The following is a 44313-nucleotide window of genomic DNA, read 5'->3' as shown; positions in this document are numbered from 1 at the left end:
GAGGGCGGGCGCAACGTTGTTGTGAGCATGCCCGGCAAGCCCACGGACGAGGAACGCAACCTCATCAAGGCCTCGGCCAACATGAACTTCCGCCCCGTCATTGCGGCAACGCAGACGCCATCAGGGGCGGTGCCGGAGGCCGAGAGGACTCCGGAAGACAAGCTTCCGGTGCCGACCGCAGCACCCGAGAACGCCAGCGACACCAATTGGGTTGACGCTGCGCTCATGAAGCAGTTTGAAGCCACCAGCTGCATCAAGCCGCTCACCGAGCGGCCCACGACCTCCGACGGCAAGAAGCCGCTGGTCAGCTGTGGCGAAGACGGCATCAAGTACATTCTTGGTCCGGTGGAAGTTCCCGGCAAGTGGATCAAGGACGCCTCCTACGGTTTGCAGGCGGGCGCACAGGGTGCCACGACCAACGAATGGTCGGTTCAGCTGACGCTGCAAAAGCCTGAAGGCGCACAGGCCTTCAAGGCTGTCACCCAGCGCTTGAACGCCAAATACCAGGCCAACCCCGATGACCCGCAGTCGCGTTTTGCGATTGTCCTCGATGACAGCGTCATTTCCGCCCCGGCGTCCATGGCTGTCATCACCGACGGCCAGTCTTCCATCACCGGCCAGTTCACCGAGGACAGCGCCAAGGCGCTGGCCGACCAGCTGAAATTCGGTTCGCTGCCCATCAGCTTCGAGATCCAAAGCGAAATCCAGATTTCGGCAACCCTTGGTTTGCAGCAGCTGGAGATGGGTGTCATGGCCGGTTTGATTGGCCTGCTCCTGGTTGTCATCTATTCGCTGTTCCAGTACCGCGCCCTGGGTTTTGTCACCATCCTGTCCCTTGTCATTGCGGGCGCCATCACGTATCTGGCCATCATCCTGCTCGGCTGGGCGGAAAACTACCGGCTTTCCCTGGCCGGTGTGGCAGGCATTATCGTCGCCATCGGCCAGACCGCAGACTCGTTTATTGTTTACTTTGAACGTGTCAGGGATGAACTGCGCGACGGCCGCGGCCTTGTGGCTGCCGTTGAGAACGGCTGGGCGCGCGCCAGGCGCACCATTCTGGCCTCCAAGGCCGTCAACATTCTGGCCTCGCTGGTGCTCTACTTCGTGTCGGTTGGCAGCGTCAAGGGCTTTGCCTTCACCCTCGGCCTGACAGCCGTGGCAGACCTCATGGTCGTCTTCATGTTCACCCACCCGGCCCTGCAGCTGCTGGCACGCACGAAGTTCTTCGGTGAGGGCCATGCCTTCTCCGGCCTTGACCCGAAGCAGCTTGGCGCCATTCCGCTGTACCGTGGCGCCGGCCGCTTGCGCACTCCGGACGAGACCATGCAAGTAGTGAAGGGCAAGAACGCCCGCGCCGCAGGCGAAGCAGAACGCCGCCAGACCATTGCCGAACGCCGCCTCGCGGCGAAGGAAAATGAAATGGCCGGCAGCAGGGGCGGCGGGGCTGCAAAGCCCGAGTCAAGTGACGACTCCAAGGAGAGCAAGTAATGAAGAGTTTCGCCACTTTTGGCAATGAACTGTACACCGGTGAACGGTCCTACGAGTTCGTTGAAAAACGCAAGATCTGGTTCGGCATTGCCGGCGTTGCCGTGCTGCTGTCCATCTTGATCCCCCTGCTGGGCGGCGGTTTCAACTTCGGCATTGACTTCCGCGGCGGCTCCCAGTTCACCATTTCGCAGGTCGCACACACCGATGTGACCATCGGTGAGGCCGCTGTGGCCAAGGCCGCACCAGGCACGACGGCCGTCGTCACCAACATCGCGGCGGACACCATGCAGGTGCAGACCGACAAGCTCAGCGACGACGCAACGCTGAAGGTCAAGGATGCGCTGAAGTCCGCCTACGGCGTGACGGAAGACCACATCGCCTCCACGTACGTGGGACCGAGCTGGGGCCAGGACGTCTCCCGCCAGGCCATCATCGGTTTCTTTGTGTTTGTGTTCCTTGCCACCATCTTGATGGCCCTGTACTTCAGGACCTGGCGGATGTCGATTGCGGCCATGGTCGGCCTGCTCGTTGTCATGGTGGTGACGGCGGGAGTCTACGCGGCCTCCAACTTTGAGGTCACGCCGTCGGCCATCATCGGCTTCCTGACGATTTTGAGCTACTCGCTGTACGACACCGTGGTGGTGTTTGACAAAATTCGTGAGAATACCGCCGACATCACCAAGTCCACGCGGCGCACCTTCGCCCAGGAAGTGAACCTTGCCGTCAACCAGACCCTGGTGCGCTCCATCAACACCATGATGGTTGCCGTTCTGCCGGTTGGCTCGATTTTGTTCATCGGTGCCTTCCTGCTCGGCGCCGGCACCCTGCGGGACCTGTCGCTGGCTTTGTTCATCGGCATCATCGTCAGCACCTTCTCCACCATTTTCGTGGCCGCCCCCATGTACTCATGGCTGCGCGAGCGGGAACCGGAGCTGGCCAAGCAGGCCAAGAAGGTCCAGCAGCGCAAGGCGGCAGAAACGGTCGACGCCGTCTAGCAGCCGGGTGCCCAGCCCACATGGGTGTTGGGAAGGCCGGGGCCGGATGCCATGCATCCGGCCCCGGCTTTGTTTTGGTCAAATTTGCCGCCCGCGCACCTTAGACTTGATTAATGCCCCGGAGTGGGGGCGCATGGTGAGCAAGTGCGTGAGGGAGGCAATGCGTTGAACGATCAATCGCCCTCGCATGAGATTATGACTGAGAACAGCAGCACAACGGGTCCCGGCACTGGCGCCCCGGGCAGCCGCCCGGCCGAGCCAAGGCCCACTTTTCCGGGACGCCGTGAACGCACCAGATCCCGGCTTGCCCGGCTGACCGGATGGTCGCACGAAAACTACTCGCCCATCCTAGAGCCGTTGCTGCGCATTGTGCGGGCCAGGAACCCGAAGGAAGACTTCGACCTCATCCAGCGCGCGTTTGCCGTGGCGGAAAAATACCATGAGGGCCAAAAGCGCAAGAGCGGCGACCCGTACATCACCCACCCCGTCGCCGTTGCCACGATCCTTGCCGACATGGGGATGACGGGCAGCACCCTGGCCGCGGCACTCCTGCATGACACGGTGGAAGACACCCCGTACACGCTGGCCGAGCTGGAACGTGATTTTGGCTCCGAGATCATGATGCTTGTGGACGGCGTCACCAAGCTCGACAAGGTTGAGTTTGGTGCGGCAGCCCAGGCCGAGACCGTGCGGAAAATGGTCATCGCCATGGCCAAGGACATCCGGGTGCTGGTCATCAAGCTGGCCGACAGGCTGCACAATGCCCGCACCTGGCGTTTTGTCTCCGCATCCTCTTCCGGCAAGAAGGCCCGGGAGACACTCGACATATTTGCGCCGCTGGCCCACCGTCTCGGCATGAACGCCATGAAGTGGGAGCTTGAGGAACTGTCCTTCGCCGCACTGTATCCCAAGGTGTACGAAGAAATAGTGCGGATGGTCCAGGACCGTTCGCCCGAGCGCGAAAAGCAGCTGAGCATCATCCGGCGTGAGATTGTCGAAATGCTGCGGGTCTCCAAGCTCAAGGCCGATGTCACCGGCAGGCCAAAGCACTACTATTCCATTTATCAAAAAATGGTGGTGCGCAACAAGGACTTTGACGACATCAATGACCTCATCGGGGTTCGTGTGCTTGTCGACACCGTGGGTGACTGTTATGCCGCACTGGGGCAGATTCATGCCCTGTGGAGCCCGCTCGTTGGCCGGTTCAAGGACTACATTGCGCTGCCAAAGTTCAATATGTACCAGTCGCTGCACACCACCGTCGTTGGACCCGGCGGCAAGCTTGTCGAAATCCAGATCCGCACCCTTGAAATGCACCAGCGGGCCGAATACGGCGTGGCCGCCCACTGGAAGTACAAGTCAGGGAACAAGGCCCCCGTCAGTGTCCAGGAGGACATGAACTGGCTGCGGACCCTTGTTGACTGGCAGCAGGAAACCAGCGATCCCAACGAGTTCCTGGAGTCCCTGCGCTACGAGATGAACACCAAGGAAGTGTACGTCTACACTCCCAAGGGTCAGGTCATTGCCCTCCCCGAGGGGTCAACCCCGGTCGATTTTGCCTATTCCGTCCACACGGAGGTGGGGAACCGGACCATCGGAGCCCGTGTCAACGGCAAATTGGTGCCGCTGAACAGCGAACTGGCGCACGGCGACACGGTGGAGATCTTCACCAACAAGGCAGAAGGTGCCGGGCCCAGCCAGGACTGGCAAAAGTTTGTCAAGAGTGCCCGTGCCCGCAACAAGATCCGCCAGTGGTTCTCGAAGGAACGCCGCGACGAGTCCATTGAAAAGGGCAAGGACCTGCTGACGAAGGCGATGCGCAAGCAAAACCTGCCGCTGCAAAAAATGATGACCCATGACGCGCTGATGGCCGTCACCGAGCACTTCCACTACGTCGACATTGCCGGACTGTACGCCGCCGTCGGCGACGGTCACACCTCCGCCCAGTCAGTTGTTGAACGCCTGCGCGAGCTGATCGGGGCCAATGACGACATCGAGGATGCGCCCGCACGGCTGGAGACGCACGTGCCCAGCGCCCGCTCGCGCGTGTCCGATTCCGGCGTCATCGTCCACGGCGTGGAGGATGTGCTCGTGAAGCTGGCCAGGTGCTGCACGCCTGTGCCGCCGGATCCCATCGCCGGTTTCGTCACCAAGGGTTCGGGCATTTCCGTCCACCGCCAGGACTGCCCCAACCTGCTGAACCTGAAAAGGGAGCCCGACAAGCTGGTTGAGGTTGAATGGGCGCCCACCCAGTCCGGGGTGTTCCTCGTCGAAATTTCGGTGCAGGCCCTTGACCGCAAGAACCTGCTCTCGGATGTGACGCGGGTATTGTCTGAAAGCCATGTGAACATCCTGGCGGCCAGCGTGAACACCTCCAGCGACCGCGTGGCCATCTCCAAGTTCGCCTTTGAAATGGGCGACCCCAAGTACTTGGACCACGTGTTGAACGCCGTCCGTCGGGTCGACGGCGTCTTCGACGTCTACCGCTCAACCGGGTCGCACCGCCGCGCCTAGCCGGCCTGTCCCGCTGGGCCACCGCATTGCCGTAGCCTTGCCACGCGTGTGGATTTTCCAGCTGGTGATGGCGGTGAATCCCCAGCAGAAGCCCGGTGCCCCCGCAAGCCGGCAGGGGAATCAGGAAGCATTCATGGAGGGCGTGCGGATGATGGGACCTTAATGTGGGGGCGAATGCGGCAAGGGTCCGTCCATCATGCTTTGCAGCAATGCCTGGCCCCTGAGCTTGCCGGGAACATGCGCTGCGGCACGGAGGGCCTGGCGGATCCGTCCGAGCGGACAGTGCAGGGACGGCTGGCGGACCATCGCGGCCAGCACCGCCCGGGCCAGCGGTTCGGGTGCGCTCCTTGCCACATCCAAGGCTGTGCGCAGCGGGCTGGTGACGGGGACGCCGCCAATTCCCTGCACGTCGAAACGTTCAAAATACACTTGGCGCACGGTGCAGCCGCTGAACGGGGGAAGCGAGGCGCTGTTGCCGTCGTTGCCCAGCAGCAGGGCAATCACTTGGGGCAGGGGAGCGCAGCCGTACACCCACGCGGCCGACAGCTGGCCAAGTGCGGCGCGCTGCGTCAGTGCGGCGGGGATGTGGTGCTGCAGGGCGGCAGCGCGGAGGGCCGGGGTCTCGTCTATGCCGGCCGGACGGAACGCTTCGCCAATGACCTGGACCAGCACGCCGTCAAGTTTCATGGCATGCAGTTCGGCGAGGACGAACGCGGTGCCGGGGACAACAAGCGCAGCCGCGGCCGAGGGGGAGTCATTCATGAACCAAGACTGCACCTTGGCCGGGGCAACAAAAAGGCCTCCGGACCGGATTGTGGACAACCCGGGCCGGAGGCCCCGCAAAACAGCTGTTGGATTACGAGAAGTCTGCAGCTGCCTTCTGGATTTGCTCCAGCCACAGCTGACGGGCCGCGAGGGCTTCAGTTGCCTTGGCGACCTTGCGGGCGTCCCCGGCCTTCTGGGCCTTCTCGAGGTCTTCCTGCAGACCGGCGATGGTGGCCTCGAGCTGGGTCAGGGCACTGCTGGTGCGTGCCTTGGCTTCCGGGTCGCTGCGGCGCCAGTTGTCCTCGTCGGCGGCGCGGACGGCGTCCTCAACCTTGCGCAGGCCGGCTTCAACACGCTGCATGTCGTCGCGGGGAACCTTGCCGGCTTCCTCCCAGCGGTCACGGATGCCCTGTAGCGCTTTCTTGGCGGAGTTCAGGTCCTTGACGGGAAGCAGTGCCTGCGCCTCGGCAATCAAGGCCTCCTTGACAACCAGATTGGCGCCAAATTCCTCATCGAGGGCGTTGTTGGCGCTCTGGCGGGCGGCAAAGAACTTGTCCTGGGCACCACGGAAACGGGCCCACAGGGCGTCGTCATCCTTGCGGCTGGCCCGGGGAGAGCTCTTCCACTGGTCCATCAGACGGCGGTACTCCCCGGCAGCAAAGCCCCACTCGGTGGACGTGGAGAGCTCCTCGGCAGCCGCAATCAAGGCTTCCTTGGCCGTCTTCGCGGCAGCATTGTTGTTGTCCAGCTGCGAGAAGTACGCACGGCGGTGGCGGTCAAAGACCGTCCGGGCGCTGCGGAACCGCTTCCACAGTCCCTCCTCGGTGGCACGACCCAGGCGCATCCCGGATTTTTGGGCCTGCTTCCAGAACTCAAAGAGTTCATTCATGCGGGCGCTGCTGACCTTCCACTGAATGGCGGCGGGATCTTCAGCGGCAATGCCCTCGGCCTCTGCCACAATCGCTTCACGCGCAGCCAGTTCAACACTGCGGGCGGCGTCGTGGGAGGCGCGCTCCGCGCCGGCGAGGGCCTTGATGTTCTTCTCGAGCGTGTCGAGGCGGGCCAGGGCGGCGTTGACGTCGCCCACTGAGGTGCGTTCGGCCAGCTGCTCGCGCAGGTGCCCGACTGTCTTGTTCATGTCGGCTGTGGGGGCTTTGGCCTCAACACGTGCCTCAAGCAGGGCGACCTGGGCGAGGATGTCCTCAAATTTGCGGGCAAAGTAGGACAGGGCCTCATCCTTGCTGGCACCCGGGTACTGCCCCACAGGGAACTCTTCGCCATCCAGGAGCAGGAAAACGTGTCCGTCGTCCTCGGCCCGGCCGAACTTGGCGGCTTCGGCCAGGTTCACTGCCGGAGCAGCGGCAGTTGCTGGAGCCGGCGTGGGCGCGGCGGCTGCGGCAGGAGCCTTGGGCCGGGCGGCAAAAGCAGCCGGCGAAGGAGCAGGCGCCGGAGCGGGGGCCGCTGCTGGCGCTGGTGCCGCTGCAGGTGCGGGGGCCGGAACGGGGGGCTGCGCCGGGGCGGCAGGCTCCGGCGTCGAGCTTTCCTGTGCTGGTGTTGCCGGCACTGTAGTCGTGTCTTGCTCTGTCGTTGAAGCAGGCTCAGTGGCTGAGGCTGTCTCTGTTACAGGGGCAAGTGTTTCGTCGGATTCTTGACTGTGTGTCACCGCTAAAAATCTTTCGCTGGTTGGATACTGGCAGGTGGTGCGGACGGGTCTGGCCGGGCCCGTCGTGGTGCTTTTCCCTGGTGCCCAGGCAAATGCCTGTCCGGGGATGGCCGGGTGAAAATTATTTGAGCTGCAACGAGTCTATCGTCACCTTGGTCTTGGGTGCACCGTCCGTGCTGCCGCCTTCGATCCCGTCCTTGGCAATTGCCGTGACTGCGTCGAGGCCGCTGGTGACCTTGCCAACAATCGTGTAGCCGCCATCCTGCTGGCCAAGAACGGTGTCCTTGAAGGTGATGAAGAACTGGGTCCCGTTGGAGTAGGTGGTGTTGGCGCGGGCCACCGCAATGGTTCCGGCAGGGTATTTGCCGTCGGCCGGGGTGTTCTCCACCGGACCCCACTGGTAGTCGGGGTCACCGGCGCCGTCGCCCTTGAGCGAGCCGCACTGCAGGACCCCGAAGTCGGGCGCGTCGGCCAGCCGGTGGCAGTTCTTGCCGGCCATGAAACCGGAGTCGGCCAGGGACTTGAACACGGCGGCGGCCTGCGGGGCCTTGGTGCCATCCAGCTCAACGCCCAGCGGCTTGCCGTTCAGCGTCAGTGTGCCGGTGAACGTCTTGCCCGCGGCCGTGTCGGCGTTCGGGACGGTGGGGCTGTTGGTTCCGGCCGGGCTGCTGGTGGCGGGCGCACTCTCGGAAGGTGCGGCGCTGGGCTCCGCCGAAGCGTCCTGGCCGGCCTCGGGGGCCGCAGCCCCGTCGACGTCGTCCTTGGGCGTGAACACTGTCAGGGCCAGGACAACGGCAAGGACAAGGGCGGCGCCAATGGCGATGAAGGCGATCAAGTTGTCACGCTTGCGCCGCTGCAGCTGCTCCACATGCAGCGCCTGATTGGCCTCCATGCGTGCAACGCGTGACTTTGCTTCCCGGCTGGACTTATTGCTGTTGACCAACTGTGCCTCTCCTTCAAATCGGACGGTATGTTCACCCGGCACAGTTTCACTCGGGCGGGGTAAGTTAGGGGTGGTCCGCCAAACCTTATAAAATGGCGGACGGTGTCAGTTTACCCATGGATCCGCCGCACAGCGGCGAGCATGACAGGGCAAGCCGCACACGATCACGCATACCCGTCCCGCCGCATCCCGCTCGAACCCACGGATCCGGTGCATGTTAGGAGAGCAACACCCATGGCACGCAAAGCCTCCTTGTCAGGTTTCCCCGAATTGCTTCCCGAGGAGCGGCTGGTGGAACAGCACGTGCTCGACACGCTGCGGCGCACCTTTGAGCTCCACGGCTTCGGTTCCATCGAGACGCGGGCCGTGGAAACCGTGGGCCACCTGCTCCGCAAGGGTGAGATCGACAAAGAGGTTTACGGGCTCTCCCGCCTGCAGGACGACGACGGCAACACCGCCACCGCCGCCAAGTCCGACCCCAATGCGCTGGCCCTGCACTTTGACCTGACAGTGCCCTTTGCCCGTTACGTTGTGGAGAACGCCGGGCACCTGTCCTTCCCGTTCCGGCGCTACCAGATCCAGAAGGTGTGGCGTGGCGAGCGTCCCCAGGACGGCCGTTACCGCGAGTTCACCCAGGCTGACATCGATGTGGTGGCCGACGGCGTCCTGCCCTTCCGCTATGACGTGGAACTTGCGCTGGTGATCGCCGAGGCACTCTCCGCCCTGCCGATTCCAGCCTTCAAGCTGCGCATCAACAACCGCAAGCTGGCCGAGGGCTTCTACCGCGGCATCGGCCTGACCGACACGGCCGGGGTGCTGCGCAGCATCGACAAGCTCGAAAAGATCGGTGCCGGGAAGGTGGCGGAGCTGCTCAAGACCGAACTCGGCGCCACAGAGGAACAGGCCGCCAAGGCCCTGGCCCTGGCCTCCATCCGGACCGAGGACACCTCCTTCGTAGCCGCCGTGCGCGCCTTGGGCGTCAGCGACGAACTCATGGAGGAAGGCTTGAATGAACTAGAACAGGTCATCGCCGCAGCCGTGAAAAGCGCACCCGGCTCCGTTGTGGCCGATCTCTCCATTGCCCGCGGCCTCGACTACTACACAGGCACCGTGTACGAAACGGTGCTCGTGGGCCACGAAGCGCTGGGCTCCATCTGCTCCGGAGGCAGGTACGACGCACTTGCCTCGAAGGGCAACCGCAAGTTCCCCGGCGTCGGCCTCTCCATCGGCGTCACCCGGCTGGTGGCGCGCATCCTGAGCCAGGAATTCGCCAAGGCCTCCCGCAGCGTCCCCACCGCGGTGCTTGTCACCCTGACCGACGAGGACAGCTGGTCGGGCGCCCAGGACGTCGCGACTGCGCTGCGCGCCCGCGGCATTTCCACCGAGGTCGCCGCGAAGGCCGACAAGTTCGGCAAGCAGATCAAGTACGCCGACAACCGCGGCATCCCCTACGTCTGGTTCACGGACGAGACCGGTGCCCACCAGGTCAAGGACATCCGCTCCGGTGACCAGCTTGCCGCCGACCCGGCCGCCTGGCTGCCCCCGTCCGTTGACCTGAGCCCGCAAATCGTCAAGGCGTAAGGTGCGGCTCCGGGCGCCGGCCCGCCGCTTGCGCTGCGGTTCCCTCGCGGGCAGTAAGATTTCTCGCCCGTCCCTCGTTCCTCGGACCGTGCGCGGAAATCCATCCCCGCTCCGGGAACCGCAGCTCCAGCGGCACCACGGGCCAGCCGGGCCGGCCTCGACCAGCGGCGCAACGAATCACCGGTAAACTTCCAGACAGACTCATTTTTGCGGCCCGGACCGGGCTGTTCACCACGATTGAAAGGAATGCTGTGCTGCGCACACATGACCTGGGCTCCCTGCGGGCCGAACACATTGGCCAAACTGTCACGCTCTCGGGGTGGGTTGCCCGCCGCCGAGACCATGGCGGAGTCGCCTTCCTCGACCTGCGGGACGCGTCGGGCGTGTCGCAGATTGTGGTGCGCGAGGAAGAAGTCTTCCATGCGCTGCGCAACGAGTTTGTTTTGCAGATCACCGGCACGGTGTCCCGCCGCCCCGAGGGCAACGAAAACCCGACCCTCGCCACAGGTGAGATTGAAGTCATGGCCGATGACGTCGTCGTGCTTAATGAAGCGGCACCCCTGCCGTTCCAGGTGGACGAGCACGTGGAGGTTGGTGAGGAAGCGCGCCTGAAGCACCGCTACCTGGACCTGCGCCGCCCGGGCATGCAGCGCAACCTGCGCCTGCGCTCCGAGGCGAACCGTGTGGCCCGCAACCTGCTGCACGAGCAGGGTTACACCGAGATTGAGACCCCCACGTTGACGCGTTCGACGCCGGAAGGCGCCCGTGACTTTGTGGTGCCGGCACGCCTGGCCCCGGGTTCCTGGTACGCGCTGCCGCAGTCGCCGCAGCTGTTCAAGCAGCTCCTGCAGGTGGGTGGCTTCGAGAAGTACTACCAGATTGCCCGCTGCTACCGTGACGAAGATTTCCGTGCGGACCGCCAGCCGGAGTTCACGCAGCTGGACATCGAGGCCAGCTTCGTCGACCAGGACGACATCATCGCCCTGGGCGAGAAGGTTGTTTCCGAGCTGTGGAAGCTGATCGACGTTGAGATTCCGATGCCGATCCAGCGCATGACGTACCGCGACGCCATGGCCCGCTTCGGCTCCGACAAGCCGGATCTGCGCTTCGGCCTGGAGCTGACCGAAATGACGGAGTTCTTCAAGGACACCGGGTTCGGCGTTTTCAAGGCACCCTATGTTGGTGCTGTTGTCATGCCCGGCGGAGCCTCACAGCCCCGCCGCCAGCTTGACGCCTGGCAGGAATGGGCCAAGCAGCGCGGCGCCAAGGGCCTGGCCTACGTCTTGGTCAAGGACGAGGGCGAGCTGACCGGCCCGGTTGCCAAGAACCTGACGGACACCGAGCGTGCCGGCCTGGCCGACGCCGTTGGCGCCAAGCCCGGCGACTGCATCTTCTTTGCCGCCGGCGAGGTTTCCACTTCACGCTCCCTCCTGGGTGCTGCCCGTGTCGAGATCGGCCACCGCACCGGCCTGATCGACCCCAAGGACTGGGCCTTCGTCTGGATCGTGGACGCGCCCATGTTCGAACCCACCAGCGTTGCCGTTGGTTCCGGCGACGTGGCCCTGGGCCACAGCGCCTGGACGGCCGTGCACCACGCGTTCACCTCGCCCAAGCCCGAGTTCATGGACACCTTCGACACCGATCCGGGCGAGGCCCTGGCCTACGCCTACGACATTGTCTGCAACGGCAACGAAATCGGTGGCGGTTCCATCCGTATCCACCGCCGCGACGTGCAGGAGCGCGTGTTCGGTGTCATGGGCATCTCCGAGGCTGAAGCCGACGAGAAATTCGGCTTCCTGCTGGATGGTTTCAAGTTCGGCGCCCCGCCCCATGGCGGCATCGCCATCGGTTGGGACCGTGCCGTGTCCCTGCTGGCCGGTGTTGACTCCATCCGCGACGTCATTGCCTTCCCGAAGTCCGGCGGCGGCTACGACCCGATGACCGAGGCACCCGCCCCGATCACGGCGCAGCAGCGCAAGGAAGCCGGCGTGGACTTCAAGCCCGAAGCCAAGCCTGAGGCTGACAGCAAGTAACACCCGTGCGAAAGGCCGGTCTCCCAGCTGGGAGACCGGCCTTTTGCATGCCCGCCTTGCGTGCCAGCCCGCGTGCGGGTGGACGTTAGCATTGTTCAATGCTGAAACCGGAAACCGCACAGTCTTCCCTTGACGTCCTGGAATCCCTCATGGACGCTGCGTGGCCCGCCCTGGAAAGTTCGACGGCGGACGGCTGGAAGTTGCGCTCGGCGGGCGGGGTAACGCAGCGGGCCAACTCCATTTGGCCCGTTTCCGAAGGCAGCGGCTCGGCCGCTTCGTTGCGGGCGGCGGAAGACTGGTACGCCGCACGGCGGCAACCGGTGATCTTCCAGCTCACCCACAAGCCTGAAAACGCCGCCTTGGAATCCTTTCTGGACACGCGGGGCTACTCGCGGCAATCCGAAACCATCATCATGGCGGCCACCCCGGTGCCGACGGCCACCCCGGTCCCAGCGGTGGCTGTCAGCCAGGTTCCCGGATCTGCCGGCGTCCGCGTCGACGTGGCGGACGCTCCGTCGCAGGAATGGCTGGATTTGTGGTGGGCCGTTGATGGCAGGGGAGGGGCTGCGGAGAAACAGCTTGCCGGGCGAATCCTCGCCGGGGTGCCGTCACTGTACGCCGCCGCCCGCAATGACACCGGGGAGGTGGTGGGAACCGGCAGGCTCACCATCGTGGACGGCTGGGCCGGCGTATACGGCATGGCCACCCATCCCGACTTCCGGCGCCGGGGCGTGGCGGGTGCCGTGCTGTCGGAACTGCTGCGCCAGGCGTCGGCGGCCAATGCGGAACGTCTGTGGCTCATGACGACGGCTGCGAACACCGGGGCTCAGGCGCTGTATGCGGCCGCAGGATTCACTGAAGTGGGCCGCTACCACTACCGCCAGGCCCCGCTGCGCCGTTCATTGGGCGCCTGCTGACCGGCGGTCAGGCGTCGGTGATCTGGATCCGCACGGCGCAGAAATCCGCGGCCGCCTTCTCCAACACCACCATTTTGGGATCCGTCACGGGCAGCGGAACAAGCCTCGGCCGTCCCGCCACTGTGCGGAGCTGCGGCGAGGCCAGTACAGATTCAATGAGTTGCTTGTCCCCGCCTGTCGCCAGATATTCAAAGCCCTGACCGGCAAAAACTTTCACGGCTTCAGCAACGGCCCGCTCGGCCACTGCCGCGCCGTGATTTCCGCCCCGGGACCTCGCGGAGGCGGTGCCCACCTTGTGCGCCACCAGCTTTCCGGCCACGGCCACACCGACTGCGTACCCTCCACGGCGCACCAGCACCAGGCCGAGCCGACGCTCCTGCGCTGCCAGTGAAACCAACCGTTCCACGAGCCCGGCACCCCGGCCGGGCCTGCCGTCGTCGGGCCACGGCGGGGCGAGCAGTGCGGTGGCGCCGTCGCGCATGGCCAGCATCACGCCGTCGTCCGTGTCACCGGCGGACTCCAGGCCCTGGTGTGCGGCGGTGAAACGGTCCACCCAGCCGGTCAGGCGGTCGGCGGGGACATGGGCGGTGCGCTGGGCGTGGTTCACGCTGCCACACTACCGGGCGATAGCCTTAGGGGGTGAGTGACCTCTTTAGCGCCCTTCACGGGGACGACGACGCGGACGACGACGGCACCCTCGCCTTTGGTGGCGGGGCGGCCGATTCGGGTGCGCGCCCGCGCAGCCCCCTGGCGGTGCGCATGCGGCCCCGCAGCCTTGACGAGGTTGTGGGCCAGCAGCACCTGTTGGGCCCGGGCTCGCCGCTGCAGATGCTGGCGGCCGGCGGCAGCGCCGGGGGAGCCGCCGGGCCCGCCTCCGTCATGCTGTGGGGGCCGCCCGGGACAGGGAAAACCACACTCGCCCACGTCATTGCGCGCGGGCCGGGCCGGAAGTTCGTGGAGCTTTCGGCCATCACAGCCGGGGTCAAGGACGTCCGCCGGGTCATGGACCAGGCGCTGACCGACAGGGACCTGCACGGGCGCACCACGGTGTTGTTTCTGGATGAGATCCACCGCTTCAACAAGGCCCAGCAGGATGCGCTGCTGCCCGGGGTGGAAAACCGCTGGGTGGTGTTGATTGCCGCGACCACCGAGAATCCCTCGTTTTCAGTGGTTGCGCCGCTGCTCTCGCGTTCCATCCTGCTGACCCTGCAGCCGCTGACCAATGCGGACATCCACGGCCTGTTGGAACGGGCCGTCACGGACCAGCGCGGCCTGGACGGCCTGGTGTCGCTGACCGATGAAGCCATGGACCACCTGGTCCGGCTCGCGAGCGGCGATGCCCGACGCGCCCTGACAACCCTTGAGGCCGCCGCCGGCGTGGCGTTGTCCGAGCTGCCGGCTGAGGACGCACAGACCGATGAGCCGGTCAATATCGACCTGGCCGTGGCTGAGCGGGCCATTGATGCCGCCGCCGTGCGCTACGACAGGGCCGGGGACCAGCACTACGACATCATCAGCGCGTTCATTAAATCCGTGCGCGGCTCCGACGTTGACGCAGCCCTGCATTACCTCGCCCGGATGTTGGAGGCGGGGGAGGACCCGCGCTTCATCAGCCGCCGCATCATGATTTCAGCCTCCGAGGACATTGGCATGGCCGACCCCACCGCCTTGCAGGTGGCCGTGGCCGCCGCCCAGGCCGTGGCGCTCGTTGGCATGCCGGAGGCCAAGATCATCCTCGCCCAGGCCGTGGTGCATCTGGCCACGGCACCGAAATCCAACGCCTCGTGCAACGGCATTTTCGCCGCCATCGCCGACGTCCGGGCAGGCAAGGGCACCACTGTGCCGGCGCCGTTGCGTGATGCCCACTATGCAGGCTCCGCCGGCTTGGGCCATGGCAAGGGCTACATTTACGCCCACGACGCCCCCCACTCCATCGCCGTCCAGCAATATCCACCCGACGACCTGGTGGGCAAGAACTACTACACACCCACGGGCAACGGGCATGAACGCGAGCTGGGTCCGCGGCTCACCCGGCTGCGGGAGATCATCCGCGGCACCGGTTCGGCGAAATAACGCGTCCCCTCCGGCGGCTGCTTCAACGCAGAAGCCACGCAACTCACCACTCGCCGGGTTTCGGGAGCGGGAGCCAGTGCACGCCGTGCGGGTGGTAGAGTTGACCCCGCACTGGCAAGCTCTGGCTCCATGCACAACATCACGATCCTCACAGCGGGTATTTCCCGCGCCCTGGCGCGAATTGTTGTCCATGCCCAGGTGCTGCAGCGATGGGTTGCAATAGCCCCAACTCTCCACAATGGAGGCCAGCCAAACACTTATTGCACATATTGGAAGGACACAAGTGGCTAACAACACACGTGCCCGCCGGCAGGCCCGCCTTTCGCGGTCCCTCGGCATTGCCCTGACTCCGAAGGCCGCCAAGTACCTGGAGCGCCGCCCGTACGGCCCCGGTGAGCATGGCCGTGCCCGCAAGAAGCAGGACAGCGACTACGCAGTACGCCTCCGCGAAAAGCAGCGTCTGCGCGCCCAGTACGGCATCCGCGAAGCACAGATGACCCGTGCCTTCGAAGAAGCCAAGCACACCAAGGGCATGACCGGTGAAAACCTGGTTGAGATCCTTGAAAGCCGTTTGGATGCCCTGGTTCTGCGTGCAGGCTTCGCCCGCACCACCGCCCAGGCACGCCAGCTGGTTGTGCACCGCCACATCATGGTTGACGGCGCCCGCGTGGACCGCCCGTCGTTCCGCGTTGCCGAGGGTCAGCTGATCCACGTGCACCCGCGCAGCCAGACCATGGCTCCGTTGCAGCTTGCTGCAGCCGGCGCGCACCGCGACGTGCTCCCCGCCGTCCCGGCCTACTTGGATGTGAAGCTGGAGAGCCTGCAGGCCCGCCTGGTTCGCCGTCCGAAGCGTGTCGAGGTTCCCGTAACCTGTGAAGAGCAGCTGGTTGTTGAATTCTACTCACGCTAAATTCATTTAGCGCCAAGTAGGGCTCGAGTAACTCGCAGCTTGAAACACAAAACAGCCCGCGGCCCCGCCGCGGGCTGTTTTGTAGGCAAAACTGGTGGCATGGAAAGCTGCGTTGTCGCCCAAGCCGCCCATCTTTTGGACTAAGGTGTTTGGGAAACATGTTGCCACAGGCACCAGGCGGCAAGTACCAGAGCGCATGAACCCGAGAACAAGCACTGCGGCACAAGCAGCGAGTTGCGGACAACGGCCAACCGGCCAACGAGCAAGGAATTGAGGCGGCACGCACATGAGTGGTGGCGACATTGCAGGATTGATTGCGGCAGGCGTTTTTGCCGTCTTGGTGGCTTTGCTGGCCGTACCCATTTTCAAGCTTGGCAAGGTGTTCGATGAAATTCGGACCACCATCAAGCAGGTTGGCGACGGCACCACGCCGCTCATTGACGAGGTTACCGCCACGGTCGCCACAACCAACACGCAGCTGGGCAAGGTGGACGGGATCTCCAACAACGTCTCCGACGCCACCGCGAACATCTCAGCACTGTCGGCGCTCGTGGCAGCAACGATCGGCTCGCCGCTGATCAAGGTGGCGGCGTTTTCCTATGGTGTCCGCCAGGCCGTTGCCGGCCGCAGGAAGCCCGTGCGCGCCCGGCGCAGCCGCTAAAAGAAGCCACTGAAGGACAAAAACTGATGAAGAAAATCTTTTGGCTCGGCGTGGGCATCACCATCGGCGTTGTCGCCGCCCGCAAAATTGCCGCGGCACGGGGCGCAATCGGCCCCGAAGGCCTCAACCGCGCCGTGGGCCGCGTCAGCGATGCCGTCCACGACTTTGCCGACGCGTTGCGTGAGAACATGGATGAACGTGAAACTGATTTGCGGGTGGCACTGGGCGTTGACCAGGCACCCAAAACCGCGCGCCACTAGGCCGCCGGACGCCACCAAACAGTCTTAGGCGCCACTACGCAAGTCAAACGGCACCTTGCAACGCATGCAACGCAGTCACGGCTGGCACCGGGATGGCGAGCACCGCAGCAGGACTGAACCGGAGCCGGCGTGCGTTGCAACAAGCCAAGGCAATGGATTTGACACCCGTTCCGCCGCAACGCGGCAGGAGCGCCAGAATGCTAGACCTCTAGATCTATGAAGGAGCCACCAGGCTAATGAAAACGCACGACATTGCACGCCGCTGGGTAGATTTTTTCACCAGCAAGCAACACACCCCCGTGCCCTCAGCCTCCCTGGTGTCCTCCGACCCGTCACTGCTCTTCACCGTGGCCGGCATGGTCCCCTTCATCCCGTACCTGACCGCCCGCGAGGTGCCGCCGTTCAAGCGCGCCACCAGCGTGCAAAAGTGCATCCGCACCGGCGACATCGAAGAGGTCGGCAAGACCGTCCGGCACGGCACGTTCTTCCAGATGTGCGGCAACTTCTCCTTCGGCGACTACTTCAAGGAAGCCGCCATCCCCTACGCCTGGGAGCTGCTCACCAGTTCCATGGACGACGGCGGATATGGGCTCCCAGCCGATCGGCTGTGGGTAACGGTATACGAAGAAGACGACGAAGCCTTCGCGATCTGGCGAGACGTGGTGGGTGTCCCCGTTGAGCGCATCCAGCGCATCGGCAAGGAAGACAACTACTGGTCCACCGGCCAGCCCGGCCCTGCCGGCCCGTGCTCGGAAATCTTCTACGACCGCGGCGCCGAATATGGCATTGACGGCGGCCCCATCGCCGACGAGACCCGTTACATTGAAATCTGGAACCTGGTGTTCATGCAGTACCAGATCGACAATGTCACGTCCAAGGTCGACTTCGACGTCGTCGGCGAGCTGCCCAACAAGAACATTGACACGGGCCTGGGCCTGGAACGCCTGGCCATGATTCTCCAGGGTGTCGAGAACATGTACGAGACCGACCAGGTCCGCCCCGTCCTGGACAAGGCCGCCGAGCTGTCCGGCAAGCAGTACACCTCCACCGAGGACCCGGCCGATCCGCACCACATCGACGACGTGCGCCTGCGCGTTGTTGCCGACCACATCCGTTCCTCGCTGATGTTGATTTCCGACGGCGTCACGCCCACCAATGAGGGCCGCGGCTACGTGCTGCGCCGCCTGATCCGGCGTGCCGTCCGTTCCATGCGCCTGCTGGGCGTGGAAACGGCCGTGCTCCCCGAGCTGCTGCCGGTGTCCCGTGACGCCATGAAGGGCGCCTACCCCGAGGTGGAGACCGACTTCGCCAGGATCTCCCGCATCGCCTACGCCGAAGAAAAGTCCTTCCTGCGCACCATCGCCAGCGGCACCGCCCGCCTGGAAGAGGCCGTAAAGGAATCCAAGGCAGCCAACACCTCGCTCTCCGGCGAAGAGGCCTTTGCCCTGCACGACACCTACGGTTTTCCCATTGACCTGACACTGGAAATGGCCGGCGAGGCGGGCCTGGCCGTGGACGAGCCCGGCTTCCGCGCGCTCATGCTCGAACAGCGCCAACGCGCCCAGAAGGACTCCAAGGCCAAGAAGAGTGGCCACGCAGACCTGTCCGTGTTCCACGACCTCCTCGCCAAGGGCGAAACGGTCTTCACCGGCTACACCGAACTTGAGGGCGAGGGGCGCGTGCGCTCCATCCTGTCCAACGGTGCAGCCGTGGCGCATGCCTCAACGGGGGACGAGGTTTCCCTCGTCCTGGACGCCACACCGTTCTACGCCGAGGCCGGCGGCCAGGCCGCAGACACCGGATTGATCACCGGTGACGGCTTTGTCGTGGAAGTCCTCGACGTGCAGCGCCCCATCAAGGGCCTGAGCGTGCACCGCGCCATCGTGCGCGAAGGTGAACTGCCGGCGGACGCGCTCGTGCGTGCCGCCGTCGACCGGGAACGCCGCCACGCAGCGGAACAAGCACACACGGGCACTCACATTGTGCACGCAGCCCTGCACCAGATCCTCGGCCCGGAAGCCCTGCAGCGCGGCTCCTTCAACAAGGCCGGCTACCTGCGCTTTGACTTTGCCTGGGGCGAAGGGCTGAGCCCCGCAACGCGCTCGGAAATTGAAGAGGTGGCCAACGTCGCCATCCGCAACAATTACCGTGTCGACACGAAGGTCATGGATCTGGACGCCGCCAAGGCGCTCGGTGCCACGGCGCTGTTTGGCGAAAACTACGGCTCCGAGGTGCGCGTGGTGGAGATCGACGGCGCCTGGTCACGCGAGCTCTGCGGCGGCACCCACGTTGACGCCACCTCCCGGATCGGCTCCCTGACCCTGTTGGGCGAGCAGTCGGTCGGTTCCGGCAACCGCCGCGTTGAGGCCTTTGTCGGCATGGACGCCTTCCGCCACCTCGCCGCCGAGCGTGCCCTTGTTTCCTCACTCACGGACATGCTCAAGGTGCCCTCGAACCTTCTCCAGGAGCGTGTTGCCGCCACCCTGGCCAAGCTCAAGACGGCGGAAAAGGAACTGGACCGGCTGCGCAAGGAACAACTCGGCGCCGCCGCAGCCAACCTTGCAGGCACGGCCGTGGACGCCAACGGGGTGCGTGTCATTGCGCACAACGCCGGGGACGTCAGCAGCGCCGATGACCTGCGCGGGCTGGCACTTGACCTGCGCGACCGGCTCGGCTCGGCGCCGTCGACCATTGCCGTGGCCGGTGCCAGCAACGGCCGCCCCATCGTTTTGATCGTCACCAACGAGGCGGCCCGCGAAGCCGGCATCAAGGCAGGGAACCTGGTCAAGCTGGCCTCAGGCATTCTGGGCGGCGGCGGCGGCGGCAAGCCGGACATGGCACAGGGCGGCGGCTCCGACGTCAATGCCATTGATGCGGCACTGACGGCCGTCAGCGACGCCGTGAAGAATCGGCCGTAGGGATTCGATGACGGAGCTGAGCTTCCCGCAGGGGGTCAAACTGGGTGTTGACGTGGGCATGGTCCGCGTTGGTTTGGCCGCCTGCGACCCCGATGGCATCCTGGCAACCCCGGTCAAAACCCTGAGTCGGGACCTGAAACGGAACAGCGACGTCAAGGTCGTTGTCCGGGAGGCAGCCGCCCGCGGCGCCTGCCAGATCTTTGTGGGCCTGCCGCGCACCATGGCGGGTGCGGAAAAAGCCTCGGCGGAGATGGCGCGCAGCTACGCGGGCATCCTGGTTTCAGCGTTGCAGGCAGCCGGGCAGGACATTCCAGTCCACCTCATTGACGAACGCCTGACAACCGTCAGCGCCCACCAGGCGCTGCACCGGGCTGGCATGAGCAGCCGTGAACACCGTAAAGTAGTAGATCAAGTGGCCGCTGTTGAGATATTGCAGCATGCCATTGACATGCAAAGGGCGCGCAAAGGCACTGTTGGCCAAGCCGTGCGTGTACCGAGGCCGGGCGTTGTGGGGACTGCCGGATCATCTGACCATGAAGAGGTTTCCACCATTTCCACGCAAATCGGCGTGCCTGACGAAACGACGCCGGCACCATGAATGATTATTTCGGCGCCCCCGCCGACGCCCAAGGGGACGACTACGCCCGCCCGGGCCACGAGCCTGACTACCAGGGCCACGAGCCTGCGCCGGCGGAATGGCACGACCCTGCCCCGTCGGTTTGGCACGAGCCGGCCGACAGCCATGAGCACACGGAAGATTATGCGGTGCCGCTGCCGTCACGACGTGCAAGCCGGGTGTCCAAGCGTGTGCGCAAGCGCCGCCGCACCGTCATCTTTTTCACCATTTTGGTGCTTTTCGGCGTCGTGGTGTACTTCGCCGTCCAGGCCGTCAAACCCATGATTGGCGGCTTCGCGCCCGCCGACTATCCCGGACCGGGCACCAGTTCGGTGCAGGTCGTGGTGCCGGAAGGCGCCACCGCGCGGATGGTGGCCAGCGAACTCAAGGCCGAGGATGTGGTGGGCAGCGAGCAGGCCTTCCTCGATGCCCTGACAGCTGCCGGCGGCACCGGCTCACTGCAGCCGGGCACCTTTGGGATGAAGCTGCAGATGAAGGCCGCCGACGCCGTCACCATCCTCCTGGCCGTCAGCGACGACAAGGTGCACTACGCAGCCGTGGCACAGAACCTGCGCATTGGCGACACCCTCGCCGTCCTGGCCAAGAGCACCGGCATCCCCAAGGCAGACTTTGAGGCGCTGGCAAAGCAGCCGGAGCTGTTTGACCTGCCCAAGAAGGCGAAGAACCTCGAAGGCTACCTGGCCCCGGGGGAATACCGCTTCGCCATTGAGCTTGACGCCGAGGGCATTCTGACGGAAATGGTCGACGCCACCAAGAAGTCACTCACCGACACCGGAGTGACGGATCCCGACGATCAGTACCGGGTCCTGACCGTGGCCAGCATCATTGAGTTTGAGGGCAATGCGGCGAACTACGCCATGATCTCCGGCGCCATCGAGAACCGCATCAACAAGCCCAACGCCGAAACGGGCGGCCGGCTGGAATCCGATGCCACCGTTGCCTACGGCCTGGGCCTGAAGACGTACAACATCACGGCGGCCCAAAAAGCCGACAAGTCGAACCTGTACAACACCTTCGCCAACACCGGCCTGCCCGTGGGGCCCATCGGTTCTCCCGGGGTCAAGGCCATCGAGGCCGGCGCACACCCGGAGGACAATCCGTACTACTTCTGGGTGACTGTGAACCTGAAGACCGGCGAGACGTTGTACGCGGAGACCTTTGCCCAGCACCAGGTCAACGTGGCCAAGTACACCGCCTGGTGCGATGACAACCCGGGGAAGTGCGAGTAGGTGGACACTCCCCGTCAAGGGGCGGTTTTGGGGCACCCGATCGGGCACTCGCAATCGCCCGCGCTGCACAATGCCGCCTACCAGCTGCTCGGCGCCAACTTCAGCTACCGCGCGATCGACGTCGAGGTTGCCGGGCTTGCCGCGCTCCTGGCCCAGGTTCGTGCCGACGGCAACTGGTACGGCCTGTCCGTGACCATGCCGCTGAAAAATGCGGCCGTGGACCTTGTCGATGAGCTGACGCCGGTGGCCCGGGCCCTGGGTGCCGTCAATACCATCATTGCCACGAACGACGACGCCGGGACCACCTTCCTGCGCGGCGACAACACCGATGTGGCCGGCATTGTGAACGCGCTGCGCCACGCCGGGGCGGGGGAGCGCCCGCGCGCCGCCATCCTGGGTGGCGGCGGCACGGCCGTCTCAGCTCTTGCTGCGCTGGTGGAACTGGACGCCATAGAAATTGCCGTGTTTGTCCGGGACCCCGGGAAGGCGGCCGGGACGCTCGAGGTGGCGGCGGCGCTGGGTGCCCCCGCCTCACTTGCACCCTTTGACGCCGCGGCAGGTGCACTGGCAGGGTTCGACGTCGTCATTTCCACCCTGCCTCCGCGCGGCGCCGACGCACTGGCCGGGGAATTTGCGGCCACGGGCAACGCGGCGGCCGGTGTGTTGCTGGATGTGGCCTACGACCCATGGCCCAGTGCGCTGGCACAGGCGTGGGAGGGGCGCGGCGGCACCGTGGTGGCCGGAATTGAAATGCTTTTGTACCAAGGCGTGGAACAAGTCAAGCTGTTCGCTGCGGCCGGAGGATACGGCACGCTCGCAACAGACCAGCAAGGGGACGTCATCAATGTGATGTGCGACGCAATTGGCGTGCACAGGCGGAAACCCCACGAACAGAACATGGCAGGATAGAGAGTATGTTGCGTTGGTTGACCGCCGGAGAGTCACATGGCCCGGCCCTTGTGGGAATTATTGAAGGCGTGCCCGCCGGTGTGGAGCTCACGAGCGCCCACATCCGCGACGCCCTGGCCCGCCGCCGGCTCGGCTACGGCCGGGGCGCCCGGATGAAATTTGAGCAGGACGTGGTCACCATTTTGGGCGGCGTCCGGCACGGGCTGACGCAGGGCGGCCCCGTTGCCATCCAGATCGCCAACTCGGAATGGCCCAAGTGGGAGCAGATCATGTCTGCCGACCCCGTGGATGCCGCCGAACTGGACGGCCAGGCCCGCAATGCCCCGCTGACCCGCCCCCGCCCCGGACACGCCGACTTCACCGGGATGCAGAAGTACGCCTTTGACGAGGCCCGCCCCGTGTTGGAACGCGCCAGCGCCCGCGAAACGGCGACCCGCGTGGCCCTCGGCGTGGTCGCCGCACAGATTCTTGCCGCCGTCGGCGTTGAGCTTGTCAGCCACACCGTCCAGATTGCCGGCGTCGCGTCCCCGGAAACTGCTGAACTGCCCGTATTTGCCGACGTTGCCGCGCTGGACGCCGATCCGCTGCGCTGCTTCGACACGGACACCTCCGCCGCCATGGTGGAGGAGGTCGACACCGCCCAGAAACAGGGCGAGACGCTGGGCGGCGTCGTCGAGGTTTTGGCGTACGGCCTGCCGCCGGGACTTGGCAGCTACGTGCACTGGGACCGCCGCCTCGACTCCCGCCTGGCCGGGGCCCTGATGGGCATCCAGGCCATCAAGGGTGTTGAAGTGGGCGACGGTTTCGCCACGGCAGCCCGCCGCGGCTCGGCCGCACATGATGAAATTGTCCGGGGTGAAGACGGCCGGATCATCCGCACGTCCAACCGTGCAGGCGGCATCGAGGGCGGCATGAGCATCGGTGACGTGCTGCGCGTGCGTGCAGCCATGAAGCCCATCGCCACCGTGCCCCGCGCGTTGAAGACCGTTGACGTGGCCACCGGCGAACCAGCCAAGGCACACCACCAGCGCTCGGATGTCTGTGCCGTGCCCGCGGCCGGCGTTGTTGCCGAGGCCATGACGGCACTGGTGCTCGCGGAGGCCCTGGTGGAGAAGTTCGGCGGGGACTCCATGACTGAAACCAAGCGCAACATGGACAGCTACCTGGCGGCAATTCCCGCCAATCTGGATACCCTGGGGCACTGATGGGATCGTGTCACTGATGGCCGCGGGCAAGGAACCGGTGGGAACGCCGGACTTCACGCCCCGCCGGCCAATCGTCATGGTCGGCCCCATGGCCGTGGGCAAATCGGTGATCGGCGCCGAACTGGCCCGCGTGCTGGGGATCGGCTTTGTCGACTCGGACCACAAGATCGTGGCCAAGCACGGCCCCGTGCCGAGAATCTTTGCGGCCAGGGGAGAGCACCACTTCAGGCAGCTCGAGGCCCGTGTCATTGCGGAGGTGTTGGACGCACCGAAGTCCAAACCCGTGGTCCTGTCCCTGGGCGGCGGCGCAGTCCTGGATTCCGGGACCCAGCAGCTGCTTGCCCGGGCAACAGTTGTTTTCCTGCGCGCCAACCTTGAAACCGTCCGGGAGCGCATCACCCGCAACACCGGGCGGCCCCTCCTGGCCGCCGACCCCGTGGGCACCTGGCAGCGCCTTGCCGCCGCACGCGGCCCCGTCTACGAACGCCTCGCGGACATCACCCTCGACGTAAGCAATTCAAATGTGCCGCAGCTTGTTGAGCGGCTGATCCACCTGCTGGCAGCAGAATCCAGGAAAGAGAATTTGTAAACCGTGAACACTGAGAACACCGACCATTCAGCAGCCACCCCCAACACCGTCATCAAGGTCACCGGCGCCCTTCCCCAGGACAATTACGACGTCGTCGTGGGCCGGGGACTCTTGACCCAGCTCCCAGCCCTGCTGGGCGAGCGCGTCAAGAAAGTTCTGGTCATCCATCCCCGGGCGCTGCGCCTGACCGGCGACACCGTGAGGGATGATCTGGAGGCGGCCGGCTACACAACGCTGACGGCCGAAATTCCCGACGCCGAAGAGGGCAAGCACATCCAGGTTGCCTCCTTCTGCTGGGAAGTCCTGGGCAAGAATGACTTCACCCGCTCGGACGCGGTTGTGGCCGTGGGTGGTGGCGCCGTGACCGACGTCGCCGGTTTTGTGGCAGCCACCTGGCTCCGCGGGGTCAAACTCGTCACGCTGCCGACCTCGCTGCTGGGCATGGTGGATGCTGCCGTGGGTGGCAAGAACGGCATTAACACGGCCGAAGGCAAGAACCTCGTCGGCACCTTTTACCCGCCGGCCGGCGTCTTGGTTGACCTGGACACCCTGGACACCCTGCCCCGCAACGAGCTCATCTCCGGCATGGCCGAGGTCGTCAAGTGCGGCTTCATCGCCGATCCGGTGATCCTGGATCTCGTGGAGGCAAACCCCGAGGCCGTGACAGATCCGCGTTCGGACGTGCTGCGCGAGCTCATTGAACGCTCCATCGCCGTCAAGGCCAAGGTCGTCTCCGAGGACCTGAAGGAAACCGGCCTGCGGGAAATCCTGAACTACGGACACACCCTCGGACACGCCATCGAGCTGACCGAACGGTACTCGTGGCGCCACGGTGCCGCCGTCGCTGTTGGCATGATGTTTGCCGCCGAACTCGCCCGCAGCGTTGGCCGTCTCAGCGACGAAGACGCCGACCGGCACCGGAGCATCCTGGAACTGCTGGGGCTGCCCCTGAGCTACCGTCGCGACCGCTGGCAGGCATTGCTCGACGCCATGCGCCGGGACAAGAAGACCCGTGGCGACCTGCTGCGCTTCGTGGTGCTCGACGGCATCGGGCGTCCCGGGATCCTGGATGTGCCAGACCAGTCCCTGCTCTTTGCCGCCTACCAGGAAATTGCGTCCTAGGATGGGCTTGAAGGATTGGCCCTCGGCAGGTTTCCCCGGCACGGCCGTGAACCCGGAGACCCTGCTCCCCGAAGTTGTGGATGAGGAAGCCTGCGCCGAAGCCCTGGCGAAGTCTTCGGATGCCGGCGACAAGATCTTTGTCCTGCTGGCCCGGGGGCTCACGGCAGAGGCGGCCGACGTCGCCGCGGACGCCCGGCTGGCCGACCCGGAATCAATCAGGCTGCAGGTCCTCGATGCGGAGGTGCTGCGGGCCAGCAAAAGCTACGACCGGGCCGAACGTGTCCTGCGTTCCATCCTGCCCGCCGTCGCCGGCACACTCAATGAACCCTGGGTGTTCCAGCAACTGGGGAAGGTGCACTTCAGCAACGGGCAGTTTGAGGCGGCAGCGAAGAACTTTGCGGCCTCACTTGACTTGCGGGTGGCCTCGGGATCGGACGCAACGGCCATCTACTCGGCAACAGTGTCCCTGAAGCGGGCCCTGGACCTGGCCGAACGCGAATGACGCGCCGCCGTGGCGGGGATCATGCGTCGCCGGGTGGTGGCGTGCGGTAGTATGGTCAATGGATTTTTGATAATACTTCATAGGCTAAGAGGCAATTGTGGCAACGACTAACGATATTAAGAACGGAACCGTCCTCAAGCTTGAGGGCCAATTGTGGAATGTCATTGAGTTCCAGCACGTCAAGCCGGGCAAGGGTGGCGCGTTTGTTCGAACCAAGATGCGCAACATCCTCTCCGGCAAGGTCGTCGACAAGACATTCAATGCCGGTCTGAAGATTGAAACCGCCACGGTTGACCGCTCGGACTTCCAGTACCTGTACCAGGACGGCGAAGACTTCGTGTTCATGGACAACGACAACTACGACCAGATCACCGTGTCGGCGAAGACCGTTGGCGACGCCACGAACTTCATGTTGGAAAACCTGAACGTGACGATTGCGCTGCATGAAGGCAACCCGTTGTACATTGAGCTGCCGCCGTCGGTGCAGCTGCGCATCACGTACACCGAGCCGGGCCTGCAGGGCGACCGCTCCTCCGCAGGCACGAAGCCCGCAACCGTAGAAACAGGTTACGAGATCCAGGTTCCGTTGTTCGTTGACAACAACACCTTGGTCAAGGTCGACACCCGCGACGGCAGTTACTTGGGACGTGTCAGCGAGTAGTGGCAAGCAACCAACCCAGCCCCTCCGGCAAACCAAATTCGGCGCGAAGCAAGGCCCGGCGCCGCGCCTTGGACATCTTGTTCGAGGCAGAGCAGCGTGAAGTCAGTGCCATGTCGGCCCTGACGGCGCGCCGCGAAAAAGCAGGCCAAATCATCAACCCCTACTCAGTGGACCTGGTCGAGGGCGTCACAGCCATGGCCGAGAGCATTGATGAATTCCTGCAGACCTACTCCCAGGGCTGGACGCTTGAGCGCATGCCCGCCGTCGACCGCATCATCCTGCGGATCGGCACCTGGGAACTGCTGTACAACGACGACGTGCCCGACGGCGTTGCCGTCAGCGAGGCCGTCGAGCTGGCGAAGGTTCTCTCCACGGATGAGTCTCCCCAGTTCGTGAACGGCCTGCTGGGCCGCCTGCAGCAGATCAAGCCAACACTGCTGGCGTAACAGCTTAAGCAGACAGCCCGCAACAGTTGCCGGAAAAGACGCGATTCGCGTTGCTTTTCCAGCCGCCGTTGCGGGCTGTTTTGCGTTCCGGGGCTGCCGGCGTCACTGTCCTGCCGAAATCACTGGCCGGGTGGCCGCCAGTTTTGCGTCTGGACTTGCTGGCCCTGTTGATGTGCTTGAACCTGTTGGCCCTGAAGTTGCTGGCCTTGAAGTTGTTGGGCGTGCAGGTGTTGGGCCTGGAGCTGCTGCGCCTGCCAAACGGCCGACGTGTGCCGCCCGAGAAGGTCGCTGCGCACGGCCGTGATCTTGTGCAGCAGCGACATCTCCAGCAGCTGCCCGTTGGCGAAACGGGTGGCCGCGGCGCCGCCCGGGCCGCCCTTCGCATCCACCAGCAGGCGTTGGCGGGTGAAGGCCAGCCGGGTGGCCTGGCGGATGAATTCCTTCATGACCGGGCCCGCGGCGAACGTCTTGGACCATGCCAGGGCGCGACGTCGGCCACCGCCCGTGGCGAGCATCGGTACTTCCTGCGGCGTGAACCAGCCGGACGGGACATAGTCGGAGAGGCGCATGCGCGTGAGCTTGGCCTCGGAACGGCGCAGCAGGATGATGCCGAGGATGAACAAGAGGAACAACGGCACCTGCAGCACCACGTAAACAATGAAGAAGCTTCCGCCCAGGAACGAGGAACTGTTCCAGAGCCCGTGCAGCAGCATCGCGGGAACCAGCCCCACAACCCAGGCCCCAAGGACCAACGAGGTGCCGCCATGGCGTGCTGCCCAGCCAACGCAAACGCCAAGTGTGGCGGTGAACATGACGTGTGCAAAGGGTGACATCAGCCCGCGCATGACAAAGATGCCGATCAGTCCGCCGGCGGAGCCGTGGGCTTCCTGCAGTGCCTGGCCAAAGTAAAGGATGTTTTCGGTGAAGGCGAACCCGGCAGCAATGATGCCGGCGTAAACCACCCCGTCAATGGGTCCGTCAAAGGTTTTCCGGCGCAGAAAGAACAACAGCAGCACACCCGCGCCCTTGCAGAGCTCTTCGACGAGCGGCGCCTGCACGATCGCACCGACCATGTCGGCGTCGGCGCCGGTGTTCGTGCTCATGAGCAGGGGCTGGACCCAGCTGCCCACCACCAGGGTGGTGATGACGGCCATGCCGGCACCCCAGCAAAAACCAAGGATCAATGCCGCAATGGGTTCCGGCTCCCACCTGTCAATCCACATGAGGGTCGCAACACAGATGGCGAGCGGGATCAAGGCCAGGGCACCGCAGATCAAGAAGACGTTGGCCCCGATCGAGACGGCAAAGAACGCCAATGTTACAACGGCCACGAGCGCAAAGACGCACAGCAAAATGATGTTTGTCACCTTCACCCCCGTCCCGCGGGACTTCCGGCGGGCCGGTGTGGGGGCCGGGTGGGACCAGTACTCGGGTGCGTAGTTCAGCGCCGTCCCCGGACCCTGAACGTGGGGGAGGGGCTGCTGGGCGTACTGGGGTTGCTGCTGCGGGGCGCCTTGCTGCTGCTGGACGCCCTGCTGCTGCGGGGCGCCTGCGGCGGGGGATTGCCAATGGCCTGGTTCACTCATGGTTCCAAGAGTAGGGCCACCGGGTGCCCCCTCCAAGATGGCGCGCGCAAGCACGGCCCGGGGCGGCTTCGCCGCGGCCCCCGACGGCCCATCAGGGAAGGAGCTGCGTTGCCCGCTGTGGTACTTTGAGATGTACGCAATCAACCTTTTAATTCCGTCCTGTGAGGCGGGGAAAGGGGACGCGAGAAAATGATCAACTCCTCCGCAGCATCCGGGGAACTTCAGCAAAACTCGACGCCGGCCAGTGTGTCCCGTGTGGTTCTTACCGCAGCGGACATCGAGCGGGCGCTGACTCGTATCGCCTATGAAATCCTGGAAGCCAACAAGGGTGCAGCGAATCTGCTGCTGCTTGGCATTCCGCGCCGCGGCTACCCGCTGGCGCAGCGCCTGGCCGCCAAACTGGCCGCCAGCGATCCAGCCTTGGATCCGGCCACCATCGTGGGCCAGCTTGACGTCACCATGTTTCGTGACGACCTTGCCCAGCACCCGACGCGGGCCCCGCAGCGCACCGAACTGCCCGCCTCCGGCATTGACGGCACAACAATAGTTCTTGTCGACGACGTGCTGTACTCGGGACGCACCATCCGGGCAGCCCTTGACGCCCTGGTCGACCTTGGCCGGCCCCGCGCCGTCAGGCTCGCCGTGCTCGTGGACCGCGGCCACCGGGAACTGCCCATCCGGGCCGACCACGTGGGCAAGAACCTTCCCACCTCCTCCAGCGAAAAAGTGCGCGTCAGGCTTTCGGAGATCGACGGCGGCAGTGCCGCCAACGACGAAGTGGTCATTGAGGCCGGCGCATGAGGCACCTGCTGGACACCGAAAGCCTCAGCCGCGACAACGCCATCCAGATCCTTGACACCGCACAGGAAATGTCCGCTGTTGGCGAGCGGGAGATCAAGAAGCTGCCCGCCCTGCGCGGACGCACCGTGGTGAACTTGTTTTTTGAGGACTCCACCCGCACCCGCATCTCCTTCGAGGCCGCCGCCAAGCGCCTGTCCGCCGACGTCATCAACTTCAGCGCCAAGGGCTCCTCGGTGTCCAAGGGCGAGTCACTCAAGGACACCGCCCAGACCCTTGAGGCCATGAGCGCCGACGCGGTCGTCATCCGGCACTGGGCCTCCGGCGCCCCGGCCCGCCTTGCCAACTCCGGCTGGATCGACGCGGCCGTCATCAACGCCGGCGACGGCACCCACGCCCACCCGACCCAGGCCCTGCTCGACGCGTTCACGATGCGCGCCCACTGGGCCAAGCTCAGCGGAAACGCCTCGGTGGGAGCCGACCTGAAGGGCATGCGCGTCTTGATTGCCGGGGACGTGCTGCACTCCCGCGTGGCCCGTTCCAATGTGTGGCTGCTCCACACGCTCGGCGCCCACGTCACCCTGGTGGCCCCGCCCACCCTGCTGCCGGTCGGCGTCGAACATTGGCCCTGTGCGGTCAGCTACGACCTGGACGCCACCCTCGAGGTAGGCGTTGACGCCGTCATGATGCTGCGGGTGCAGGCGGAACGCATGAACGCCTCCTTCTTCCCCTCCACCAGGGAATACGCCCGCCGCTGGGGGTTCGACGACGCCCGCCTGGCCAGGCTCGACGCGCTGAACCTCAAGGACACCATCATCATGCACCCGGGCCCGATGAACCGCGGCCTGGAAATCTCCTCCGCCGCGGCCGATTCCCCCCGCTCAACCGTGTTGGCCCAGGTCCGCAACGGCGTGTCGGTGCGCATGGCCGCACTGTACCTGCTGATGTCAGGGGACCTGCGTGAAACGCCTTCTTCCACACCTTCTGCCAGCAGCCAGCCTGCAGCACCACAGCCTTCTGTAAAGGACCGTTCATGACTTCCACGAGTTACTTGATTCGTTCAGCGTCCCTGTTGGGCAAAATCACCGCCGACATCCTTGTCAGCGGCGGCACCATCACGGCTGTCGGACCCAACCTCGGCGCCGACGTCGTCGGGGACGCCACCGTCATCGACGCCGCCGGCCTGGTCGCCCTGCCCGGCATGGTCGACCTGCACACCCACCTGCGCGAACCCGGCCGGGAGGACGCCGAGACCGTTGAGACCGGCACCCGGGCGGCAGCCCTGGGCGGCTTCACCGCCGTGCACGCCATGGCCAACAGCTCACCCGTGGCCGACACGGCGGGCGTTGTCGAGCAGGTCCACACCCTGGGCCGCGAATCCGGCTGGGTCGACGTCCGGCCCGTCGGCGCCGTCACCGTCGGTCTCGCCGGCACGCAGCTCGCCGAATTGGGCGCCATGGCAGATTCCCGCGCCAGGGTCCGCGTCTTCTCCGACGACGGCATTTGCGTCAGCGACCCGGTCATGATGCGACGCGCCCTTGAGTACGTCAAGGCGTTCGACGGCGTCATTGCCCAGCATGCGCAGGAACCCCGCCTCACAGAGGGCGCCCAGATGAACGAGGGCAAGGTCTCCGCCGACCTGGGCCTAGCCGGCTGGCCCGCCGTGGCGGAGGAGTCCATCATCGCCCGCGACGTCCTGCTGGCCCAGCATGTGGGTTCGCGCCTGCACGTGTGCCACGTTTCGACGGCCGGCTCGGTGGACGTCATCCGCTGGGCGAAGGAGCGCGGGATCCCCGTCACGGCCGAGGTCACCCCGCACCACCTGCTGCTGACCGAGGAGCTCGTGCGCAGCTACAACCCCGTGTACAAGGTCAACCCGCCCCTGCGCGCAGACGCCGACGTCCTGGCCCTGCGTGCCGCCCTGGCCGACGGCACCATCGACATCGTCGGCACCGACCACGCCCCGCACCCCAGTGAAGCCAAGGAATGCGAGTGGGCCTCCGCGGCCATGGGCATGACGGGGCTGGAAACGGCGCTGTCAGTGGTGCAGGAAACCATGATTGAGACCGGGCTGATGACGTGGGAGGACTTTGCCCGCGTCACCTCCACCGCCCCGGCACAAATTGGCCGGGTGGCAGATCAGGGCCGTCCCCTGGAAGTGGGGGAGCCGGCCAACATTGTGCTGGTTGACCCCGCCGCGCGCTGGAACGTGGACCCGTCCGCGATGGCCACCAAGGGCCGCAACTCACCGTTTGCGGGACTCGTGCTGCCGGGCAAGGTTGCCGCCACGTTCTTCCACGGGCACCCCACAGTGCTTGACGGCAAACTGAACACGCCTTACAGCCATGGGGTGAACTAGTGGACGAGCGCATCCTGCCCGGTGTCATCACACTTTTGCTGGTCCTTGTTGTCTTTGCCTTGATGGGGTGGGGCTGGCGCAACAAGCTCAAGCGCCAAGCTTCCGTGGCCGGGCTCCCGACCATTCCCGAAGACCTGGGCGCCGCCGTGATCAACGTGCCCGGCCAGTATGTCGTCACCACCTCCACGGGGGACTGGCTCGACCGGCTGGCAGTCCACGGCCTTGGCATCCGCACCCCCGGTGTTGTCAACGTCCACACCGCCGGGATCGTCGTTGAGCGCTCCGGCGCCCAGGACATTTACATCGCCGCCGATTCCCTCACCGGCGTCGGCACGCAGGCCGGGATGGCCGGGAAATTTGTGGAAAGGGACGGGCTGGTCGTCATCAGCTGGCTCCTGGAAAACACGGAAGTCGACACCGGCTTCCGCACCACCGAAGCAGGCGCCAAACAACCCCTGCTCGATGCCCTGCAGGCGTTGCTGCCCGCAGAAGCCCCCGGCATGGCAGAGAATGATGTAAAAGACGCAGCCCCAGCCACAAACACAGACGCAGAAACCCCGGGCACGCCCAAGACGGACACAGAAACCCCCGCCGCAGACAGCAACGGAAAGAACAATTGAGAATGAGTGATGCAACCATGCCTGCACAGGCACTTTTGGTCTTGGAAGACGGCCGCACTTTCCGCGGCAGCAGTTACGGCTCACAGGGCACGGCCCTGGGCGAGGCCGTCTTCACCACCGGCATGACCGGCTACCAGGAAACGCTGACGGACCCGTCCTACGCCCGCCAGCTGATCGTCCAGACCGCCCCGCACATCGGCAACACGGGTGTGAACAAGGCTGACAATGAGTCAACCAGGATTTGGGCCGCAGGCTACATTGTGCGCGACGCGGCCCGCCGGCCCTCCAACTGGCGCAGTGAGGGCACCCTCGACGACGAACTCACCGCCCAGGGCGTTGTCGGCATCCAGGGCGTCGACACCCGTGCCATCACCCGGCACCTGCGCGAACGCGGCGCCATGAAGGCCGGGATCTTCTCCGGCCCGGACGCCGCACGCCCCGAAGCCGAGCTTGTCGCCGACGTCCTCGCCCAGCCCGCCATGGCCGGCCTGCGCCTTGCGGAAGAGGTCAGCGTCAAGGAAGCATACGTCGTCGAACCTGCCGAGCACGGCTGGACCGGCGAGACACTGTTCACGATCGTGGCACTGGACCTTGGCATGAAGGCCATGACCCCGGCCCGGTTCGCCGAACGCGGCGTGCGCCTGCACGTCCTGCCGGCAACCGCCACCTTTGAGGACGCGCAGGCGTTGAATCCCGACGGCGTGTTCATCTCCAACGGCCCCGGCGACCCCGCCACGGCCGACCGCCAGGTGGGCTTTGTCCGCAGCTTCCTTGACGCGGGCGTGCCCTACTTCGGCATCTGTTTCGGCAACCAGATCCTGGGCCGCGCCCTGGGCTTTGGCACGTACAAGCTGCGCTACGGCCACCGCGGCATGAACCAGCCCGTCATGGACCGCAGCACCGGCAAGGTGGAAATCACCAGCCAAAACCACGGCTTCGCCGTCGACGCGCCGCTGGACGGCCCCACACGGGCCCCCGAGGACCGTTTCGGCCGGGTTGAGGTCAGCCACATCAGCCTCAACGACCAGGTGGTGGAGGGGCTGTCCTGCCTGGACATCCCGGCCTTCTCGGTGCAGTACCACCCGGAAGCCGCAGCCGGCCCGCACGACGCCGCCTACCTGTTCGACAGGTTCATCACGCTTATGACCGAATTCAAGACCGGCAACACCGCACAGAGCCAGGAAAACAAGTAATGCCAAAGAGGGAAGATCTTAAGTCAGTTTTGGTCATTGGCTCCGGCCCGATCGTGATTGGCCAGGCTGCCGAGTTTGACTACTCCGGCACCCAGGCCCTGCGCGTCTTGAAGGAAGAGGGCCTGCGGGTCATCCTCGTCAACTCCAACCCGGCCACCATCATGACCGACCCCGAGTTTGCCGACGCGACTTACGTTGAACCCATCACTCCCGAGGTGATTGAGAAGATCATCGCCAAGGAGCGCCCCGACGCCATCCTGCCCACCCTGGGTGGCCAGACGGCGTTGAACGCCGCCATCGCCCTGGACAAGGCCGGCGTGCTGACCAAGTACAACGTGGAGCTGATCGGCGCCAACATCGCTGCCATCGAGCTCGGCGAGGACCGCGAAAAGTTCAAGGGCGTCGTGGAGCGCTGCGGCGCCGAATCGGCCCGCAGCCACATCATCCACACCATGGACGAGGCGTTCACCGCAGCTGAGGACCTGGGCTACCCCATGGTCGTGCGCCCCTCCTTCACCATGGGCGGCCTGGGTTCCGGACTGGCTTACAGCCCAGCGGACTTGGAGCGCATTGTGGGCCAGGGCCTGCAGTACAGCCCCACCACCGAGGTTTTGCTTGAAGAGAGCATCCTGGGCTGGAAGGAATACGAGCTGGAGATGATGCGCGACAAGAACGACAATGTCGTGGTTGTCTGCTCCATCGAGAACTTTGACCCGGTGGGCGTCCACACCGGTGACTCCATCACCGTGGCTCCCGCCATGACCCTGACGGACCGCGAGTACCAGAACCTGCGTGACATCTCCATCGCCGTCATCCGCGAGGTTGGCGTTGACACCGGCGGCTGCAACATCCAGTTCGCCATCGAGCCCGACACGGGCCGCGTCGTCGTCATCGAGATGAACCCGCGCGTGTCCCGCTCCTCGGCACTGGCGTCCAAGGCCACCGGCTTCGCGATCGCCAAGATCGCCACGAAGCTCTCCCTGGGCTACACGCTGGATGAGATCCCCAACGACATCACCCAGAAGACGCCGGCCTCCTTCGAGCCGGCCCTTGACTACGTTGTTGTCAAGGTGCCCCGCTTCGCCTTTGAGAAGTTCCCGGCAGCGGACCCCACGCTGACGACCACCATGAAGAGCGTCGGAGAGGCCATGGCCATCGGCCGCAACTTCACCGAGGCACTGCAGAAGGCGCTGCGCTCACTGGAGCAAAAGGGTGCAAGCCTTGACTTCAAGAGCGTCAACGAACTCGACGTTCCCGAGCTCATCGAGGCCGCCAAGCGGCCCACCACCGAGCGCCTGGGCCAGGTTCAGCGTGCGCTGCTGGGCGGGGCCACCATTGAGCAGCTGTACGAGGCAACGGGCATCGACCCCTGGTACCTTGACCAGCTGGTGCTGCTCAACGAGGTGTCCGCAACCATCCGCCAGGCCACCGCCCTGTCGCCGGAAATGCTGCGACTGGCCAAGCGCCACGGCTTCTCCGACGCCCAGATCGGCGCCCTGACCAACAACTCCGAGGCGGTGGTGCGCGGCGTCCGCCAGGCGCTGAACATCCGCCCCGTGTACAAGACGGTTGACACGTGTGCCGCCGAGTTCAACGCGTACACCCCGTACCACTACTCCTCCTACGACGAGGAGGATGAGATTGCGCTGCACGAGAAGCCCTCTGTCATCATTCTTGGCTCCGGCCCCAACCGCATCGGCCAGGGCATTGAATTCGACTACTCCTGCGTGCACGCCTCCATGGCGCTGCGCAAGGCCGGCTACGAGACCGTCATGGTCAACTGCAACCCGGAAACCGTCTCCACCGACTACGACGTCTCCACCCGCCTGTACTTCGAGCCGCTGACCCTTGAGGACGTCCTCGAGATCATCGCAGCGGAAGAGCGCACCGGCGGCGTGCTTGGCGTGTTTGTGCAGCTTGGCGGCCAGACCCCGCTGAAGCTGGCGCAGGAACTGGCCGACGCCGGTGTGCCCATCCTTGGCACGTCCCCGGAAGCCATCGACCTGGCCGAGCACCGCGGCATGTTCTCCCGTGTCCTGGACGAGGCCGGCCTGATTGCGCCGAAGAACGGCACCGCCGTGTCGTTCAACGACGCCAAGTCGATCGCCGACGAAATCGGCTACCCAGTCCTGGTACGCCCGTCCTATGTTTTGGGCGGCCGCGGCATGGAGATCGTGTACGACGAGGCCAACCTGTCCCGCTACATCAAGAACGCCACCGAAATCACCGAGGCACACCCGGTCTTGATCGACAGGTTCCTGGAAGACGCCATTGAAATTGACGTCGATGCACTCTTTGACGGCAAGGACATGTACCTTGGCGGCATCATGGAGCACATTGAGGAGGCCGGCATCCACTCGGGCGACTCCGCCTGTGTGCTGCCTCCCATCACCCTGGGCAAGGACGTGCAGGAACGTGTTCGCACGGCCACCCGCGCCATTGCCGAGGGCGTTGGCGTGCGCGGGCTGATCAACATCCAGTTCGCCCTGGCCGCTGACATCCTGTACGTGCTCGAAGCCAACCCGCGGGCCTCCCGCACCGTGCCGTTTGTCTCCAAGGCGACGGGCGTGCAGATGGCGAAGGCCGCAGCCCTGATCGGTGTTGGCGTGTCCATCGCCCACCTGCGCAGCGTCCACCACATCCTGCCCGAGGTTGGCGACGGCGGAAACCTGCCCGACAACGCCCCGGTTGCCGTGAAGGAGGCAGTCCTGCCCTTCAACCGCTTCCGCACAGTTGAAGGCCACGTCGTCGACTCCCTGCTCGGCCCGGAAATGCGCTCCACCGGCGAGGTCATGGGCATCGACAAGCACTTCGACACCGCCTTCGCCAAGAGCCAGGCAGCCGCCAACGGCGCCCTGCCCGTCTCCGGCACCGTGTTTGTCTCGGTCGCCAACCGCGACAAGCGCTCCATCATCATGGCCGTCAAGCGCCTGGTCGACCTCGGCTACGAGATTGTCTCCACCGGCGGCACGGCGGATGTGCTGCGCCGCAACGGCATCGCCTCCACGACGGTGCGCAAGATCAGCCAGGAAAGCACGGATTCAGGGGAGCAGAGCATCGTTGACTTGATCAACGACGGCAAGATCGACATGATCTTCAACACTCCCACGGGTGGCCAGGCCCGCGGCGACGGCTACGAGATCCGCGCGGCGGCCGTCTCCAACGGCCGGCCCTGCATCACCACGGTGGCCGAGTTCAACGTGGCCGTCCAGGCCATGGAGGCCCTGCGTTCCTATGAGTGGGATGTCACGAGCCTGCAGGAACACGCCGTCGTCCTGGCCGCTGGACTGGCAGCCCAGAATGCCTAGCAGCGGGAAGCACGACGGCGGGCCCGCCACCTTGGGGGAGCTGGCACCTTTTGGTGCGCGGCTCGCCGCCGCCATGACGGCCCGCGGGCCCCTGTGTGTGGGTGTCGACCCGCACCCGGGGCTGCTTGCGGACTGGGGCCTGGCCGACAACGTCCAGGGGCTGCGCAGCTTCTCACAGACGGTGCTGGAAGCCGTGGCACCGCTGGCCGCCGCCCTCAAGCCGCAGGTGGCGCTGTATGAGCGCCACGGCTCGGCAGGGCTTGCGGTCCTGGAGGAGCTCCTGGCCGCAGCAGTCGAGGCCGGGGTGCTCACCATTGCCGACGCCAAGCGCGGGGACATCGGCTCCACCATGGCAGGCTACGCCGACGCGTGGCTGCGTGACGGCTCCGCCCTGGCCGCCGATTCAGTGACGCTGAGCCCGTACCTGGGCTTTGAGTCGCTGCGTCCGGCTCTGGACATGGCGGCAGCCAACGGCCGCGGCGTGTTTGTGCTGGCACTGACGTCGAACCCGGAGGGCGCCTCGGTGCAGCACGTCGGAGGCGCCCAGTCAGTGGCCAAACGGATCGTGCAGGCGGCCGCACAGGAGAACCAGCGTTATGCGGGGGAAGTGCTGGGCTCGGCGGGGCTTGTCGTCGGAGCGACCGTCGGCACTGCGTTGACCGAACTTGGCATTGACCTTGCGGCCGTCCATGGGCCGCTGCTGGCTCCCGGACTGGGTGCCCAGGGCGCCACGGGGGCGGACATGCGCGCCACTTTTGGTGCCGCCTATCCGGCCGTGCTGGCCACCTCCAGCCGAGGCATCCTGGCCGCGGGCCCGGACGTTGCGGCGTTGCGGGCGGCCACGGTGGAGACGCTGCAGGGTTTGTAGCAGCTTTCCGGCCGGTTGGACAGATTGATTTGCCTCCCCGGTGGGGATAGGTTCGATGGATTACTGCGTTCGGACCCCGCGCCGGGGAGAGCCATCATCAGGGGAGCTTTTTCGTGAATTTGCCGCAATTGTCCCACCAGGAACGCGCAGAGGCACGCATCAAGGCCCTGGCTGCCCGGGCCGTCAGGTCCCAGGCCAAGCAGGATTTAAAATCAGGGCAGAAAACTGTGGCGGCCGTCCTTGCGTCGGCAGCTTGCGAACCTGCCCTGGACAGACTTAAAGTGTGTGAATTACTCGAAGCCCTCCCGGGCATTGGAAAGGTACGTGCAACTGTGATCATGAGCGAGCTGGGGATTGCCCCAACCCGCAGGGTGCGTGGTCTGGGCGTGCACCAGCGCCGGGCCCTCGTGGAGTACCTGGGGGAGAAGCCATGAACGAAGTTCATGTGCCGGGTGAAAACACCACCCGCACCAAGGCCCGCAGCGGCGTGACGGTCCTGGCCGGACCAACTGCCGTGGGCAAGGGCACCGTCTCGACGTTCATTCGGGACAACTACCCGGATGTGTGGCTGTCGGTGTCGGCCACGACCCGCAAGGCCCGGCCGGCTGAAGAGGAAGGCATCCACTACTTCTTCAAGACGGCACAGGAATTTGACCAGCTGGCCGCCAATGGCGACCTGCTCGAGTGGGCGGTGGTGCACGGCGTCAACCGCTACGGCACGCTGCGCAGCACCGTTGAGGCGGCTGTTGCGGCTGGCAAGTCCGTTTTGCTTGAGATTGATTTACAGGGCGCCCGGCAGGTGAAGGAAGCCATGCCGGAAGCCGATTTTGTGTTCCTGTCCCCGCCAAACTGGGACGAATTGGTCCGCCGTTTGGTGGGACGCGGCACAGAAAGTGCCGAAGAACAGTACCGCCGCCTGGAAACGGCTAAACTGGAACTTGCTGCCGCGCCGGAATTTGATTACATCATCGTCAATGACGATGTCAGCCGTGCTGCAGCCGCGCTTGTTGAACTGATGGGGCTCACCCCCCACCACCTTGTTTGAGCGGACAGTTTGGTTTCACAACTGTTCGATCTGCAGGACACCCTTTCGATTTTTTTGGAGAAGTAATTGACTACACAACCCGAAGGCATCATCAATCCCCCGATCGATTCACTGCTTGAAGCAGCCGACTCGAAGTACGGACTGGTCATCTTTGGTGCCAAGCGCGCACGCCAGATCAACGCCTACTACGCACAGCTCCACGAGGGCCTGTTCGAGTACGTTGGCCCCCTGGTTGACACCAAGCTGAACGAGAAGTCACTCTCGATTGCGTTCCGTGAAATCGACGAGGGCCTGCTGGTTTCCACGCCGATTGAAACCGTTTAATCGGTTTAGCACACACGGTGTCTGAGCTAAACATTGTTCTGGGGGTGGGCGGCGGCATCGCGGCCTACAAGTCGGCCCTGCTGCTGCGCCTCTTCACCGAGGCGGGCCACCGCGTCACTGTCATCCCCACTGACGCGTCCACGAAGTTTGTGGGCGTGGCCACGTGGGAGGCATTGAGCGGGAGGCCGGCCACGAACGATGTTTTTGACTCCGTGGACCAGGTCAACCACGTCCGGATCGGCCATGAGGCTGATCTGATTGTTGTGGCCCCGGCAACCGCCGACCTTTTGGCGAAGGCTGCCGGCGGCCACGCCAATGACCTGTTGACCGCCACCTTGTTGATGGCGCGCGGACCGGTGCTTTTTGCGCCGGCCATGCACACCGAGATGTGGCGGCACGCCTCGACCACCGCCAACGTTGCCACGCTGCGGTCCCGCGGCGTGCACGTTCTGGATCCGGCTGTGGGCAGGCTGACCGGCCCCGACACAGGTCCCGGCCGCCTGCCCGAGCCGGAGGCCATCTTCGCTGCGGCCATGGCCCTGGTCGCCGGCACAGTCTCGGCTGATCCCCTGAATGCTGATGCCCTGAATACTGATGACGTGAAGCACGACGGCGGGACCCCTTCCGCCGCTGTCAACGCACTGTCCGCCGAGCCCGGCTCGGGCAACGGGCCAGGCACCGCCGGCAATGCCACGGGCTTCGCAACCACATACTCCGCCAGTGCAGACTCCGCAGCTTCGGACGCAGCCGCTCTCGATCCCGCCGCCACGGGCCCAGAAGCCGGCTCACCGGCCGGTGTCGAGGGGCCGTTGACCGGATTGCAGGTGCTGATCACTGCGGGCGGCACCCGCGAACCGCTTGACCCCGTGCGATACCTTGGCAACAAATCGTCCGGCAAGCAGGGTGTGGCACTGGCTGAGGCGGCCCTGGCTGCAGGCGCGACTGTCACCTTGATCCACGCCCCGATGGATGTGCGGGCCCCGGCCGGAGTGAAGATTCAGCGGATTGAAACGGCGCTGGAGCTGCGCGCGGCAACACTGGCAGCTGCGGCAACGGCGGATGTGGTCATCATGGCTGCAGCCGTGGCCGACTTCCGCCCCGCCAACATTTCCACCGGCAAGATCAAGAAACGCGACAATGCCGATGACCCTGTCATCACGCTTGTGCGCAACCCGGACATTCTTGTCGAGGTGGTGGCGCACAGGGCCGCCCAAAATCAACAGCAGCTCATTGTTGGCTTCGCTGCCGAGACGGGCGACGACCAGGGCGATGCGCAAAGCTACGCGCAGGAAAAACTGGTCCGCAAGGGTTGCGACCTGTTGGTAGTCAACGAAGTCGGACCGGGGGACTCCGGTTCCGAGCGCGTCTTTGGCCAGGACAGCAACCAGGTGGAGATACTCGCCCTGGACGGTGCCAGCCCCGTGCAGGCCGGGGGCAGCAAGCGCGAGGTGGCAAACGCCGTCGTACATCTCATTGGGCAGCGCCTCGGCACAGGGTAACCCCCAAGCCGCCCCGCCGCAGCCTGTATGACCACCCATGTCCGGCGCCACTGGTGCGCAGGTCAAACCCAAGTAAAGTAGAACAGTGACTTCAGCAAACCCCCTGCGCCTATTTACCTCCGAATCCGTAACGGCAGGCCACCCCGACAAGATCTGCGACCAGATCAGCGACGCCATCCTTGACGCGCTGCTGGCCGAAGACCCGGAATCCCGCGTCGCCGTGGAGACCATGGCCACCACCGGCCTGGTCCACGTCGCCGGCGAGGTGACGACCAACGCCTACGTCGAGATCCCGCAAATCGTGCGCAACACCATCCTTGACATCGGCTACGACTCGTCCGCCAACGGCTTCGACGGCGCGCGCTGCGGCGTGTCGGTCTCGATCGGGCAGCAGTCGCAGGACATCTCCGACGGCGTCTTCAACGCTCTCGAGGTCCGCGAGGGCACCGCCGTCGACAAGTACGACGCCCAGGGTGCAGGTGACCAGGGCTTGATGTTTGGCTACGCCAGCAACGAGACCGCGTCCTACATGCCCACCCCCATCTACCTGGCGCACCGGCTCTCCGAGCGGCTCTCGCACGTGCGCAAGTCAGGCGAGTTGGCCTACCTGCGCCCTGACGGCAAGACACAGGTGACCATCGGATACGACGGCGAAAAGCCCGTTTCGGTGGACACCGTGGTCATCTCCAGCCAGCACGCTGAGGGCACCTCACTTGACCGGCTGCGGGGCGACCTGCAGGAGTTTGTCATTGCTCCCGTCATGGAGGCCTCGGGCCTGGACGTGTCCAAGGTCCAGACCTACCTGAACCCCGCCGGACCGTTCGTTGTTGGCGGCCCCGTGGGCGATGCCGGCCTGACTGGTCGCAAGATCATTGTCGACACCTATGGCGGCATGGCCCGCCACGGCGGCGGCGCCTTCTCCGGCAAGGACCCGTCAAAGGTTGACCGTTCGGCTGCCTACGCCATGCGTTGGGTTGCTAAAAACGTGGTTGCTGCCGGCCTTGCCGCGCGTGCCGAGATCCAGGTTGGCTACGCCATTGGTGTGGCGCGCCCCGTGGGTGTTTATGTTGAGACGTTCGGCACCGAAACCGTCGATCCGCGCCGCATTGAGGATGCCATCGCGGCCGTCTTCGACCTGCGTCCGCTGGCCATCATCGACAGCCTTGACCTGAAGCGGCCCATCTACGCCAAGACGGCCGCGCACGGCCACTTTGGCCGCGACGATCCTGACTTCACCTGGGAAAACGTCGACCGGGTGGCTGCCTTGAAGGCGTACTTCAACGCCTGAACCTGCTAGCTGTTTCGCTGGTCAACCCGCTGGTAATCTCACCGGTCAACCCGCTGGATATCCACAGCCAAGCACAGCCCGCCGACTCTATTGTCAGTGGGCTGTGCTTAGCTGGTTTCAAGACCTTTAATGCGGGTCCGCAGTATCAATCCTGCCGTACTGAACTTGTCGTACTGAACTGAGGAGGACGCCTTGGATGAAGCAGCAAACCGTGGCGATCCCATCCGCGGCGTCCCCAGCACCAATCTCAACCATGACGACATGAACACTGACGACCTGAACAGTGACGACCTCACCCACGGAGTGCAGTTAAGCCTCCTGAGCGGCTTTGTCGCCAAGGAGCGTGTGGCAGACCCGCACAGCGGAGTGGTGCTGGCGCCGGACCTGCCCGTTGCCCAGGTGGTCATCGACTCGCCCCTGCCGCACCTGGACAGGATCTTCGACTACTCAGTGCCCCTGGAACTCGACACCGTTGCCCAACCGGGCGTGCGGGTGCGGGTAAAATTCTCCGGCCAGGACCTCAATGGCTATTTGGTGGCGCGCACGGCGGTGTCCGAAAGCGAGCGTCTGGTGCCGCTGAACAGGGTTTATTCAGCTGTTCCCGTGCTGGCACCGCAGGTTCTGGAACTCGCCCATAAAGTGGCTGCACGGTACTGCGGGACCGTGTCGGACGTTTTGCGTGTCGCCGTCCCGCCCAGGGTTGCCAGCCTCGAGAAGGTGTACCTGAAGAAAGCGGCGGGCGTGGACCCCGCTGAATCCGTTGGCATTCCGGCGGCTGCCAAGCCGGGTCATTCACTGTTTGCGGATTTTCCCCATGCAGAGGACTTCCTCACGCAGTTGGCCATGGGCGGCAGCCCCAAGGCCGTGCTCGGGGCGTTGCATGGCTGGGGTGCTCAGTCGTGGCACCACCAGTTGGCCCAAGTTGCGGCATACTGCCAGTCGTCAGGGCGTGGAACCATTGTGGTCGTGCCCGATCTGCGCGACCTTGAATTGCTGGAGCAGGCATTTGCCGCCGTGCTCCCTGAAGACAGCTTCGTCAAGCTCACGGCCGACGACGGCCCCAGCCTGCGCTATGCCAACTTCCTCCGCGTCCTGTCCGGCGACGTGCGGATAGTCATTGGAACCCGGTCAGCAGCCTATGCCCCCGTGTCGGATCTGGGCCTGGTGTGCTGCTGGGACGACGGCGACGAGCTCCATGTTGAACGGCGGGCTCCTTATCAGCACAGCCGCGACGTGTTGCTGCTGAGGTCCGAGGTCGAGGGGACGGCCGTGTTGATGGCCGGGCACAGCCGCAGCAGCGAGTCTCAGCGCCTGGTGGCCACAGGTTGGGCCCAGGAGCTTGTCGCGGGCCGCCCCGAGGTGCGCAAGGCCACTGCAAGGGTTATTAGCACCTCCGATTCGTACGAGCAGGAACGCGACCCTGCCGCCGCCATTGCCCGTCTGCCCCACAGGGCGTGGGAAACGGCCAAGGCAGCCTTGAAGTTTGGGCCTGTGCTGGTGCAGGTTGCCAGGACGGGTTATGCCCCCGCGCTTGCCTGTCAGCGCTGCCGTGAGGTCGCCAGGTGCAAGCACTGCACGGGTCCGCTGATGCAAACACGGGCCACGGGATCGTTGTCGAGCATGGTGACCTGCAAGTGGTGCGGGCAGGCCGAGACTGCCTTCAGCTGCAGTACATGCGGGAACCACCAACTCCGTGCAATTTCCGTTGGTGCACTGCGCACGGCTGAGGAGTTGGGGCGCGCCTTTCCGTCGGTGCCTGTGATCTCCTCTTCCGGGGAACATATCAAGACGACTGTGCCGGACAGGCCTGCCATCGTGGTGGCAACCATTGGAGCCGAACCTGTTGCCCATCACGGCTACTCTGCTGCCTTGCTCCTTGACGGGGACTCCATGCTCCGCCGTGAGTCGCTGCGGGCGGGCGAGGAAACGTTGCGGCGCTGGATGAACGCTGCAGCGCTCGTACGGTCCGCGAAGGATGGTGGGATCGTTGTCGTGACGGCGGAGGAATCGGTTGAGGTCTCCGCGCTCGTGCGCTGGGATCCTGCAGGCCATGCCGAGCGCGAGTTTGCCCTGCGTCATGAACTTGGGCTGCCGCCGGCCATGCGCCTTGCCTCTCTTACGGGACGTGAAGTTGACGTTGAGGCTTTCCAGAGTGCCTTGAAGCTTCCCGAGTCCGTGCGCAGCATTGGTCCGGCGCCCGTCGTTTTCGGCCGGTCCGGCGCGGCAGCCGCTCCGGGCAGTCCCGGCGAGGAAGCCCCTGATTACAGGACCATCCTGCTATTCCCTTATTCCATGGCAGCGACTGTCACGGCCAGCATGAGGGCGCTGAAGGCCTCCAATGCGGCCAGACGGGTGGGTTCCCCCGTTCAGGTGCGCTGTGACGGCCTCGACGTTCTCTAGTCCG

General features: G+C 64.9%; 38 protein-coding genes. 33 read left to right on the top strand and 5 right to left on the bottom strand.

The window, feature by feature from the left end:
• The 3 genes from secD to ACT3TS_RS14625 all read left to right on the top strand — a co-directional run.
• A partial coding sequence (gene secD, locus ACT3TS_RS14635; protein ID WP_444532249.1) for a protein translocase subunit SecD occupies positions 1-1488 on the top strand: 1488 nt, incomplete at its 5' end.
• On the top strand, positions 1488-2483 hold the full coding sequence (gene secF, locus ACT3TS_RS14630) for a protein translocase subunit SecF (protein ID WP_444532248.1): 996 nt from the start codon (positions 1488-1490) through the stop codon (positions 2481-2483). The genes secD and secF, both read left to right, overlap by 1 nt.
• Before the next feature lie 195 nt (positions 2484-2678).
• Positions 2679-4997 carry a RelA/SpoT family protein gene (locus ACT3TS_RS14625; RefSeq protein ID WP_444532247.1) on the top strand — a complete coding sequence of 773 codons (2319 nt, stop codon included), beginning with the start codon at positions 2679-2681 and terminating at the stop codon, positions 4995-4997.
• A gap of 159 nt (positions 4998-5156) precedes the next feature.
• On the opposite strand, the gene ACT3TS_RS14620 is transcribed toward ACT3TS_RS14625, so the two are convergent.
• The 3 genes from ACT3TS_RS14620 to ACT3TS_RS14610 form a co-directional block, all read right to left on the bottom strand.
• Positions 5157-5759, bottom strand: coding sequence for a hypothetical protein (locus tag ACT3TS_RS14620; RefSeq protein ID WP_444532246.1), 603 nt, complete (start codon positions 5757-5759; stop codon positions 5157-5159).
• A 94-nt stretch (positions 5760-5853) separates the two neighbouring features.
• Positions 5854-7425: a DUF349 domain-containing protein gene (locus tag ACT3TS_RS14615; RefSeq protein ID WP_444532245.1), complete on the bottom strand. Its 1572-nt coding sequence runs from the start codon at positions 7423-7425 to the stop codon at positions 5854-5856.
• A 121-nt stretch (positions 7426-7546) separates the two neighbouring features.
• Entirely contained in the window at positions 7547-8368 is an 822-nt protein-coding gene (locus ACT3TS_RS14610) for a peptidylprolyl isomerase (protein WP_444532244.1), read from the bottom strand.
• A gap of 234 nt (positions 8369-8602) precedes the next feature.
• Here ACT3TS_RS14610 and hisS point away from each other — a divergent pair, with 234 nt between their 5' ends.
• From hisS to ACT3TS_RS14595, 3 genes are all read left to right on the top strand, one after another.
• The gene (gene hisS, locus ACT3TS_RS14605) at positions 8603-9949 is read left to right on the top strand and encodes a histidine--tRNA ligase (protein ID WP_444532243.1); all 1347 of its coding nucleotides are present in this window, start codon (positions 8603-8605) and stop codon (positions 9947-9949) included.
• 251 nt (positions 9950-10200) lie between these two features.
• Positions 10201-11982 carry an aspartate--tRNA ligase gene (aspS, locus tag ACT3TS_RS14600; protein ID WP_444532242.1) on the top strand — a complete coding sequence of 594 codons (1782 nt, stop codon included), beginning with the start codon at positions 10201-10203 and terminating at the stop codon, positions 11980-11982.
• 98 nt (positions 11983-12080) lie between these two features.
• On the top strand, positions 12081-12899 hold the full coding sequence (locus ACT3TS_RS14595; protein ID WP_444532241.1) for a GNAT family N-acetyltransferase: 819 nt from the start codon (positions 12081-12083) through the stop codon (positions 12897-12899).
• Between the two features lie 7 nt (positions 12900-12906).
• Here the strand turns inward: ACT3TS_RS14595 and ACT3TS_RS14590 are convergent, their stop codons facing one another.
• The gene (locus tag ACT3TS_RS14590) at positions 12907-13506 is read right to left on the bottom strand and encodes an acVLRF1 family peptidyl-tRNA hydrolase (protein ID WP_444532240.1); all 600 of its coding nucleotides are present in this window, start codon (positions 13504-13506) and stop codon (positions 12907-12909) included.
• A gap of 32 nt (positions 13507-13538) precedes the next feature.
• Here ACT3TS_RS14590 and ACT3TS_RS14585 point away from each other — a divergent pair, with 32 nt between their 5' ends.
• The 14 genes from ACT3TS_RS14585 (at position 13539) to nusB (ending at position 27021) form a co-directional block, all read left to right on the top strand.
• Positions 13539-14972 (top strand): replication-associated recombination protein A, encoded by a 1434-nt coding sequence (locus ACT3TS_RS14585; protein WP_444532239.1) that lies wholly within the window; start codon positions 13539-13541, stop codon positions 14970-14972.
• Positions 14973-15255: 283 nt separating this feature from the next.
• Positions 15256-15882, top strand: coding sequence for a 30S ribosomal protein S4 (rpsD, locus tag ACT3TS_RS14580; protein ID WP_444532238.1), 627 nt, complete (start codon positions 15256-15258; stop codon positions 15880-15882).
• A 286-nt stretch (positions 15883-16168) separates the two neighbouring features.
• On the top strand, positions 16169-16543 hold the full coding sequence (locus ACT3TS_RS14575) for a DUF948 domain-containing protein (protein WP_444532237.1): 375 nt from the start codon (positions 16169-16171) through the stop codon (positions 16541-16543).
• Between the two features lie 26 nt (positions 16544-16569).
• Positions 16570-16803 (top strand): hypothetical protein, encoded by a 234-nt coding sequence (locus ACT3TS_RS14570; RefSeq protein ID WP_444532236.1) that lies wholly within the window; start codon positions 16570-16572, stop codon positions 16801-16803.
• 236 nt (positions 16804-17039) lie between these two features.
• Entirely contained in the window at positions 17040-19721 is a 2682-nt protein-coding gene (gene alaS, locus ACT3TS_RS14565; protein WP_444532235.1) for an alanine--tRNA ligase, read from the top strand.
• 7 nt (positions 19722-19728) lie between these two features.
• On the top strand, positions 19729-20319 hold the full coding sequence (ruvX, locus tag ACT3TS_RS14560) for a Holliday junction resolvase RuvX (protein WP_444532234.1): 591 nt from the start codon (positions 19729-19731) through the stop codon (positions 20317-20319).
• A complete protein-coding gene (gene mltG / locus ACT3TS_RS14555) occupies positions 20316-21587 on the top strand; it encodes an endolytic transglycosylase MltG (protein ID WP_444532233.1) in 1272 nt (423 codons plus the stop codon). The genes ruvX and mltG overlap by 4 nt, the downstream gene beginning before the upstream one ends.
• On the top strand, positions 21588-22496 hold the full coding sequence (locus ACT3TS_RS14550) for a shikimate dehydrogenase (protein WP_444532232.1): 909 nt from the start codon (positions 21588-21590) through the stop codon (positions 22494-22496).
• Positions 22497-22501: 5 nt separating this feature from the next.
• Entirely contained in the window at positions 22502-23701 is a 1200-nt protein-coding gene (gene aroC, locus ACT3TS_RS14545; RefSeq protein ID WP_444532231.1) for a chorismate synthase, read from the top strand.
• A 16-nt stretch (positions 23702-23717) separates the two neighbouring features.
• On the top strand, positions 23718-24290 hold the full coding sequence (locus ACT3TS_RS14540) for a shikimate kinase (RefSeq protein ID WP_444532250.1): 573 nt from the start codon (positions 23718-23720) through the stop codon (positions 24288-24290).
• Positions 24291-24293: 3 nt separating this feature from the next.
• Positions 24294-25412 carry a 3-dehydroquinate synthase gene (aroB, locus tag ACT3TS_RS14535; RefSeq protein ID WP_444532230.1) on the top strand — a complete coding sequence of 373 codons (1119 nt, stop codon included), beginning with the start codon at positions 24294-24296 and terminating at the stop codon, positions 25410-25412.
• 1 nt (position 25413) lies between these two features.
• Positions 25414-25914, top strand: a complete 501-nt coding sequence (locus ACT3TS_RS14530) for a tetratricopeptide repeat protein (RefSeq protein ID WP_444532229.1) — start codon at positions 25414-25416, stop codon at positions 25912-25914.
• A 97-nt stretch (positions 25915-26011) separates the two neighbouring features.
• The gene (gene efp, locus ACT3TS_RS14525) at positions 26012-26575 is read left to right on the top strand and encodes an elongation factor P (RefSeq protein ID WP_444532228.1); all 564 of its coding nucleotides are present in this window, start codon (positions 26012-26014) and stop codon (positions 26573-26575) included.
• Positions 26575-27021 carry a transcription antitermination factor NusB gene (nusB, locus tag ACT3TS_RS14520; protein ID WP_444532227.1) on the top strand — a complete coding sequence of 149 codons (447 nt, stop codon included), beginning with the start codon at positions 26575-26577 and terminating at the stop codon, positions 27019-27021. Before efp ends, nusB begins: the two co-directional genes overlap by 1 nt.
• Positions 27022-27140: 119 nt before the next feature.
• Here nusB and ACT3TS_RS14515 read toward each other — a convergent pair whose 3' ends face one another.
• On the bottom strand, positions 27141-28607 hold the full coding sequence (locus ACT3TS_RS14515) for a PrsW family intramembrane metalloprotease (RefSeq protein ID WP_444532226.1): 1467 nt from the start codon (positions 28605-28607) through the stop codon (positions 27141-27143).
• A gap of 189 nt (positions 28608-28796) precedes the next feature.
• Between ACT3TS_RS14515 and pyrR the strand changes: the two genes are divergently transcribed.
• From pyrR to ACT3TS_RS14450, 13 genes are all read left to right on the top strand, one after another.
• Complete coding sequence (gene pyrR / locus ACT3TS_RS14510) at positions 28797-29408, top strand: bifunctional pyr operon transcriptional regulator/uracil phosphoribosyltransferase PyrR (RefSeq protein ID WP_444532225.1); 612 nt, start codon at positions 28797-28799, stop codon at positions 29406-29408.
• Entirely contained in the window at positions 29405-30442 is a 1038-nt protein-coding gene (locus ACT3TS_RS14505) for an aspartate carbamoyltransferase catalytic subunit (RefSeq protein WP_444532224.1), read from the top strand. Before pyrR ends, ACT3TS_RS14505 begins: the two co-directional genes overlap by 4 nt.
• On the top strand, positions 30439-31764 hold the full coding sequence (locus ACT3TS_RS14500; RefSeq protein ID WP_444532223.1) for a dihydroorotase: 1326 nt from the start codon (positions 30439-30441) through the stop codon (positions 31762-31764). The genes ACT3TS_RS14505 and ACT3TS_RS14500 overlap by 4 nt, the downstream gene beginning before the upstream one ends.
• Positions 31764-32384 carry a PH-like domain-containing protein gene (locus ACT3TS_RS14495; RefSeq protein WP_444532222.1) on the top strand — a complete coding sequence of 207 codons (621 nt, stop codon included), beginning with the start codon at positions 31764-31766 and terminating at the stop codon, positions 32382-32384. Before ACT3TS_RS14500 ends, ACT3TS_RS14495 begins: the two co-directional genes overlap by 1 nt.
• A gap of 2 nt (positions 32385-32386) precedes the next feature.
• Entirely contained in the window at positions 32387-33577 is a 1191-nt protein-coding gene (carA, locus tag ACT3TS_RS14490; protein WP_444532221.1) for a glutamine-hydrolyzing carbamoyl-phosphate synthase small subunit, read from the top strand.
• Entirely contained in the window at positions 33577-36885 is a 3309-nt protein-coding gene (carB, locus tag ACT3TS_RS14485) for a carbamoyl-phosphate synthase large subunit (RefSeq protein ID WP_444532220.1), read from the top strand. The genes carA and carB overlap by 1 nt, the downstream gene beginning before the upstream one ends.
• Positions 36878-37753 (top strand): orotidine-5'-phosphate decarboxylase, encoded by an 876-nt coding sequence (gene pyrF / locus ACT3TS_RS14480; protein ID WP_444532219.1) that lies wholly within the window; start codon positions 36878-36880, stop codon positions 37751-37753. The genes carB and pyrF overlap by 8 nt, the downstream gene beginning before the upstream one ends.
• A gap of 113 nt (positions 37754-37866) precedes the next feature.
• Positions 37867-38187, top strand: a complete 321-nt coding sequence (gene mihF, locus ACT3TS_RS14475; RefSeq protein WP_444532218.1) for an integration host factor, actinobacterial type — start codon at positions 37867-37869, stop codon at positions 38185-38187.
• Positions 38184-38798 carry a guanylate kinase gene (gene gmk, locus ACT3TS_RS14470; RefSeq protein ID WP_444532217.1) on the top strand — a complete coding sequence of 205 codons (615 nt, stop codon included), beginning with the start codon at positions 38184-38186 and terminating at the stop codon, positions 38796-38798. Before mihF ends, gmk begins: the two co-directional genes overlap by 4 nt.
• A gap of 66 nt (positions 38799-38864) precedes the next feature.
• Positions 38865-39122, top strand: a complete 258-nt coding sequence (gene rpoZ, locus ACT3TS_RS14465) for a DNA-directed RNA polymerase subunit omega (protein WP_444532216.1) — start codon at positions 38865-38867, stop codon at positions 39120-39122.
• Positions 39123-39139: 17 nt separating this feature from the next.
• The gene (locus ACT3TS_RS14460; protein WP_444532215.1) at positions 39140-40621 is read left to right on the top strand and encodes a bifunctional phosphopantothenoylcysteine decarboxylase/phosphopantothenate synthase; all 1482 of its coding nucleotides are present in this window, start codon (positions 39140-39142) and stop codon (positions 40619-40621) included.
• A gap of 85 nt (positions 40622-40706) precedes the next feature.
• Positions 40707-41909 carry a methionine adenosyltransferase gene (gene metK, locus ACT3TS_RS14455; protein WP_444532214.1) on the top strand — a complete coding sequence of 401 codons (1203 nt, stop codon included), beginning with the start codon at positions 40707-40709 and terminating at the stop codon, positions 41907-41909.
• 192 nt (positions 41910-42101) lie between these two features.
• A complete protein-coding gene (locus ACT3TS_RS14450) occupies positions 42102-44309 on the top strand; it encodes a primosomal protein N' (protein WP_444532213.1) in 2208 nt (735 codons plus the stop codon).
• Positions 44310-44313 lie beyond the last annotated feature (4 nt).

Source organism: Specibacter sp. AOP5-B1-6 (assembly GCF_052376555.1).
GTDB lineage: Bacteria > Actinomycetota > Actinomycetes > Actinomycetales > Micrococcaceae > Specibacter.
This window is presented reverse-complemented; position numbering and strand designations above follow the sequence as displayed.

Coding starts and splice junctions, on each gene's coding strand:
- gmk (WP_444532217.1), top strand. CDS start 38,184: ATGAACGAAGTTCATGTGCCGGGTGAAAACACCACCCGCACCAAGGCC.
- aroC (WP_444532231.1), top strand. CDS start 22,502: ATGTTGCGTTGGTTGACCGCCGGAGAGTCACATGGCCCGGCCCTTGTG.
- ACT3TS_RS14515 (WP_444532226.1), bottom strand. CDS start 28,607: ATGAGTGAACCAGGCCATTGGCAATCCCCCGCCGCAGGCGCCCCGCAG.
- carA (WP_444532221.1), top strand. CDS start 32,387: ATGAGTGATGCAACCATGCCTGCACAGGCACTTTTGGTCTTGGAAGAC.
- ACT3TS_RS14500 (WP_444532223.1), top strand. CDS start 30,439: ATGACTTCCACGAGTTACTTGATTCGTTCAGCGTCCCTGTTGGGCAAA.
- ACT3TS_RS14505 (WP_444532224.1), top strand. CDS start 29,405: ATGAGGCACCTGCTGGACACCGAAAGCCTCAGCCGCGACAACGCCATC.
- ACT3TS_RS14625 (WP_444532247.1), top strand. CDS start 2,679: ATGACTGAGAACAGCAGCACAACGGGTCCCGGCACTGGCGCCCCGGGC.
- pyrF (WP_444532219.1), top strand. CDS start 36,878: ATGCCTAGCAGCGGGAAGCACGACGGCGGGCCCGCCACCTTGGGGGAG.
- ACT3TS_RS14530 (WP_444532229.1), top strand. CDS start 25,414: ATGGGCTTGAAGGATTGGCCCTCGGCAGGTTTCCCCGGCACGGCCGTG.
- ruvX (WP_444532234.1), top strand. CDS start 19,729: ATGACGGAGCTGAGCTTCCCGCAGGGGGTCAAACTGGGTGTTGACGTG.
- ACT3TS_RS14620 (WP_444532246.1), bottom strand. CDS start 5,759: ATGAATGACTCCCCCTCGGCCGCGGCTGCGCTTGTTGTCCCCGGCACC.
- ACT3TS_RS14595 (WP_444532241.1), top strand. CDS start 12,081: ATGCTGAAACCGGAAACCGCACAGTCTTCCCTTGACGTCCTGGAATCC.
- secF (WP_444532248.1), top strand. CDS start 1,488: ATGAAGAGTTTCGCCACTTTTGGCAATGAACTGTACACCGGTGAACGG.
- ACT3TS_RS14575 (WP_444532237.1), top strand. CDS start 16,169: ATGAGTGGTGGCGACATTGCAGGATTGATTGCGGCAGGCGTTTTTGCC.
- alaS (WP_444532235.1), top strand. CDS start 17,040: ATGAAAACGCACGACATTGCACGCCGCTGGGTAGATTTTTTCACCAGC.
- mltG (WP_444532233.1), top strand. CDS start 20,316: ATGAATGATTATTTCGGCGCCCCCGCCGACGCCCAAGGGGACGACTAC.
- ACT3TS_RS14540 (WP_444532250.1), top strand. CDS start 23,718: ATGGCCGCGGGCAAGGAACCGGTGGGAACGCCGGACTTCACGCCCCGC.
- carB (WP_444532220.1), top strand. CDS start 33,577: ATGCCAAAGAGGGAAGATCTTAAGTCAGTTTTGGTCATTGGCTCCGGC.
- pyrR (WP_444532225.1), top strand. CDS start 28,797: ATGATCAACTCCTCCGCAGCATCCGGGGAACTTCAGCAAAACTCGACG.
- hisS (WP_444532243.1), top strand. CDS start 8,603: ATGGCACGCAAAGCCTCCTTGTCAGGTTTCCCCGAATTGCTTCCCGAG.
- ACT3TS_RS14570 (WP_444532236.1), top strand. CDS start 16,570: ATGAAGAAAATCTTTTGGCTCGGCGTGGGCATCACCATCGGCGTTGTC.